This is a genomic window from Kitasatospora sp. NPDC101235 (genome assembly GCF_044767505.1).
In the GTDB taxonomy this organism is placed as follows: domain Bacteria; phylum Actinomycetota; class Actinomycetes; order Streptomycetales; family Streptomycetaceae; genus Kitasatospora.
In genome coordinates, this window is the sequence record NZ_JBIWNZ010000002.1 from 557241 (window position 1) to 614911 (window position 57671).

Consider the following 57671-nt stretch of genomic DNA (forward strand, 5'->3'; position numbering starts at 1 on the left):
TTTTTTTTATTTGTTTGCTTCTCTTTTTTTGGCCCCCCCACCCCCCGGTGGCGGGGGGGGGGGGGGGGGGGGGCGTTTTGGGGGGGGGCCCCTCCTCCCCCCGCTTCATGGCCTACCGATGCCGCCCTGGGTCAGGACAACGAGAAGCCCATCTGGTTCACCACCGGCGTCATCGGCACGTACATCACCTGCGAGTAGCAGGTCGTCGGGAGCGCCGTCGATCCGGCCGGGCAGCCGACTTCCGACCTGGCGGCCACGATCACGCCGCGGGCCTCCATGTCGCCGTTCGGGCCGGACGGGTTCGCCAGTGCCGGGCCGCCGCTGTCCCCCTTCGCGGCGATCGCCCGGTGGTCGCCGCCCTTCGACTCCGCGACGTCCACCGGCTTGACCTTCGTGCCCTCGTCGTTCGTCGTCTCCACGTCGACCCGCTTGATCTGCACGTCGCACTTCCACCCCGACTGGGCGCCGCTGAGGCAGACCAGGTCCCCGACGTTGTTCCGCCCGGCCCCGTACGTGTGCCGGGACGAGCCGCCCTTGTCCGACCAGGCGCCGTCGTAGAACCGGCCGCCGCCGCTCCCGTTGACGGCGATCATGCCGATGTCCAGGCCGTCGCCGACGGAGGACAGGTCGCCGATGTAGCTCCCGGTGCCGTTGTAGTACCGGCCGCCGCCGCAGTGCGCGGCGGTCAGCACCACCTTCGTCCCGCCCTTCCAGCCGCTGAACGCCGTCGAGCAGAACGACGCCCTTCCGGTGCTCACCTCGGCGCCCGCGTAGTACGGCGCGCTGTCGGAGTGCCGGCTGCCGGATAGCGCCACCGGCGTCTTTTCGATGCCGGCCGTCACCGGCATCCCGGCGATCTCGGCGGCCTGCCGCGAGTACGCCTGCACGGTCGTGTCGCCGCCGGTCAGCCGCTTCGCCTTCGCCGGCGTGTAGGTGATCGCGATGGCGGCGCCGTCCTCCTGAGGGCCGATCGACGTCCACTCGTCGCGCGGCACGGCGGCGGTGAAGCGGTCGATCGCGGCGCGCATCTCCGCGCGGGAGTACGGGCTCCGGTGGACGTCGACGGTGTAGCCGGAGCCGGCGATCGCGGCGTTCGCGTCGAGCAGGGAGCGGACCCTGGCCGGGGCCTCGCCCTTCCAGTAGATGTCCGCGTGCTGGTTCGACGCGTCGATCACCGTACCGGCGTAGCCGGCCGCCGCCGGATCCCCGGACTCCACCCAGTCCTGCACCGGGTCCGTCATGCGGTGGAGCAGCTGCTGGGCCTCCGGATCGCGGAGCACCGGCAGGGTCACGGACAGGTACGGCTCGTCCTGCACGACGTCGGCGGCGACCAGGCCGGAGGCGACCACGGCGGTCAGGGCCAGGGACAGCACGAGGCGGGAGCGGCGCATGAGCGGGTCCTTTCGGTGAGCCGATGGGCCGACACTCAGCGTAGGGGCCGATCGACGGTCCGCTACGTCCGGAAGTCGTGGACCGGGCCGCCCGTGGGTGCACGCGCGAGGCAATGCGCCCCCGGGAGGGGTGGGAGAGCGCCGCGGAGGCGGGTGGGGCGCCTGCGCAGGAAGTCGGCCCTGTCGACTTCCTGCGCGAACGGATAGCATCGGGCGCGTGAAGCTCTACTGGCACGTCGTTCTGCCACCGCTCAGCGCCTGATCGGGCGCGCGCTTCGGTGGCTTGATCCCCTGCGACCCCGGCCCGGCCCGATGGCGGCCGCCGTGGGCTGACAGCGTGCGCCCGTTCTCGAAACCCCTCTGACGGTCTTCGACGACGGAAGTTCACGACTGTGCCTCATCGCTTGTCCTCGCCTGCCCGTTCCCTGCCCACGGCTTGTCGCCGCGCCCGTTCGCGCGGTGGTGCGGTGCCGATCCTGATCGCCGCCGTGCTCTGGGGCACCACCGGGACGGCCAGTTCGCTGGCACCCTCCGGCGCCCCGGCGGCCGGGATCGGGGCCGCCGGGCTGGTGCTCGGCGGGCTGCTGCTGTTCCTGTCCGACCGCTCGGCCAGGGAACTGCCCCGGCGATGCTCGTCGCGCGAGCGGTGGCTGCTCGCGGCCGGCGCGGTCGCGGTGGCCGGGTACCCGCTCACCTTCTACCCGGCGGTGAGCCGTACGGGCGTGGCGGTGGCCACCGTGATCGCGCTCGGCAGCGCGCCGGTCTTCACCGGGCTGCTCGGGTGGCTCGCCCGGCAGGGGCGGCCCGGTGGGCGGTGGGCCGGGGCCACGGCGCTGGCCGTGCTGGGCTGCGCGCTCCTGGTGCTGGGCCCCGAACTCGCCGGTGGCGGTGGGGCGGTGGACCCGCTGGGCGTGCTGCTGGCGGCACTCTCCGGGCTCTCGTACGCCGTCTACTCGCTGATCGGCGGGCGGCTGATCGCGGCCGGGCACCCCTCGGGCGGGGTGATGGGGGCGATGTTCGGCGGGGCCGCGCTGATCGTCCTGCCGGTACTGCTCGCCGGTGACCTGCACTGGCTCGCCTCGGTGCGCGGGGCGGGCGTGGTGCTGCACCTCGCGGTGGTCACGACCTTCCTCGCCTACTGGCTGTTCGGCCACGGCCTGCGGCACACCACCGCCCAGACGGCCACCACCCTGACCCTCGCCGAGCCTGCTGTTGCCGCGGTTCTCGGCGTCGCCGCCCTGGGCGAGCGGCTGCCCGCCGTCTCCTGGTGCGGCCTCGCGGTGCTCGCCGGTGGCCTGGCGCTCCTCGCCCTCCCCGGCCGCCGGTAGGTGTGCTGCCGCCGCTGCGCAGGAAGTCGGATCGGCCGACTTCCTGCGCAGCGGTGGCTGGTTGGTCCGCGGCTGTTACTTGATGAACACGCTGGAGCCGAACTCCTGGGTCGCGTTGTCGCCGGGAGCAACGACCGCGATCACGTTTCCGGTGCAGTTCGCGCGGTCGTACACGAGGGCGAACCCGTTGGTCTCGTTGTGCACGACGAGCGGCCTGATGGGGGCGTTGTAGCAACCGCTCGGGTTCTGGATGACCGTGTTGGGGGGCGATGAAGAGCTCTCCGTCGGCGGCGAAGGCCGCGTTGGGCAGGGCGATGGCCATGGTCCCGGCGGCGGCGAGGGTGCCGAGTACGGTCGCGAGACGGCGCATGGTGACTCCTTGGGAGTTGGGTGGTTGTGTTCGGGGCAGAGATGCCCCGAACACAACCACCCTGTCCGCCGGAGCGGCCGCAATTCCCGTGCGTTGAGCGGGCGACACGTATGCGCACCAATGGGCGAGGTCCGGCGCAGGCGGGCCGGTCAGAGGCCGAAGTGGGCGGCGATGCCGTCGAGGACGCAGTCGAGGCCGGTTTCGAACTGCCAGTCGGGGTCGTCCTTGCGGGTGGCCTCGTGGAGGTAGCGCTGGTAGCTGGGGTAGCGGCCGGTGCCCATCAGCCAGCTCATCCGGGGGGCGAGGCCGGCCCGGGTCTGGTCGCCGTCGGACCAGCCGCGCTCGCGGCGGAGGGTCTCCAGGGTGACCTCGGTGGCGACCGAGCCGTGGACGTAGCCGGTGACGGTGCGGAACACCGCCATGGTGGTGTCGGCGTCCAGGCCGTGCTCGGCCAGGGCGGCGAACGCGCGCTCGGGGACGGCCAGTTGGTTGGGGCTGAGGGAGAACGGGGTGGCCGCCCGGACGGTCCACGGGTGGGCCAGATGCATGGCCCGCAGGTGGACGGCCAGGGCGCGCATGGTGTCCCGCCAGCCCTCGGAGGGTGCGTTCAGCGGGAGTTGGCCGTACACGAAGTCGACCATCAGCTCGATGAGTTCGTCCTTGCCGGAGACGTACCGGTAGGCGGCCATCGGGGCAACGCCGAGCTCGCCGGCCAGCCGGCGCATGGTGACGGCGTCCAGGCCCTCGGCGTCGGCGATGGCGACCGCGGTCTCGGCGATCCGGTCGGCGGTCAGGGTGGTGCGCGGTGCGGGGGCCGGGCGGGCCAGACGCTCCCAGAGTGAGACCTGGGATTTGTCGCTGTCGCCACTGGGGGCCTGCTGGGCGGGCATGGGGCGGGCTCCTTCCGGCCGGGGTCGCTCTCACCGTAGCACCCTCCTGTGTACGGCGTATCGGTAGTGGACGGCGTACGCGTCGGTGTGTACGTTGTATCCGCAGCGGATACAACGTACACACCAACTGTCCCGGAGGGGGATTCCCATGTCCACGGAGCAGAAGTCCACCGAGCAGAACCTGAAGGTCGCCGTCCTCGTCGGCAGCACCCGCGAAGGCCGCTTCGGTCCGGTGGTCACCGACTGGCTGCTCGGCCACCTGGAGGCCCGCGGCGACCTGACCGCCGACCGGATCGACCTGGTGGAGACCCCGCTGCCCACCACCTTCCCGTCCTTCGGCGGCGAACTGCCCCCGGGTGACGCCGAGTTGCTGGCCGCGGTGTCGCCCCGGCTGGAGGCGGCCGACGCCTTCGTGTTCGTCACGCCCGAGTACAACCACAGCTTCCCGGCCCCGCTGAAGAACGCCATCGACTGGCACAACCGGCAGTGGCACGGCAAGCCGGTCGGCTTCGTCTCGTACGGCGGCCTGTCCGGCGGCCTGCGGGCCGTCGAGCAGCTCCGGGTGGTGATGGCGGAGCTGAACGCCGCGACGATCCGCAACACGGTCAGCTTCCACGGCGCCGCGCAGTGCTTCGACACCGACGGCAAGGCGATCGACCCGGCCGCCGACGCCGCCGCCAAGACCATGCTCGACCAGCTCACCTGGTGGGCGCAGGCCTTGCGGGACGCCCGGCAGGCCCGCCCGTTCGCGGCCTGAGCCCGGGGGAGGGGGAAGGACCATGGTCGTGGAACCGGCTGAGGCCAGGCCCAGGCCGCCGCTGATCGGCGTGGTCGGGCTGATGCTCGGCATCTTCCTCGCGGCCCTCGACGGGGAGATCATCGGCACCGCGCTGCCCACCGTCGTCGGCGACCTCGGCGGGCTGGAGCACCTCTCCTGGGCCCTCACCGCCTACCTGCTGACCTCCGCCGCCACCACCCCGCTCTGGGGCCGGCTCGGCGACCTGTACGGGCGCAAGGGTGCCTACCAGTGGGCGGTGGTGCTGTTCCTGGTCGGCTCGGTGCTCTCCGGGCTCGCCCAGGACATGGGGCAGCTGGTCGCCTTCCGGGGCCTCCAGGGGATCGGCGCGGGCGGGCTGATGGTCGGCGCGCTCTCGGTGATCGGGGTGCTCGTCCCGGCCGACGACCGGGCCCGGGTGCAGTCGGTGATCGGCGTGCTGATGCCGATCGCCTTCGTCGGCGGACCGCTGCTCGGCGGCCTCCTCACCGAACGTCTGAGCTGGCGCTGGGCCTTCTACGTCAACCTGCCGATCGGGATGTTCGCCCTGCTCGCGGTCGGCGTCGGGGTGCGGCTGCGCACCGAGCGGGTGCGCGCCCCGTTCGACTGGGCCGGGGTCGCCCTGCTGACCACCGGCATCACCGCGCTCACCCTGGTCGGCACCTGGGGCGGCGTCGCCTACTCCTGGACCTCCCCGCAGCTCCTCGGCGCGGCGGCCGTCGCGGTGGTCGCGCTGGCCTGGTTCGTCCGGACCGAGCTGCGCGCCCCCGGTCCGCTGATCCCGCCCGCGCTGTTCCGCGACCGCAACTTCACGGTCGCCCAGGTGCTCGGCTTCCTGATCGGCGCGGTCATGGTCGCCCTGGTCGGCTACCTGCCGCAGTACCTCCAGTTCGTCCAGGGTGCCTCGCCCACCGCCGGCGGGATGCTCCTGCTGCCGCTGATGCTCGGCATGATGGCCACCCAGCTGGTGACGGCGCGGCTGATGGGCCGGCCCGGCGGGGAGCGGCGGTACCCGCTGCTCGGCGGCGCGCTGGCCTTCGCCGGGGCCGCCCTGCTCCTCCTCCTCGACACCGGCACTCCGGTGGCCCTCGTCTCGGGGCTCACCGCAGTCGCCGGAGTCGGGATCGGCCTGCTGATGCAGAGCACCCTGCTGACCTCGATGGGCGCCGTGCCACCACGGGACATGGGCGCGGCGATGGGCGTGGTCACCCTGCTGCGCAGCATCGGCGGCTCGCTCGGCATGGCCGTCCTCGGCGCGGTCTACACGGCGCGGCTCACCGGCTCGCTCGCGGAGCGCCTGGGCGCCGACGACGCCGGCCGCCTCACCGGTGGCGGCGGTCTGACCCCCTCCGCCCTCGCCGGGCTCCCGGCCGAGCTCCGCGACGCCGTCGGGGCCGCGGTCGCGGGCGGCCTGCACGGCACGGTCGCGGGCGCCGTGCTGCTGGCGGCGGTGGCCACGGCGGTCGCCTGCCTGGCCCGTCCGAGCCGGGCCCCGGGCCCGGTCGGGACGGGAGCTCCGGCCGGGCCCCGGGTGGAGGCGGGGGCCTGAGGCGTACGGGGCGTGCGAAGGCCCCCGGGCGGAGCGTGACTCCGGCCGGGGGCCTTCAGCGCGTCGTGATCAGCACTCGATGACGTTCACGGCGAGGCCGCCGCGCGAGGTCTCCTTGTACTTGATCTTCATGTCGGCCCCGGTCTCCTTCATCGTCTTGATCGCCTTGTCCAGCGAGACGTGGTGCCGTCCGTCGCCGCGCAGCGCCATCCGGGCCGCAGTGACGGCCTTGACCGAGGCCATGCCGTTGCGCTCGATGCAGGGGATCTGGACCAGGCCGCCGACCGGGTCACAGGTGAGGCCGAGGTTGTGCTCGATGCCGATCTCGGCGGCGTTCTCGACCTGCTCGGGGGTGCCGCCGAGGACCTCGGCGAGGCCGCCCGCGGCCATCGAGCAGGCGGAGCCGACCTCTCCCTGGCAGCCGACCTCGGCGCCGGAGATGGAGGCGTTCTCCTTGAAGAGCATGCCGATGGCGCCGGCCGCGAGCAGGAAGCGGACGATGCCGTCCTCGTCGGCGCCCGGGATGAAGTTCAGGTAGTAGTGGAGGACGGCCGGGATGATCCCGGCGGCGCCGTTGGTCGGCGCGGTGACCACGCGGCGGCCGGAGGCGTTCTCCTCGTTGACCGCCATCGCGTAGAGGGTCACCCACTCCATCGCGTTGGCCGGGCCGATCCCCTCGGCGCGCAGCGTCCGGGCCGCCGCGGCGGCCCGGCGGCGGACCTTCAGACCGCCCGGCAGGATGCCCTCGCGGGTCATGCCGGCCCGCACGCACTCCTGCATCACGGACCAGATCTCCAGCAGCCCGGTCCGGATCTCCTCCTCGCTGCGCCAGGCCTTCTCGTTCTCCAGCATCAGGCCGGAGATGGACAGCCCGGTCTCCCGGGTGAGCCGCAGCAGCTCCTCGCCGGTGCGGAAGGGGTAGCGCAGCGCGGTGTCGTCGGGCTTGACCCGGTCCGCGCCGATCGCGTCCTCGTCCACGACGAAGCCGCCGCCGACCGAGTAGTAGGTCTTCTCCAGCAGGGTCGAGCCGTCCGCCGCGTACGCCCACAGGGTCATGCCGTTGGCGTGGTAGGGCAGCGAGCGGCGGCGGTGCAGGACCAGCTGGCTGTCCGGGTCGAAGTCGATGGTGTGCTCGCCGAGCAGGCTGATCCGCTTCTCGGCGATGATCCGCTCGACGTCCTTGTCGGCCTGGTCGACGTCGACGGTGCGGGGCGAGTGGTTCTCCAGGCCCAGCAGGACGGCCTTCGGGGTGCCGTGGCCGTGGCCGGTGGCGCCGAGCGAGCCGTACAGCTCGGCGCGCACGCCCGTCACCTGCTCCAGCAGGCCTTCGGAGCGCAGTCGGCGGGCGAACATCCGGGCGGCGCGCATCGGGCCCACGGTGTGGGAGCTCGACGGGCCGATGCCGATGGAGAAGAGGTCGAAGACGCTGATGGCCACGGGGGACGTCCTTGTCTGGTCTCGTGGAAGGACTTGCTGGCAGGGAGGGCTGACACGGGACGGGGCACCGCACGCACTGTCCAGTGTGCGCGGTGCCCCGGGAACCCAGGTGCGTCGGCGGGGTGAGGCCGGTCACCTGATCCGATGAGCCCGACCGAGCCGGACTACTCCTGGTTGGCCAGGTTCGGGTACAGCGGGTACTTCTCGGCCAGGGCGGTGACCCGGGCCTTCAGCGCGGCGGCGACGGTCTCGTCGAAGGCGGGCTTGAGCGCCTCGGCGATGACGTCGGCGACCTCGCGGAAGTCCTCGGCCTGGAAGCCGCGGGTGGCCAGGGCCGGGGTGCCGATGCGCAGGCCGGAGGTGACCATCGGCGGGCGCGGGTCGTTCGGGACGGCGTTGCGGTTGACGGTGATGCCGACCTCGTGCAGCCGGTCCTCGGCCTGCTGGCCGTCGAGCTGGCTGTTGCGCAGGTCGACCAGGACCAGGTGGACGTCGGTGCCGCCGGAGAGCACGGTGGCGCCGGCCTCGGCCACGTCGGCCTGGAGCAGGCGCTCGGCGAGGATGCGGGCGCCCTCCAGGGTGCGCTGCTGGCGCTCCTTGAACTCCTCCGAGGCCGCGATCTTGAAGGCGACCGCCTTGCCGGCGATCACGTGCTCCAGCGGGCCGCCCTGCTGGCCGGGGAAGACCGCGGAGTTGATCTTCTTGGCGTACTCGGCCTTGGACAGGATGACGCCGCCGCGCGGGCCGCCCAGGGTCTTGTGGGTGGTGGTGGTGACCACGTCCGCGTAGGGCACCGGGTTCGGGTGCAGCCCGGCGGCCACCAGACCGGCGAAGTGCGCCATGTCCACCATGAGCAGGGCGCCGACCTCGTCGGCGATCCGGCGGAACTCGGCGAAGTCCAGCTGGCGCGGGTAGGCGGACCAGCCGGCGATGATCAGCTTCGGCTGGTGCTCCTTGGCGAGGCGCTCGACCTCGGCCATGTCGACCTGGCCGGTCTTGTCGTCCACGTGGTACGCGGCCACGTTGTAGAGCTTGCCGGAGAAGTTGATCTTCATGCCGTGGGTCAGGTGACCGCCGTGGGCCAGGCTCAGGCCCAGGATGGTGTCGCCCGGCTGGATCAGCGCGAACATCGCGGCGGCGTTGGCCTGCGCGCCGGAGTGCGGCTGGACGTTGGCGTGCTCGGCGCCGAACAGGGCCTTGATGCGGTCGATCGCGATCTGCTCGACCACGTCGACGTGCTCGCAGCCGCCGTAGTAGCGGCGGCCGGGGTAGCCCTCCGCGTACTTGTTGGTGAGCACCGAGCCCTGGGCCTCCATGACCGCCACCGGGGCGAAGTTCTCGGAGGCGATCATCTCCAGGGTGGTCTGCTGGCGGTGCAGCTCGGCGTCGACCGCGGCGGCGATCTCCGGGTCGAGGGCGTGCAGGGACTGGTTCAGAACCGTCATGGTGTGGTCTTCCCGGGGAGGAGAGGCGGGGGTGCCGCGCGAAGCGCGCCCTTGGAAGGGTGGTGGTGGTGACGGGTGGGCCGTGGAGGGGCGGGGCGGCCGTGGTGCTGCGGCCGCCCCCGCGGGGCTCAGGCCGAGTGGGTGAGCTTGTCGTACTCGTCGGCGCTGAGCAGCTCGTCGGTGGCCTCGACGCGCACCTTGAACAGCCAGCCGCCCTCGAACGGGGCGCTGTTGACCAGGGCGTTGTCGTCCAGGACGTCCTGGTTGACCTCGGTGACCTCGCCGGTCACCGGGGAGTACAGGTCGCTGACCGACTTGGTGGACTCCAGCTCGCCGCAGGTCTCGCCGGCGGTCACGGTGTCGCCGACCTCGGGCAGCTGCACGTAGACGATGTCACCGAGGGCGTCGGCGGCGTGCTTGGTGATGCCGACCGTGGAGACACCGTCCTCGGCGGCGGTCAGCCACTCGTGCTCCTTGGTGTACTGCAGGTGCTGGGGGTTGCTCATGGCGTCATTCTCCAGGATGGGAAGCGGGCACGGCGAAGCGGGCCGTCACTCGGACGGCTGCGACGTGCGGGTACGGGGGGAAGGCAGGCCCGGGGGGCCTCAGCGGGCGCGCTTGTAGAACGGCAGCGCGACGACCTGGACGGGCTCGTGCTTGCCGCGCACGTCCACTGCCACGGTGGTGCCGGGGGCGGCGTGGGAGGCGTCGACGTAGGCGATCGCGATCGGCTTGCCCAGGGTCGGGGACGGCGCGCCGGAGGTGATCCGGCCGATCGGCTCGCCCTCGGTGGAGACCACGGTGTACTCGGCGCGCGGCACCCGCTTGCCCTCGGAGACCAGGCCGACCAGCACCTTCGGCGGGTTGGTCTCGGCCGCGGCGGCGGCCTGCTCCAGCGCCTTGCGGCCGATGAAGGTGCCCTCGTTGGTGGTCTTGTCGAAGCGGACGACCCGGCCCAGGCCGGCGTCGAACGGGGTGAGGTCGGTGGACAGCTCGTGCCCGTACAGCGGCATGCCGGCCTCCAGGCGCAGCGTGTCGCGGCAGGACAGGCCGCACGGGACCAGGCCGTGGCCCTCGCCGGCGGCGGTCAGCGCCTGCCAGACCGGCTCGGCGTCGGCCGGGTGGCAGAAGATCTCGAAGCCGTCCTCGCCGGTGTAGCCGGTGCGGGCGAGCAGCACGTCGCGGCCGGCCACCTGGGCCGGGAGGATCGCGTAGTACTTCAGGCCGGGCAGGTCGGCGTCGGTGGTCTTCGCCAGGATGCCGGTGGCCTCCGGGCCCTGGACGGCGATCAGCGCGTAGGTGTCGCGGTCGTCGGTGACGACGGCGTCGAAGCCCTTGGCGCGGGCGATCAGCTCGTCGAGGACCAGCTGGGCGTTGGAGGCGTTGGCGACGACCAGGAAGGCGTCCTCGCGCAGGCGGTAGACGATCAGGTCGTCCAGGATGCCGCCGTCCTCGGCGCAGATCATGGTGTAGCGGGCGCGCAGCACGCCCAGCGCGGAGACGAAGCCGACCAGCGCGTGGTCCAGCATCTCGCCGGCCTGCGGGCCGGTGACGGTGATCTCGCCCATGTGCGAGAGGTCGAACAGACCGGCCTTGGTGCGGACGGCGAGGTGCTCCTCGCGCTCACTGCCGTAGCGCAGCGGCATGTCCCAGCCGGCGAAGTCGGTCATGGTCGCGCCGAGGGCGCGGTGCAGCGCGTCGAGCGCGGTCAGGCGGAGGGACGACATGGCCAGGAACTCCTCGGTCGGGGCACTCAGGGGTGCACGCGCCGGGACCGGACCCGCTCGGGGGCCGACCCTGCGCGCGGGCATGCGGCGGCGTGGGTCTCCCCATCTGTCGTCGAACCTGAGAGCTTCACCGCCGACCTGCCCACAGCTGTTTCCAGCTTGGGGGACAGCATGGCGGCTTGCACCGTGGGTGGGCGCACGACAGGGCCGGGCGCCGCTTTCCAGATGTGCCTAACCCGTGCGGTAGGGGTGCCTGAGAGATTCCGGGGAGGACTTGCTCCTTCGGCGCCGGCTGTGCCTGAGCGGCACTCCGGGCTCTCCCGCGCGGGTTCGAGCGGCCGGTATGGAGTTGTGGGGGCCCGCGGCGCATGCCGTCGGACGGGCACATCATGGCACGTCCGGGACGGCGAGGGGAGGGGGGACCCGGTCACACCGCCCGGTACCCGAACACGAGCCCTAACCTCACCCCCCGCACGCCTCTAGACTGCTGCGCGTCGGCACAGCAGAGGGCGGCCGAACGGCAGAGGGCGGAATCGGCGGCGCATGGGGTACCCGGTGGAACAGCAGCAGGGGTGGGGCGGACCGGAGGAGGCGCCGGCGGGCGGCTCCTGGCCGGCCAACGAGCTGGAGCAGGTGCTGACCGCGGCCCTGGGCGACCCGGGCGCGACGCCGCGGGTGATCGAGGTGCTGGCCCGCAGCCAGGTGTGGGTGCCGCTGCCGGCCGGGGCCGACCCGCAGGGGCAGTCGCTGGACCTGCCGACCATCGAGCTGGGCGGCGACCCGTACGTGCCGGTGTTCTCCTCGCAGGAGGTGTTCCTCCAGCAGGCACCGGGGATGGCCTTCGCGATCGCGCCGGTCTGGGAGTTCGCCCGCGGGCTGCCCCTGGGCGTGGGCATCGCGGTGAACCCGGAGGCGGCGGTGGGCATCCCGGTGCCGCCGCAGGGGGTCGCCGAGCTGCGCCGCGGCCCGCGGGAGGACCGCTGGGAGGCCGCGGACGGCGCTTCGGAGCCGACCGGCGGGCGGGTGGCGCTGCGCGAGCCGGTGCCGGGCGAGGACCCGGAGCACTTCCTGGCCGCCTGCCGGAGCGAACTGTCGGCGCTGCCCGGGGTGTTGACCGCCCGCAGGGCGCTGGCCAGCGTCGAGGGCGAGCCGACCGTGATGTTCGTGGGCGTCCAGTTGGACCCCGCGGCACCGGCCGATCCGGCTGCGGTGAACGAGGCACTCGGGCGAGCGCTGGGAACCGCGCCGTTGCCCGGAGGCGTCCACCTCGTACTGCTCGACCTCGCCGACGACCCGGTGGTCGAGTGGCTGCTCACCCGGGTAATGCCTTTCTACACGCGGGTGTGAGCGGGGTTCGTATCAAAGGCACGTCGCCGTGGCGGTGGCCGGTGGCCGCGCCATAGGGTGCGTGCAGACGGCCGACGGGCCGGCGGGTTGAGGGAAAGAGGCGCGGCGAGGTGGGCGCATGAGTGCGGGAACGGGAGCGGGCGGTGTGCCGGGGCCCTGGGGCCAGGCACCGGCCGGGCGCCCGGGAGCTGATCCCGGCGCGTTGGAGCGCGCCCTGCGCGACGTCGCGCCGGAGCGCTACGACGCGTACGAGCGGCTGCTGCACGCGCTGGCGGACGGCCAGGTCTGGATGCTGCTGTGGCACGGCACGCCGGGCAGCCCGGACGCACAGTACGGGAACATGGAGATCAGCGGCCACGGCTACGCGCCGGCCGTCACCTCGCCCGAGCAGCTGACCGCCTCCGGCTGGGCGCGGGCCCACGAGGTCATCTCCGGCCGGGAGATCGCGGCTTCGCTGTACCGCACCCGCTGGGGCCTGTGGCTCAACCCGCACGCGCCCGGCGGCGGCGTCGGGGTGCCCTGGGCGGACCTGCGGCGGATCGCCGCGGGCCTGGACCGGCTGCCGGCCGGGCCGTTGAAGCTGAGCGAGCCGCAGCTGAACGCCCAGCCGTTCTTCGCGCTGCTGGAGCGGCAGGCCGGCGAGCTGCGGGCGGTGCGGGCGTTGCGCCGGGCCTGGGTGCAGCCCGCCGTGGGGGAGCCGTACCTGGCCATCGGCCTTGACCTGTACGAGAGTTCTCCGCCGGTGGTGGAGGCGGTGCGGGCCCTGATGCAGCGCGCGATCGCGGTGGCCCCGGAGGGGCTCGCGGTGTCCACGGTGGCGATGTCGGACGAGTACGACCCGGTGGCGCTGTGGATGCGCGCCAACGCGCGGCCGTTCTTCGACCGGGAGGCGGGGCGCCCGCCGACCGGCCCGTACCCGCCGGTGCCCCCGCCGCCGTACCCCGGGCAGTCGATGCCGGGCTACGCGTACGGCACCCAGCCGCCGGCGCAGGGCTGGCAGCAGCAGCCGCAGCGGCCATGGCCCGGCTACCCCGGGCGCTGATTCCCAAAACACATTCTCCGAAGCCGACTTGAGTGTCCGTCAAGTCGGCTTCGATGCTTTCCGGACGAATTTCCGGATGTGTGACCCGGTCATCTTGACATGGCGGCTACAGCCATGTGAAGAGGTATATGCCGAAGATCCGGGAGGTGCATGCACACAGATCACAGTTGGGCATCTGTCGGTTGTCAGGGCTGGCGTAAGCCAGTTCGGATGGCAGAGAGTTCTGCGCAACGCACTGCGCGTACCGGAACCCCACAAAGGTGAGCGCGCACGCCGACAGCCCGCCCATGCGACGCCCATCCCGCGTGGTGGCAGTGCCTGTGCACGACGCACTGCCTCAACACCCGCTCCTCCTAAGCACCTCCGCACGTCCGCAGCCGCAGCGCCGAAGCCGGCGACCGGCACCCGTGGGCCGGCCACCGTCGGCGAGGGGACCAACTGACCATGACCGCATCCGTGACCACCGCCGGGAACGATCCGGGGGCACCCGCCGCCGCGAGCCCGGCCAAGAAGATCGAGGGCCGCTCCCTCGGCCAGATCGCCTGGACCCGCTTCAAGCGGGACAAGGCCGCCGTCGCCGGCGGCGTCGTGGTGATCCTGCTGATCGTGCTCGCCGTGCTGGCCAAGCCGATCGAGTCGATGTTCGGGCTCGACCCGGACGCCCTCCACCAGGACCTGCTGGACGCCGACCTCGGTGGTCTGCCGTTCGGCGACTGGGGTGGCATGAGCTGGGACCACCCGCTCGGCGTCGACCCGCTCCAGGGCCGTGACCTGCTCACCCGCGTCATCGAGGGTTCCTGGGTCTCCCTGCTGGTCGCCTTCGGCGCGACCCTGCTGTCCAACACCATCGGCACCGTGCTCGGCATCATGGCCGGCTACTACGGCGGCTGGGTGGACACCGTGATCAGCCGGGTGATGGACGTCTTCCTCGCGTTCCCGCTGCTGCTCTTCGCCATCGCGATCTCCACCTCGCTCCAGGGCGGGGCGTTCGGCCTGCACGGCCTGCCGCTGCACATGCTGGTGCTGATCTTCGTGATCGGCTTCTTCAACTGGCCCTACATGGGCCGGATCGTGCGCGGCCAGACGCTCTCGCTGCGCGAGCGGGAGTTCGTCCACGCGGCCCGCAGCCTGGGGGCGCGCGGCCCGTTCATCCTGTTCAAGGAACTGCTGCCCAACCTGGTCGGTCCGATCCTGGTCTACTCGACCCTGCTGATCCCGACCAACATCCTCTTCGAGGCCGGCCTGAGCTTCCTCGGCGTCGGCATCCAGCCCCCGCAGGCCTCCTGGGGCGGGATGCTCCAGGACGCGATCCGGTACTACCAGGTGGACCCCCAGTACATGGTGGTCCCCGGTCTGGCGATCTTCATCACCGTGCTCGCCTTCAACCTGCTCGGCGACGGGCTGCGCGACGCCCTCGATCCCAAGAACAACTGACTCGCATCATGTGGCTCCGTGTCACGACCCTCCACCGCCTCCACATCCCCAAAGGGGTTGATCTCACCCATGCGTAGGTCCCGTACCGTCGCCCTGACCGCGGCGGCCGCCGCCGTGGTCCTGGTCGTGACCGGTTGCACCAGCTCGTCGAAGAGCGGCGACACCTCCTCCTCGGCCTCCGGCTCCACCGGGGGCGGCGCCAACGCGGCCACGAAGAGCATCGTCAACGCCTCGGACAAGAAGGGCGGGACGGTCACCTTCGAGATGAAGGGCACCCCGGACTCGCTCGACCCGGGCAACACGTACTACGCGTACATCTACAACTTCTCGCGCCTGTACGCCCGCCCGCTCACCACCTTCAACCCGGCCGCCGGCGAGGAGGGCAACAAGCTCGTCCCGGACCTCGCCGAGTCGATGGGCCAGCCCAGCGCGGACGGCCTGACCTGGACGTACAAGCTGCGCAAGGGTCTGAAGTACGACGACGGCACCCCGATCAGCTCGAAGGACGTCAAGTACGCCATCGAGCGTTCCAACTTCGCGCCGGACGTGAACTCCAACGGCCCGACCTACTTCCACGACCTGCTGAAGGACAACGCCACGCCGTACGCGGGGCCGTACAAGGACAAGGAAGGCGGCCTCGACTCGATCGAGACGCCGGACGACACCACGATCGTCTTCCACCTGCAGCACCCGTTCGCGGACTTCGACTACCTGGTCAGCGCCCCCCAGACCGCGCCGGTCCCGCAGGCCAAGGACACCGGTGCCGACTACGTGAAGCACATCGTGTCCTCGGGCTCCTTCAAGTTCGAGTCCTACGAGGACGGCAAGCAGGCCGTCCTGGTGCCGAACACCAACTGGGACGCGAGCACCGACCCGATCCGGAAGCAGCTGCCGGAGAAGATCGTGCTCAAGATGAACATCGACCAGGCCACCATCGACAAGGACCTGCTGGCCGGCAACGCCCAGGTCGACCTGGTGGGCGGCGGCGTCGACCCGCAGACCCAGGCGCAGATCCTGCAGAACCCGAAGCTCAAGGCCAACACCGACAACGCCTACGGCGGCCGCCTGGTCTACCTGGCGATCAACTCCAAGGTCGCGCCGTTCGACAACATCGAGTGCCGCAAGGCCGTCCAGTTCGCGATCGACAAGGTCTCGGTGCAGACCGCCGAGGGCGGCCCGGTCCGCGGCCAGATCGCCAACACGGTGCTCCCGCCGGACGTCCCGGGCCACCAGGACTTCAACCTGTTCGAGACCAAGGACAACAAGGGTGACGAGGCCAAGGCCAAGGACGCCCTGAAGGCCTGTGGCAAGGACAGCATCAACACCGTCATCTCGGCCCGCACCGAGCGCGCCACCGAGGTCGCCGCGGCCACCTCGATCCAGGCCGCGCTGAAGAAGGTCGGCATCAACGCCGAGATCCAGCAGTACCCGCAGGGCAAGTACCTGACCGACAGCGCCGGTGCCCCGCAGTTCACCCAGGACCACAACATCGGTCTGATGATGATGCAGTGGGGCGCCGACTGGCCGACCGGCTACGGCTTCCTGCAGCAGATCGTCGACGGCCGCGCGATCAAGGCCTCCGGCAACAGCAACCTGTCCCAGCTGAACGACCCGGCGGTCAACAAGCTGATCGACGACGCCGCCGTGAACCCGGACAAGTCGGCCCGCGAGAAGATCTACGCCGACATCGACAAGAAGGTCATGGAGCAGGCGGTCATCGTCCCGCTGACCTACTTCAAGGTCTTCCTGTACCGCCCGGACAACGCCACCAACATGGGTTCCACGCCGGCGTTCTCGGGTGAGTACGACTACCTGAACATCGGCACCACCAAGTAAGAGCCTGGCTCCGCATCCCTGAAGGCAGGTGAAGGCAGCGGCGCCCGCCGCCGTCCGGAAGACCCCGGACGGCGGCGGGCCGCCGGAGCCGCCCAACTGTGTTTGCCTACATCATCCGCAGGATCTTCGCGGCGGTGCTTCTGCTGCTGGTCGTCAGTGCGGTCACCTTCGCGATCTTCTTCCTGCTGCCGCGCCTCGCCGGCGAGACGGCCGACCAACTGGCCGCCCAGTACATCGGGAAGAACCCCTCACCCGAGGCGATCGCGGCGGTCAAGCAGAACCTCGGCCTCGACCAACCGCTGTACTCCCAGTACTGGAACTTCCTCAAGGGGCTGGTCAGCGGCGCCGAGTACAAGTTCGGGCCGGAACCGGCCACCTGCCACGTGCCCTGCTTCGGCTACTCCTTCAAGAACCACCTGGAGGTCTGGCCCGAGCTGTCCAAGCGGATCCCGGTCACCATCTCGCTCGCCGCGGGCGCGGCCGTGCTCTGGCTGGTCTCCGGCGTCGCCACCGGCGTCGTCTCCGCCCTCAAGCCGCGCTCGATCTTCGACCGGCTCTCCATGGGCGTCGCGCTCGCCGGCGTCTCGCTGCCGGTCTTCTTCACCGGCGCGCTGCTGCTCACGCTGTTCAGCTACGAGTGGCCGATCCTGGACAACCTGCAGTACGTCAACTTCACGGACAACCCGCTGATGTGGGCCCGCAACCTGATCCTGCCCTGGATCTCGCTGGCCTTCCTCTACTCCGCGCTCTACGCCCGGCTCACCCGCGCCGGGATGCTGGAGACCATGAGCGAGGACTACATCCGCACCGCCCGGGCCAAGGGCCTGGCCGAGAGCAAGGTCGTCACCCGGCACGGGCTGCGCGCCGCGCTCACCCCGATCGTCACGATCTTCGGCATGGACCTCGGGCTGCTGCTCGGCGGCGCGCTGATCACCGAGCAGGTCTTCTCGCTCCAGGGCGTCGGCCAGTTCGCCGTCCAGGCGATCTCCGACAACGACCTGCCCAAGATCCTCGGCGTCACCCTGCTCGCCGCCTTCTTCATCGTCGTCTGCAACCTCGTGGTCGACCTCCTGTACGCCCTCGTCGACCCCCGGGTGAGGCTCTCGTGACCGACCTCCAGAAGACCCCGGCGGACGCCGCGCAGACCCCGTCCGGCGACCCCTTCCTCTCGGTCCGCGACCTGCGGATCCACTTCGACACCGACGACGGCCTGGTCCGCTCGGTGGACGGGGTCAGCTTCGACCTGCACAAGGGGCGCACCCTCGGCATCGTCGGCGAGTCCGGCTCCGGCAAGTCCGTCACCTCGCTGGGTATCATGGGCCTGCACCGCTCCAAGCGGGCCCGGATCAGCGGCGAGATCCGGCTGAACGGCGAGGACCTGATCGCGGCCGGCCCGGACCGGGTGCGCCAACTGCGCGGCCGGGACATGGCGATGATCTTCCAGGACCCGCTGACCGCGATGCACCCCTACTACACGGTGGGGCAGCAGATCGTCGAGGCCTACCGGGTGCACCACCCCGAGGCGAACAAGAAGCAGGCCCGGGCCCGCGCCGTCGAGATGCTCGACCGCGTCGGCATCCCCCAGCCCGACCGCCGGGTGGACGACTACCCGCACCAGTTCTCCGGCGGCATGCGCCAGCGCGCCATGATCGCCATGGCGCTGGTCAACGACCCCTCGCTGCTGATCGCCGACGAGCCCACCACCGCCCTGGACGTCACCGTCCAGGCGCAGATCCTGGACCTCATCCGCGACCTCCAGGAGGAGTTCGGCTCCGCCGTCATCATCATCACCCACGACCTCGGGGTGGTCGCCGAGCTGGCCGACGACATCCTGGTCATGTACGGCGGCAAGTGCGTCGAGCGCGGTCCGGCCGAGACCCTCTTCGACGCCCCCGAACACCCCTACACCTGGGGTCTGCTGGGCTCGATGCCGCGACTGGACCGGGAGCTCCAGGACCGGCTCGTCCCGGTCAAGGGCACCCCGCCCAGCCTGATCAACGTGCCGACGGGCTGCGCCTTCCACCCGCGCTGCCCGTACGCCGCCCTGACCGACGGGCGCTCCACGAGCGAGCTCCCGGTGCTGGCCGAGGCCGCGCCCGGGCACTTCGCGGCCTGCCACCTGCCGGCCGACGAGCGGCACCGCATCTTCGCCGAAGAGATCGCGCCCCGGCTGTGAGCCCGGCCTCGTACCACCTTTCTGGAGAGAACCGATGACGGACACTCAGGCGGCCTCGATCCCGTCGCCGGCACCCGCCTCCGACCGCGAACCGCTGCTGAAGGTGACCGGCCTGACCCGGCACTTCCCGATCCGCAGCGGGCTGCTGCGGCGCCAGACCGGCGCGGTGCGGGCCGTGGACGGCATCGACTTCACGGTCAACGCCGGCGAGACGCTGGGCGTCGTGGGCGAGTCCGGCTGCGGCAAGTCGACCATGGGCCGACTGGTCACCCGGCTCGACGAACCGACCGGTGGGACCATCGAGTTCGAGGGCACCGACATCACCCACCTGGGTGTCGGGGCGATGCGGCCGCTGCGCCGCGACATCCAGATGATCTTCCAGGACCCGTACTCCTCGCTGAACCCCCGGCACACCGTCGGCACCATCGTCGGCGCGCCGTTCAGGCTCCAGGACGCGGTGCCGGAGGGCGGGCTCAAGAAGACCGTCCAGGAACTGCTGGAACTGTGCGGGCTCAGCCCCGAGCACTACAACCGCTACCCGCACGAGTTCTCCGGCGGGCAGCGCCAGCGCATCGGCATCGCCCGGGCGCTCGCGCTGAAGCCGAAGATGATCGTCGCGGACGAGCCGGTCTCCGCGCTGGACGTCTCGATCCAGGCACAGGTGGTCAACCTGCTGGACGACCTCCAGCAGGAGCTCGGACTGACCTACCTGATCATCGCGCACGACCTCTCGGTGGTCCGGCACGTCTCGGACCGGGTCGCGGTGATGTACCTCGGCAAGATCGTGGAGATCGCCGACCGGGACTCGCTCTACAGCAGCCCGATGCACCCGTACACCAACGCGCTGATGTCCGCGGTGCCCGTCCCCGACCCGCGCCGCCGCCAGCGCGCGGGCCGCGAGCGCATCCTGCTCAAGGGCGACGTCCCCTCGCCGATCAACCCGCCCAGCGGCTGCCGCTTCCGCACCCGGTGCTGGAAGGCGCAGGACGTGTGCGCGAGCCAGGAGCCGCCGCTGGTGGCGCTCAAGACCGGGCACCAGGTGGCTTGTCACTTCCCGGAGAACGCCACGGCCTGAGGTCTGTGTTCGGAAGAGGCCGTCCACCCGGGTTCCCGGGGCGGGCGGCCTTTTCGTCCCTCGCGCCTCGGGCGCCGCCGCAGGAAGGGTTCGCCCGGGCTCCGGCGGGGCGTTCGCATCCGGACCATGATCGTTCACCGGGGCACTCCGGGACATCAGGTACACATGGACGGTGACATCCCAGCTCTTCCCGTCCGACGTGCAGCAGTCGCTGGACCTCGTCGGCATATTCGTCTTCGCCCTCTCCGGGGGTCTGCTCGCCGTCCGCAAGAACATGGACATCTTCGGAATCTGTGTGCTGGCGGAGGTCACCGCCCTGGGCGGCGGGGTGATGCGCGACCTGGTGATCGGCGCGACCCCGGTCGCCGCGTTCACCAACCTCGGCTACTTTATGACCCCGCTGGCCGCCGCGCTGGTGGTGTTCTTCCTGCACCCGGAGGTCGAGCGGATCAACCGGGCGGTGCAGACCCTGGACGCGCTCGGGCTCGGGCTGTTCTGCGTCACCGGCACCGCCAAGGCGCACGACTTCGGGCTCGGCTCGGTCGCGGCGATCGCGCTCGGCATGGTGACCGCGGCCGGCGGCGGCGTGATCCGCGACGTGCTGGCCGGGGAGATCCCCTCGCTGCTGCGCTGGGACCGGGAGATCTACGCCGTCCCGGCCCTGGTCGGCGCCACCGTGGTCGCGCTGCTGATCGCCGCCGACCGGCTCACCGGCGTGACCGGCACCGCCGCCGCACTCACCGCCTTCGGGCTGCGGATGCTCGCGCTGAAGTACGGCTGGCGTGCCCCACGGGCCTGGCACCGCAACGGTTCTCGCACCAGCGAGGAGTAGGCGAGCCGCCGTACGCGAGCGAGATCGCCTCGGCGGTGCAGAGCAGTTCCGGCACCATCCGGGCCAGTTCGGCCGGCGGCACCTCGCTCGCCGGGGCGCTCAGCGCGCAGGCCGCGACCGTCCGCCCGCCGCTGCCCGCGACCGGCGCGGCCACGCAGGTCACCGCCTCCCGGTGCTCGCAGGACTCGGCCGCCCAGCCCCGGCGGCGCACCGCAGCCAGCTCGGGCTCCTCGCGGGTGCCGTCCGCGGACAGTCCGGCGAGCAGCACCCGGCCGACCGCCGTCCCGTCGACCGGGGCCCGGCGCCCGATCCGGGACGGCTCGGCACCCGGCAGCCCGGCCACCTCGTCCAGGTAGAGCACCTCGCCGCCGTCCAGCACGGCGAGCCGGACGGTGTAGCCGCAGCGGGCGTTGAGCGCGGCCAGGTACGGCGCGGCGACCTGCCGGACGTCGAAGTCCTCCAGCGCGCGGTGGGCCAGCGAGAGCACCCGGCCGCCGATCCGGTAGCGCAGGTCCGGCTGGCGGCGGGCGAAGCCGTGCTCCTCCAGCGTGCGCAGCAGCCGCAGGGCGGTGGACTTGTGCACCCCGAGGCTGCTGGCGGCCTGCTCCAGCGAGAGCGGCGCGTCGCCGAGTGCGTCGAGCAGGGTCAGCGCGCGGTCGACCGACTGCGACATGGCGTTTCCCGTTGATCCGGCTGACTGGTGGCGTCAGGCTAACCGCTGGGTGGCTCAGTGGTACAAACCAGTGCCGGACGTAGCCGTCCGGCTGTGGTGCGTCCGCCGTGCGTCCGGGCCGGTGCGGGCGGTGCGTGGCTGGATCGATGCCCCGGCCCGGAACCCGGTACGGTGCCGCGCTCTACAATCGGATGGTTATGCCATACCTGGACCATGCGGCGACCACGCCGATGCTGCCCGAGGCGATCGCCGCGATGACGGCGCACCTGGGGGTGGTCGGCAACGCCTCGGCCCTGCACGCGGCCGGCCGCCGGGCCCGCCGGGTGGTCGAGGAGTCCCGGGAGTCGCTGGCCGAGTCCCTGGGCGCCCGCCCCAGCGAGATCGTGTTCACCGGCGGCGGCACCGAGTCCGACAACCTGGCGGTCAAGGGCCTGTACTGGGCCCGCCGGAACGCCGACCCGGTCCGGACCCGGGTGCTGTGCAGCCCGGTCGAGCACCACGCGGTGCTGGACGCGGTGCACTGGCTCTCCGAGCACGAGGGCGCCGACGTCGAGTACCTGCCGGTGGACCCGCTGGGCCGGGTGCACCCGGAGGCGCTGCGCGAGGCGATCGAACGCGATCCGGCCACCGTGGCGCTGGTCACCGTGATGTGGGCCAACAACGAGGTCGGCACCGTCCAGCCGGTGCGCGAACTGACCACCGTGGCGGCCGAGTACGGCATCCCGGTGCACGCCGACGCGGTGCAGGCGCTCGGTCAGGTCCCGGTCTCCTTCGCCGAGTCGGGGCTCACCGCGCTCACCGTCACCGGGCACAAGATCGGCGGCCCGTTCGGCATCGGCGCGCTGCTGCTCTCCCGGGGCGCCTCGCCGGTACCGCTGCTGCACGGCGGCGGCCAGGAGCGCGACGTGCGCTCCGGCACCCTGGACGCCCCCGGTGCGGCCGGCTTCGCCGCCGCCGCGGCCTGGGCGGTGGAACACCGGGCCGAGCACGCCGTCACGCTGGGCGCGCTGCGGGACGAGCTGGTGGCCGCCGTCCTGGCCGCCGTGCCGGACGCGGTGTACAACGGCGACCCCTCGCCGGAGGGCCGGCTTCCCGCCAACGCGCACTTCTCCTTCCCCGGCTGCGAGGGCGACGCGCTGCTGATGCTGCTGGACGCCCAGGGCATCGAGTGCTCGACGGGCTCCGCCTGCTCGGCCGGGGTGCCGCAGCCCAGCCACGTGCTGCTCGCGATGGGCGTCGACCCGCTGCTGGCCCGCGCCTCGCTGCGGTTCTCGCTCGGGCACACCTCGGTGCGCGAGGACGTCACGGCGCTGGCGGAGGCCATCGGGCCGGCGGTGCAGCGGGCGCGCAACGCCGGGCTGGCGTCGGTACGGCGCTGATCTCGGCTTCCGGGAACAGGCGGGCCACCCCGTACCCTTGTTGCCATCATGACTGACTTCCCGGGTGCCCCGACCACTCCGTCCACCGGCCGTCTGCGCGTGCTCGCGGCGATGTCCGGCGGAGTCGACTCCGCCGTCGCCGCCGCCCGTGCCGTCGAAGCGGGGCACGAGGTGACCGGCGTCCACCTGGCGCTCTCCGCCAACCCGCAGTCCTTCCGGACCGGCGCGCGCGGCTGCTGCACCATCGAGGACTCCCGGGACGCCTGGCGGGCGGCCGACGTGATCGGCATCCCCTTCTACGTCTGGGACCTCGCCGAGCGCTTCCGCGAGGACGTGATCGACGACTTCGTCGCCGAGTACGCGGCTGGGCGCACGCCCAACCCGTGCCTGCGCTGCAACGAGAAGATCAAGTTCGCGGCGCTGCTGGACAAGGCGATCGCGCTGGGCTTCGACGCCGTCTGCACCGGCCACTACGCCCGCATCGTCGACCTGCCCGACGGCTCGCGCGAGCTGCACCGCGCCGTCGACGCCGCCAAGGACCAGTCGTACGTGCTGGGCGTCCTCGACGCCGACCAGCTCGCCCACTCGCTCTTCCCGCTCGGTGACACCACCAAGGAGGAGATCCGGGCGGAGGCCGAGCGCCGGGGCCTGGCCGTCGCCAAGAAGCCCGACAGCCACGACATCTGCTTCATCGCCGACGGCGACACCCAGGGCTTCCTGGCCAAGCACCTCGGCACCGCGACCGGCGACATCCTCGACGTCGACGGCACCAAGCTCGGCGAGCACGACGGCGCGTACGGCTTCACCATCGGCCAGCGCAAGGGCCTGCGGATCGGCCGCCCGGCGACCGACGGCAAGCCGCGCTACGTGCTGGACATCTCCCCGGTGAACAACACCGTGACGGTCGGCCCGGTCGAGGGCCTCGACGTCACCGGGCTCACCGCCATCCGCCCCCGCTGGTGCGGCACCGAGCCGCTGGCCGACGGCCGCTACACCGCCCAGCTGCGGGCCCACGGCGAGGAGGTGCCGGTGAGCGCCTCGGTGGCCGACGGCGAGCTGCGGGTGCAACTGGACACCCCGGTGCGGGGGATCGCCCCCGGCCAGGCCGTGGTCCTCTACGACGGCACCCGCGTCGTCGGTTCGGCCACCATCGCGACGACGGAGCGCCCGGCCGTCACCGCCTGAGCGGCAGCACCCGGGAGGGCCGGCGGCGGGGCGTGATAGACCAGTCGGACTATGAATATCTGTGTCTTCTGCTCCGCGTACTCGCTCGACGACCGCTACTCCGTCCCCGCCGCGGAGTTCGCCCGGCTCCTGGGGGAGGGCGGGCACACCCTGGTGTGGGGTGGCTCGAACGCCGGACTGATGGGGCTGCTCGCCGATGAGGTGAAGGCGGCGGGTGGCCGACTGGTCGGCGTGATGGTCGAGATGCTGAGGCACAAGGCGTACGCCGGCGCCGACGAGCTGGTGTGGACCGCCGACCTCCCGGAGCGCAAGGCGGAGCTGGCCTCGCGGGCCGACGCGATCGTCGTCCTGGTCGGCGGGCTGGGCACCCTGGACGAGGTCACCGAGGTGCTGGAGCTCAAGAAGCACGGGATGTTCGACAAGCCGGTGGTCGTCCTGGACACCGAGGGCTTCTACTCGGGCCTGCGCACCCAGATGGAGCGGATGGACGCCGAGGGCTTCCTGCCCCGCCCCCTCGCCGAGCTGATCACCTTCGCGGACACGCCTGCCGAGGTGTTTGCGCAGCTCAAGGCCTGAGAGGATCGGGACCATGGCTGCACATCTGATCACCGGCGCCGGCTCCGGCATCGGCGCCGTCCTCACCGAGAAGCTCGCCGAGCGCGGGGACGAGCTCTGGCTGCTGGCCCGCGACGCCCGGCGGGCCGCCGAACTGCGCGAGCGCTTCCCCGGGGCGAAGACCCTCGTCGGGGACCTCGGCGACCCGGGCAAGCTCTCCTGGGCCTTCGGGCACCAGCAGCTGCCCGTCGAGCTGGACTCGCTGCTGCACGTCGCGGGCATGGTCGAGCTCGGCCCGGTCGGCGACCTGCCCGTCAAGGCCTGGCAGGAGACGCTCAACGTCAACCTCGTCGCCCCCGCCGAGCTGACCCGACTCCTGCTGCCGTCGATCCGGCTCGTCAAGGGCCACGTGGTCTTCGTCAACTCCGGTGCCGGCCTCAACGCCCACGCCGACTGGTCCGCGTACGCGGCCAGCAAGCACGGCCTCAAGGCGCTCGCCGACTCGCTGCGCCAGGAGGAGCACGCCAACGGCGTGCGGGTCACCTCCGTCTACCCCGGCCGCACCGCCACCGCGATGCAGGTCAAGGTGCACCAGCAGGAGGGCAAGGAGTACGACGCGGGCCGCTGGATCGAGCCCGAGTCCGTCGCCAGGGCGATCCTCGGCGCCCTCGACGCCTCCCGCGACGCGGAGATCACCGACATCACCGTCCGCCCGGGGCGGTAGGCCGCCGCGTGGGGAGTCGGCCCGGCCGACTCCCCACGCGCACACCGGAGTTCGGACAGGCCTTCCGGTACCGACCCCGCTTCCCGCGCGGACGGCCCCGGTGCCGAGCCACCGCGCTCGGCACCGGGGCCGTCCGGCTGAGTAGGCTCGGACGGGTGAGCACCCCACACCCCTTCCCCGACCTGCGCGGCGCCGCCACCGGCGTCGGCTCGCTGCCCGGCACCGACGCCCGGGAGGCGGCCAAGACCTCCACCGGCGCACTGGAGCACCTGCCGTTCCTGCCCGAGCTGCCCGCGCGCGGGCCGGGCGCCGACATGATCGGGCGCGGCGCCGGCCTGCTGGTCGAGCTGTTCGCGCAGACCGAGCCGAGCGGCTGGCGGTTCACCGACCGCCCCGGCCGGGACACCCGGCGGGCCCACTCCTGGCTCGGCGAGGACCTGGACGCGCTGGAGGAGTTCACCCAGGGCTACCAGGGCGCGCTCAAGGTCCAGGCCGTCGGCCCCTGGACGCTGGCGGCGAGCATCGAGCTCAAGCACGGCGAGAAGGCGCTCTCCGACCCCGGCGCCTGCCGGGACATCGCCGGCTCGCTCACCGAGGGCCTGCGCCGCCACCTCGCGGACGTCCGCAAGCGGGTGCCCGGCGCCGAGGTCGTGCTGCAGCTGGACGAGCCCTCGCTGCCCGCCGTCCTGGCCGGGTCGGTGAAGACCGCCAGCGGCTTCCAGCGGCTGCGCGCCGTCGACCGGCAGGTCGCCGAGGAGGTGCTGCGCGAGGTGGTCGGGAGCCTCGACGCACCCGTGGTGGTGCACTCCTGCGCGCCGGACGTCCCGGTTCCGCTGCTGCGCCGGGCCGGGGTCGCCGGGATCTCCCTGGACTTCTCCCTCCTCACCGAGCGCCAGGACGACGACCTCGGCGAGGCCGTGGAGGGCGGCACGATGATCCTCGCTGGTGTCGTCCCCGCCACTGACCAGGCGGTGTCCGACCCTGCCGGTAGTGTCCAGGGTGTCAGGACCCTGTGGCGCAGGCTCGGGTTCGCCCCGGAGCTGCTGGGCCGCCGCGTGCTGGTGACGCCGACCTGCGGGCTGGCCGGGGCGTCCCCGGCGTACGCGCGCAGGGCGCTGTCGTCTGCGGCGCGGGCGGCACAGAGCCTGGTGGACAACCCGGAATGAGAACGTAGGAGGGCTTGCGGTGACGGCTGTCGAGGGCTGGGAGGACGTCCCGGCGGAGGTGCGCAGGCGGCACGCCGAGCTGGCGCAGGAGATCAGCGACCACCGGGCCCGGTACTACGAGCAGGACGCGCCGGTCGTCAGCGACGCCGAGTTCGACGCGCTGATGCGGGAGCTGGAGGCGCTGGAGGCCGAGCACCCGGCCCTGGTGACGCCGGACTCGCCGACGCAGCGGGTCGGCGGCGCCCCCACCGAGCTGTTCGCCGAGGTCGAGCACCGCGAGCGGCTGCTCAGCCTGGACAACGCGATGGACGACGACGAGCTGGCGGCCTGGGCCGAGCGGGTCGCCACCGAGCTGCACGGCATCGACTACCACTACCTGTGCGAGCTCAAGGTGGACGGCCTGGCCGTCAACCTCACCTACGAGAACGGCCAGTTGGTGCAGGCGGCGACGCGCGGCGACGGCCGGGTCGGCGAGGACATCACCGCCAACGTCCGCACCATCAAGGAGATCCCGCACCAGCTCAAGGGCGACGACATCCCGGAGCTGGTCGAGATCCGCGGCGAGGTCTACTTCCCGACCGAGGCCTTCGACGCGCTCAACGCCTCCTTCGCGGAGGAGAACGAGCGCCGCCGGCAGGAGAACGAGGAGCGCGCCAAGGAGGGCAAGCGGCCCCGGGCGATGATCCGGCTGTTCATGAACCCCCGCAACGCCGCCGCCGGTTCGCTGCGCCAGAAGGATCCGCACGTCACCGCCTCCCGCCCGCTGCACATGGTGGTGCACGGCATCGGTGCCCGGGTCGGCTTCGACATCGACAACCAGTCGCACGCCTACCAGCTGCTGCACGACTGGGGCCTGCCGACCGCCCGGCACAACAAGGTGGTGGGGACGCTCGCCGAGGTGCGGGCCTTCATCAAGCACTTCGGCGAGCAGCGGCACTCGGTCGAGCACGAGATCGACGGTGTCGTGGTGAAGGTGGACGAGATCGCCCTCCAGGGCCGGCTCGGCGCCACCTCGAAGTCCCCGCGCTGGGCGATCGCCTGGAAGTACCCGCCGGAGGAGGTCACCGGCAAGCTGGCCGAGATCAAGGTCGGCATCGGCCGCACCGGCCGGGCCACCCCGTACGCGGTGCTGGCCGAGCCGGTGAAGGTGGCCGGCTCGATGGTGCAGTACGCGACGCTGCACAACCAGGAGGTCGTCAAGGCCAAGGACGTGCTGCTCGGCGACACCGTGGTGCTGCGAAAGGCGGGCGACGTCATCCCGGAGATCCTCGGCCCGGTCTACGACCTGCGGGACGGCACCGAGCAGGCCTTCGTGATGCCCTCGCACTGTCCGGAGTGCGGCAGCGAGCTGCGCCCGATGGCCGAGGGGGACATCGATCTGCGCTGCCCGAACGCGGAGCGCTGCCCGGCGCAGATCCGGGAGCGGATCGCCTTCCTCGGCGGGCGGCAGTGCCTGGACGTGGAGGGTCTCGGCTACGTCGCGGCCACCGCGCTGACCCAGCCGCTGGAGCCGGCCGAGGCGCCGGTGAGGAACGAGGCCGACATCTTCCGGCTGACGCAGGAGAAGCTGCTGCCGATCAAGGTGCTGGTCCGGGATCCGAAGACCGGCATGCCGAAGCTGGACGACCGGACGGGCAAGGAGAAGGAGGTCTTCTTCTTCGCCACCACCAAGGGTGAGCCGAAGAAGTCGCTCCAGGCCCTGATCGACAACCTCGCGGCGGCGAAGGACCGGCCGCTCTGGCGGTTCGTCAACGGTCTGTCGATCCGGCACGTCGGTCCGGTCGCCGCGCAGGCGCTGGCCCGGGAGTTCCGCGATCTGAGGAAGATCTTCGAGGCGAGCGAGGAGCAGCTGGCGGCCGTCGAGGGCGTCGGTCCGACCATCGCCCGCTCGATCCAGGAGTGGTACGCGGAGGGGTGGCACCAGGAGATCCTCGGGAACTGGGAGGCGGACGGTGTCCGCTTCACCGAGGAGTTCGCGGACGAGGAGGAGGCGGAGCGCCCGCTGGAGGGTCTGACCGTCGTGGTGACGGGCACCCTGGCCGGCCACACCCGGGACGGCGCCAAGGAGGCGCTGACCTCGCGCGGAGCGAAGGTGACCGGTTCGGTTTCGAAGAAGACCGATTTCGTGGTCGCTGGTGACAATCCCGGGTCCAAGTACGACAAGGCCGTTCAGCTCGGCCTGCCGGTCCTGGACGACGCGGGGTTCGCCGTCCTGCTCGCGGACGGACCGTCCGCCGCCCGCGCCCACCTGGGACTTCCGGAGCCGGAGGAGGCCGCGGCGGTGAAGGAGGAGCCCGCCGAGGGCTGATCCGGGGCCGACCCGAGCGGCCGGTGGCCGGACCGGTGTTGTTATCGTCCTGATGCAGCGTCACCGGGTGCCGTGCAGTGAAAGCGGGCATTGTGTCACTGTGCGACACCCGTGCGCGGCGGCGCGTTTCCGGTTGTCCGAAAGTCTGCCCACCGGGTGGACCCCGGCTTACCCTGGAGCGCAACAGAGTGTCAGCAGGGGTGGGGGCACCGGCTGGGCCGGTGCTCCTCGGGGTCGCTCCATGCCCGGCAGCTGTCGGTACCGGCACGGTGCCTCACCGTAAGGCGGCCTGACGGGGCGGGCCCGACGGAGGACAGGGCTTATGGATCGTACGACCGGCGGTGCGCCCACACGCCCGCCGCAGGGGGTGGCGGGTGCGGTCCTGCTGCTCGGCGTGCTGCTGGCCGGAGCCGCGCCGCTCATCCCGCTGGCCGTCCTGGTCTACCGGTACGAACCCGAGTTGCTGCCGCTGTTCGCCGTGCCCCTGGCGGTGCTGATGGCGGCCTGGCGGATCGCCCGGGACCGCGCCCGCGATCAGCTGACCGACCCGCTGACGGATCTGCCCAACCGTCAGGCCCTGCTGCTGGCCGCCCAGGAGGCGATCGCGGGGTGCGAGCAGGGCTACAGCGTCGGTCTCATCCTGCTCGATCTCGATCGCTTCCGATCACTCAACGACACACTTGGTCATACGGCGGGTGACCGGCTGCTGGTTCACATCGCCCGCCGGCTGCACCGGGCGCTGCGCTCCGGCGGCCCGGCCGGCAGCGCCACCCGGGAGTCCATCGACGACGTCTTCGCCGGCCTGCCCCGGCACTACCGCCGCGGCCGCCCGATGGTGGCCCGGATGGGCGGCGACGAGTTCGCCGTCCTGCTGCCCGGCATCAACTGCCCGGACAGTCTGGAACGGGTCGCCAAGGCGCTGATCGCCGAACTCGCCGCCCCGATCCGGCTGGACGGGCTGCTGCTCGTCCTGGAGGCCAGCGGCGGCGTCTGCGTCTACCCGCAGCACGCCCAGGACGCCGAGTCGCTGCTGCGCCGGGCCGACGTCGCGATGGGCCACGCCCAGCGCGGATGCTGCGGCGTCGCCCAGTACGACGAGACCCAGGACGCCGACACCCCGTACCGGATCGGGCTGCTGGGGGACCTGCGCCGGGCGCTGGAGACCGGCGAGGTGCAGCTGCACTACCAGCCGAAGGTGGCCTTCGACGGCCGGGTGGTCGGACTGGAGGCACTGCTGCGCTGGGAGCGGCCCGGCCAGGGGAAGGTCTCGCCGGACGAGTTCGTCGGGCTCGCCGAATCCAGCGGCCTGATGCCCCGGCTCACCGACTACGTGCTGGAGGCGGCCGTCGGCCAGCTCGCGTACTGGCGCGACCAGGGCCTCCAGGTGCAGGTCGCGGTCAACGTCTCGCCGCGCGACGTGCTCAACCCCGGCTTCGCCCAGCGGGTGGCCGGCCACCTCGTGCGCCACCAGGTGCCCGCCCACGCGCTCCAGCTGGAGATCACCGAGCGGCTGCTGCTGGACGACTCCCGGAGGGCCGCCGACACCCTGGCCGAGCTGCGCGGCTACGGCGTCGGGATGTCCCTGGACGACTTCGGCACCGGTCACTCCTCGCTGGTGCGGCTGCGGAGCCTGCCGGTCGGCGAGCTGAAGATCGACCGCTCCTTCGTCTCCCGGATGGTCGCCGACGACCACGACGCGGCGGTGGTCCGCTGCTCGGTGGAGCTCGCCCACTCGCTGGGCCTGACCGTGGTCGCCGAGGGCGTCGAGGACGACGAGACCTGGGAGCGGCTGCACTGCATGGGCGTGGACGCCGTCCAGGGCTGGCTGGTGTCGGCCGCGCTGCCGGCCGAGCAGGCCACCGCCTGGCTGCGGGTGCACCGCACCGGCGCCCCGCCGGTGGAGCGGCTCGGCGTGCCGCCCCAGCTGCACGCCGGCTTCCAGCCGGTCCAGAACGCCAAGCCGATCGCCCAGCCGGCCAGGCCGCCGGTGCTGCCGCCGACCCTCCCGCCCACGCTGCCGCCGGTGGCCCAGGTGGCGCAGGCCGCGCACAGGGAGATCAAGCCGCAGGGCTGGGCCCGCAGCAGGCCGCAGTAGCGCCCGCCGGACGTCGCGGCCGAGCCGGTGACGGGCGCCGCGGCTCACTCGTTGGCCGGGGTGGGGGACGGGCCCCATAGGATGGGGTCCAAAGACCATGAGGACGGAGCGCCGAACCCGGCTGCTCCTGCCCGGGCCCGGCACCGCCCGCAAGGCACCGCCGGGTCTCACCAGAACTCACCCTGAGGATCGCTGCATGCCTGGCATCACGCGCGAGGAGGTCGCCCACCTCGCCCGGCTGTCGCGTCTTGAGCTGAAGCCCGAAGAGCTGGACCACTTCGCCGAGCAGCTCGACGTGATCATCGGCGCGGTCGCCCGCGTTTCCGAGGTCGCCGGACAGGACGTCCCGCCGACCTCCCACCCGCTGCCGCTGACCAACGTCATGCGTGCGGACGAGGTGCGGCCGTCGCTCACCCCGGAGCAGGCGCTGTCCGGCGCCCCCGCCGCCGAGGAGCAGCGTTTCCGTGTGCCGCAGATCCTCGGGGAGGACTGACCGATATGACCGAGCTGATCCCCACCTCGATCGTCAGGTGGACCGCCGCCGAGACCGCGAGCGCCATCGCCAAGGGCGAGGTGTCCGCCGTCGAGGTCGCGCAGGCCCACCTGGACCGCATCGACGCGGTCGACAAGAAGGTCAACGCCTTCCTGCACGTCGACACCGAGGGCGCGCTGGCCGCGGCCAAGGCCGTCGACGCGAAGCGCGCCAAGGGCGAGGAGCTGGGCCCGCTGGCCGGCGTCCCGCTCGCGCTCAAGGACGTCTTCACCACCAAGGGCATCCCGACCACCTGCGGCTCGAAGATGCTCGAAGGCTGGATCCCGCCGTACGACGCCACGCTGACCAGCCGTCTCAAGGACGCTGACGTGGTCATCCTCGGCAAGACCAACATGGACGAGTTCGCGATGGGCTCCTCCACCGAGAACTCCGCGTACGGCGTGACCGGCAACCCGTGGGACCTCTCCCGCATCCCCGGCGGCTCCGGCGGCGGTTCGGCCGCCGCGCTGGCCGCCTTCGAGGCCCCGCTGGCGATCGGCACCGACACCGGCGGCTCGATCCGCCAGCCCGGCGCCGTCACCGGCACCGTCGGCGTCAAGCCGACCTACGGCTCGGTGTCCCGCTACGGCCTGGTGGCGTTCTCCAGCAGCCTGGACCAGGGCGGCCCGTGCGCCCGCACCGTGCTGGACGCGGCGCTGCTGCACGAGGCCATCGCCGGGCACGACCCGCTGGACTCCACCTCGATCGACGCGCCGGTCCCGGCCGTGGTCGAGGCCGCCAGGATGCGCGACATCCGCGGCATGCGGATCGGCGTCGTCAAGGAGTTCGCCGGCGAGGGTTACCAGGCCGGCGTGATGCAGCGCTTCAACGAGTCGGTGGAGCTGCTGCGCGAGCTGGGCGCCGAGGTCGTCGAGGTCTCCTGCCCGTCCTTCACCCTGGCGCTGCCGGCGTACTACCTGATCGCGCCCAGCGAGTGCTCCTCCAACCTGGCCCGCTTCGACGCGATGCGCTACGGCCTGCGGGTCGGCGACGACGGCAGCCGCTCGGCCGAGGACGTCACCGCCCTGACCCGCGAGGCCGGCTTCGGCCCCGAGGTCAAGCGCCGCATCATCCTGGGCACCTACGCGCTGTCCTCGGGCTACTACGACGCCTACTACGGCTCGGCCCAGAAGGTCCGCACGCTCATCTCGCGCGACTTCGACGCCGCCTTCGCGGGCGTGGACGTCCTGGTCTCGCCGACCACGCCGACCACCGCCTTCCCGATCGGCGAGCGCGCAGACGACCCGATGGCGATGTACCTGGCGGACCTGTGCACGATTCCGTCGAACCTGGCGGGCAACGCGGCCATGTCGCTGCCGGTCGGCCTGGCGCCGGAGGACAATCTCCCGGTCGGCCTGCAGATCATCGCACCCGCGATGGCGGACGACCGCCTGTACCGCGTGGGCGGAGCCGTCGAGGCCGCACTCAACGACAAGTGGGGGCACACCCTGCTGGAGGAGGCACCGGCACTGTGAGCAAGATCGAGAAGGCCAAGGCCCAGTCCGCTTCGCTCAAGGGGTGGAAGCACAGCAAGCCCGGCCTCTGGCTGTCCATCGGCACCAGCGCGTTCGGCGCGATCTCCATTGCCAAGGACGTCCGCAAGGCCCGCGAGGAGAGCGACACCCTCAAGCTGGTCAACGCCCTGATCGGCGCGGCCGCGCTGGTCACCGGCACCGCCCTGCTGGTGCGCGAGCTGCGTCAGCTGGGCTCCGACGACGTGCTGCTGGGCTGAGCGCCCCGGCCCGGCCCCGCGCCACGCGGCGGCCGGGCCCGTACCTCCCAAGCTTCAAGTGAGAAGGGACGCTGTGAGCGTCATGAACCTGGTCTCCTACGAGGACGCTCTCGCGTCGTACGACCCGGTGATGGGCCTTGAGGTCCACGTCGAGCTCGGTACCAAGACCAAGATGTTCTGCGGTTGCTCGACCGAGCTGGGCGCCGAGCCGAACAGCCAGACCTGCCCCACCTGCCTGGGCCTGCCGGGTTCGCTGCCGGTGGTCAACGCGATCGGCGTCGAGTCGGCCGTCAAGATCGGCCTGGCGCTGAACTGCGAGATCGCCGAGTGGTGCCGGTTCGCGCGGAAGAACTACTTCTACCCGGACATGCCCAAGAACTTCCAGACCTCGCAGTACGACGAGCCGATCGCCTTCAACGGCTACCTCGACGTGCAGCTGGAGGACGGCTCGACCTTCCGCGTGGAGATCGAGCGCGCCCACATGGAGGAGGACACCGGCAAGTCCAGCCACGTCGGCGGGGCCACCGGCCGCATCCACGGCGCCACCCACTCGCTGCTCGACTACAACCGGGCCGGCATCCCGCTGATCGAGATCGTCACCAAGCCGATCGTCGGCGCCGGCGAGCGCGCCCCCGAGGTCGCCAAGGCGTACGTCGCCGAGCTGCGCGAGGTGATCCGCTCGCTCGACGTCTCCGAGGCCCGGATGGACAAGGGCCAGATGCGCTGCGACGTCAACCTGTCGCTGCGCCCGAACGGCACCGAGACCTTCGGCACCCGCTCGGAGACCAAGAACGTCAACTCGCTGCGCAGCGTGGAGCGGGCCGCCCGGTTCGAGATCCAGCGGCACGCCACCGTGCTGACCGACGGCGGCACCATCATCCAGGAGACCCGCCACTTCCACGAGGACAACGGCACCACCACCTCGGGCCGGATCAAGGACAACGCCGAGGACTACCGCTACTTCCCCGAGCCGGACCTGGTGCCGGTGGCCCCCTCCCGCGAGTGGGTCGAGGAGCTGCGCGCCGCCCTGCCCGAGCTGCCGCGGGTGCGCCGCGCCCGGCTCCAGGCCGAGTGGGGCCTGTCCGACAAGGACATGCAGTCCGTCCTCAACGCCGGTGCGGTGGAGCTGATCCAGGAGACCATCGCGGCCGGTGCCCCGGCCGACCAGGCCCGCAAGTGGTGGCTGGGCGAGCTGGCCCGCCGCGCCAACGAGACCGGCACCGAGCTGAGCGAGCAGCCGATCACCCCGGCGCAGGTCGCCCGGGTCGCCGCGCTGGTCGCCGAGGGCAAGCTGAACGACAAGCTGGCCCGCCAGGTCATCGAGGGCGTGCTGGCCGGTGAGGGCGAGCCGGACGAGATCGTCGAGAAGCGCGGCCTGGCCGTGGTCTCGGACGACTCCGCGCTGGGCGCCGCCGTCGACCAGGCCATCGCCGAGAACGAGGCGATCGCCGCCAAGATCCGCGACGGCAAGGTCCAGGCCGTGGGCGCGCTGGTCGGTGCGGTCATGAAGGCCACCCGCGGCCAGGCCGACGCGGCCCGCGTCAAGGACCTGATCCTGGAGCGGCTCGCCGCGGAAGGACAGTGAGCGCAGCCCGGAGAAGCTGGGGGTGTCCGCCTGAGGCACCGCTGAGGCGCTGCCTAGGCTGTCAACCCTGTCTTCCTAAGGCATCTAAGGCATCTAAGGCCCTCTAAGTAAGGCCTAAGGCCCGGTCTCACCTCTGTAATGAGGTGCGGCCGGGCCTTAAACCTTTTCCGGCGCCCGATCTGCGCCCGATCTAAGGCATCCGGGCCCCGGAAGATGCGGCAGGCTCCCGATGCGGCACCCCCCACTGGCAGAGGAAGCTCTTACTCGTCAGCGAAACGCAGCGAGACCCGCAGGGGGAACCGAAATGATCGAGTACCAGACCTTCCAGCAAGAGGCCCACGAGCTCGTGGCCCGCGCCGAGCACGAGCGCCTGGTGCGCGAGGCCAAGCAGGCGCGCCGCCTGCGGCAGCGCCCGGTGGCCGCCCGCTTCCAGCGGCGCCCCGTGCGTCGGCCCGAATGCTGACGGTGCGGCACCAGGACGGTGCCGAAGGAGCTCCGGAGGGGGAGACGCTGCGAGTGAGCGTCTCCCCCTCCGGGCGTTCGGGCACGGAACCCCGTTCGCGCTGGGAGATAACCCCTCGGCCGGTCCCCACCGGCTATGGCATGCTCGCCTCCATGCAGCAGACATCGGTCAGCCCCGTCTTCGTCGGCCGCGGCAGCGAGATCACCGAGCTGACCGACGCGCTGCGCCGCGCGGGCACCGGCAGCCCGCAGGCCGTCCTGATCGGCGGCGAGGCGGGGGTCGGCAAGACCCGGCTGCTGGAGGAGTTCCTGGAGCGCGCCGCCGCCCAGGGGGCGGTCACCTCGCTCGGCAGCTGTCTGGAGGTCGGCGCCGAGGGCCTGCCGTACGCGCCGCTGGCCGCCGCGCTGCGACGACTGCACCGCTCGCTGGGCGCCGAACTGGAGGCCGCCGCGGCCGGCAGCGAAGGCCATCTCGCCCGGTTGCTCTCCGAGTTCGGCGAGGTGGACGGCGAACCCAACGACGAGTACAGCCGGGCCCGGCTGTTCGAGCACACCGCGAGGCTGTTCGAACGGCTCGGCGCGGAGCGTACCCTCGTCCTCGCCATCGAGGACCTGCACTGGTCCGACCGCTCCACCCGCGAGCTGCTCGCCTTCCTGGTGCGCACCCTGCACCGCTCCCGGGTGCTGCTGGTCGCCACCTACCGCACCGACGACCTGCACCGCCGGCACCCGCTGCGCCCCTTCCTGGCCGAACTCGAACGGCTGCGCACCGTGCAGCGCCTGGAGCTGGCGCGGTTCGACCGCCGCGAGGTGGCCGCCCAGCTGGCCGGCATCCTCGGCACCACCGCCCCCGACCGCCAGCTGGTGGACCGCATCCACCGCCGCTCGGAGGGGAACCCGTTCTTCGTCGAGGAGCTGGCCACCGCCTTCGAGGACGGCTTCGGCGCCGGGCTGACCGACTCGCTGCGGGACATCCTGCTGGTGCGGGTCGAGGGCCTGGACGAGGAGGCCCAGCGGGTGGTGCGGATCGCCGCCGAGGGCGGCTCGCACGTCGAACACGCCCTGCTGGCCGCCGTCCTGGACGACGACGAGGAGGCGCTGATCGAGGCGCTGCGGGCGGCCGTCGGCGCCAACATCCTGCGCCCGGACAGCGAGGGCGAGGGCTACCGGTTCCGCCACGCGCTGGTCCGCGAGGCGGTCTCGGACGACCTGCTGCCGGGCGAACGGCACCGGATCAACCGCAGGTTCGCGCTCGCCGTGGAGGCCCAGCCGCAGCTGGTCCCCGGCGACGCACTGCCCGCCCGGCTGGCCAACTACTGGTACCACGCGCACGATCCGGCCCGCGCCCTGCCGACCGCCCTGGACGCCGCCCGCGCGGCCCGCCGCCGCAACGCCTTCGCCGAGCAACTCGGCATGCTGGAACGGGCCCTGGAGCTGTGGGACCTGGTCTCCGAGGAGGTGCTGGCCCACACCCTGCGCCCGTACGACTGGGCCGAGACCTACCCGCCCGGCTCCTGTGACCACAGTGCCGCGGACGAGGACTGCGACCGGATCCAGCTGATCGACGTGCTGGCCGAGGCGGTGGTCGCGGCCCGGCGCTGCGGCGACCGCGAGCGTGGCCTGAGCCTGGCCAAGCGCGGGCTGCGGCTGGTCGACGAGACGGAGCACCCGGTGCGCGCGGCCTGGTTCCGGATCAACCGGGCCCGGATGCTGGGCAGCCTGCGCCGCTCCGGCGACGAGGAGGAGATCGCGCACGCGCTGCGGCTGGTGGAGCACCTGCCGCCGTCCGCCGTCCAGGCCGAGGTGCTGGCGCTCGGCGCCGGGACGGCGATGCTCAAGAAGCCCACCGCCGAGGCGATCGACCTGGCCGAGCGGGCGATCCGGATCGCCCAGGAGGTGGGCGCGCACTCGGTCGAGGTGCACGCCCGGATGACCCTCGGCGGCCTGCGCTACGACGTACAGGGCGACGCCGAGGGCGGGCTGGCCGAGCTCGCCGGGGCGGTCGAGCGGGCCCGCCGGCTGGGCGTGCCCGACCTGCTGCTGCGCGGCATCAACAACCTGGCCAGCATGCAGCGCGGGCTGGGGCGGCCCGAGGACGCGGTCCGGCTGGCCCGGGAGGGCCTGGAGTTCGCGGACGGCAACGGCCTGCTGCGCAACATCGGCACCATCCTGACCGGCAACCTGGTCGAGGCGCTGACCGACCTCGGGCGGGTCCGGGAGGCCGCCGAGGTGCTCGCCGCCTGCGAGCTGACCAGTCTGAGCGGCACCCACGCCGAGTTCCTGGACCGGATGCGCGGCGAACTCGCCCTGCTCAAGGGGGACCTGCCCGCCGCGGCGACCATGCTGGCGCAGGCCCGCTCGGCCAACCGGGTCGGCCAGGTCCAGCACAGCGTGCCGATCAGCCGCCTGGCGGTGCGGCTCGCGGCACTCGGCGGCCGGCCGCTGGAGGCCCGGGCCGAACTGCTCGCGGCGCTGGCGGACGACGGCCGGCTCGGCCACGAGTCCGACGTCTACCCGCTGCTGGCCGAGGGCGCCGCGGTGGAGGCGGACAGCCGGGGCCTGCCGCAGGCCGAGGCGGGCCGGCCCGGGGCGCTGGCCGCGATCGCCGCGGCCGCCGCCGAGCTGCGGCCCCGGGCGCCGCTGCACCACGGCTGGGCCCGGCTGCTGGAGGCCGAACTGGCCCGCGCCGAGGGCGCCGACACCCCGGACCGGTGGGCTGCCGCGGTCGAGGCGCTGCGGCCCACCGGGCTGCCGTACCCGCTGGCGCTCGCCCTGTTGCGGGCCGGCGAGGCCGAGGTGCAGGCCGGGCGGCGCGAGGCCGGCGCCGAACTGCTGCGCGAGGCGGCCGAACTGGCGGCCGTCCGGGACGACAGGGTGCTCGGCGGGCAGATCGCCGCGCTGGCCGAGCGGGCCGGGCTGAGCCTCGCCCGGGCCGAGCGGACGGCCGCCGCGACGGTGCCGGCCCCGGCCGCCGGGGACTCCTTCAACCTCACCCCCCGTGAGCGGGACGTGCTCCGACTGCTCGCGCGCGGCTGGACCAACCGGCAGATCGCCGAGGAGCTGTACATCTCCCCGAAGACCGCGAGCGTGCACGTCTCCAACATCCTCGGCAAGCTCGCGGTCGGCGGCCGGGGCGAGGCGGCCGCGCTGGCGCACCGGCTGCGGCTGTTCCCGGACGACCTGGCCGCCTCGGGCCACTGAACAGGGCTCCACCACGGCCCCGGACCGGCTTCGGCCGGCCCGGGGCCGCTGTTCGTCCGTCCTGGCACCGGTGTTCGGGCGCCGCCGCGTGCTCCCGTGCGCGCCGCGTGAGCCCCCGCCCGCGCGCCGCCACCAACCGGGCCGATCCATAGGAATCAGGGGCATTTCCCCACCCTTCCGCCATTACTCTAAGTTGAGTGTGCGTGTCATTGAGTGACGGAATTGGTGTAGGGTCCATTTTGGGAGCATCGGTACGGTGCGGCGGCCGGCAGGCCGCCCACCCCCTGGGCCGCCGCCCTGACGGGGCGCCAGGCCACCGCGTACGTCCGAGAGGTGCGCGGCCGGTGGTCCGTGGCCGGGGCGCGAGGCCCCGGGCCGGAGGGGGAGAGGCCGAGTGAGCTCCACCGAAACGGTGCTGCCCGGAACCGGACGGCCGGGCACGCCGCACACCGACACGTCCGCCGCCGACGTGCCCGCACCCGCCCGTCGCAGCCCGCTGCGCCGGCTCCGGGACAGCCGCGCGCTGCCCGGGTTCGTCCTGGGCGGGCTCTGCCTGGCCTACGCCATGGGCGCTGCCGCCGGCTGGGGATCGCGCCAACTGTCAGCCTTCATGGGCGACTTCGGGCTGGCCGCGGCGGCCCTGGCGGCCGCGCTGTCCTGCCTGGTGTACGGCTGTACGGTCGGCGGGCACGCCCGTCCGGCCTGGCTGCTGTTCGGCCTCTCCTCGCTCATGGTCGCCTTCGGCAACGGCACCTGGGGCTGGTACGAGCTGGTCGTGCGCACCCCGCTGCCCCGGGACTCGCTCGCCGAGTACGCCTTCCTGCTGTTCGCCCCGCTCGCCATCACCGGCGTCCTGGTGCTGGCCCAGCACCCGCGCACGGCGGCCGGCTGGCTCTGCCTGATGCTCGACGGCTGGCTGATCGCCGGCTCGCTGTTCACCCTCAGCTGGAGCCTGGCACTCGGCCGGATCGCGGCCGGCGAGGACGGCTCACCCCTGCGCCTGGCCCTCAACCTGGCCTACCCGGTGCTGGACATCCTGCTGGTCAGCCTGGTGGTCGGGCTGCGCTTCGGCGGTCGCGACGGCAACCGGGCGGCGGTGCACACCGCGATGCTGGCGCTCGCCGTCACCGTCACCTGCGACGCCCTGTTCACCTCCCCGGAGCTGCACAACACCTACCACTCGGGCGAACTGCTGGACGCCGGCTGGTTCTCCGGCAGTCTGCTGCTGGCCTGGGCGCCGTGGTCGCCGCGCTGGCGCCGTCCGCTGCGCGAGCACCCCTCGGCCGGCGGCCTGCCGCACCGCCGGGTGGCCACCACCTTCAGCGCGCTGACCCCGTACGCGGCCGCCGCGGTCTGCACCGCCGGAATCCTCTACAACGCCCTCGGCGGGCGGGAGTTGGACCGCGTGGTGGCCGCGGCGGCCTGCACCGTCGGGCTGGCGCTGATCCTCAGGCAGGGCGTGATGCTCCTCGACAACCTGTCGCTGGCCCAGGAACTCGCCCACAAGGAGGCGCACTTCCGCTCCCTGGTGCAGGGCTCCAGCGACGTCATCATGATCGCCGGCGCCAACGGTGTGCTCTCCTACGTCTCCCCGGCCGCGCTCGGCGTCTACGGGCGGGACCCGGAGGAACTGGTCGGCGGCAACCTGCTGGACCTGGTCCACCCCGAGGACGTCGGCCGGGTGCTCTCCGAGGTCCGCCGCTACCTCGCCCGGGCCCGGCTCGCCACCCACCGCAGCCCCGGCACCGCCGAGCCCTCCGCCCGGGTCGAGTGCCGGATCAGCTCCGGCGCCGGCGAGTGGCTGCACGTCGAGTCCACCGTCAGCAGACACCGCGACGGCCTGCTGCTCAACAGCCGGGACGTCACCGAACGCGTCATGCTCCAGGCCCAGTTGCAGCACAACGCCTTCCACGACCCGCTCACCGACCTGCCCAACCGGGCGTTGTTCACCCAGCGACTGCGGGCCGCCCTCGGCTCCCGTGGCCAACAGGGCGAGACGGGCGCCGGGATCGCGGTGCTCTTCCTCGACCTGGACGGCTTCAAAGCGGTCAACGACACCGCCGGGCACCAGGTCGGCGACGAACTGCTGGTGCAGGCCGCCCGCCGGCTCCAGAGCGCCGTCCGCTGCGGGGACACCGTCGCCCGGTTCGGCGGCGACGAGTTCGCCGCGCTGGTCTGCGGCCCGCTCGGCCGCCTCCAGGTCCAGGAGCTGGCCGAGCGGCTGCGCCTCGCGCTCTCCGAGCCGTACTGGATCGGCGGCGCCGAACTCGGCGTCGCCGCCAGCATCGGCATCGCCTTCGGCAGCCCCGAACGAGGCCCGGCGGCCGACCCCAGGTTCGCCGCCGACGAGCTGATGCGCAACGCCGACCTCGCGATGTACCGGGCCAAGTCCGAGGGCAAGGGCCGGGTGGTGCTCTACACCCCCGCGATGCGGGCCGACCTGGAGCGCCGCACCGAGCTGGAGGAACGGCTGCGGCTGGCCGTCCGGGAAGGCGGCTTCACGCTGCTCCACCAGCCCGTGGTGGACCTCGGCAGCGGTGCGGTGACCAGTGTCGAGGCGCAGGCCCGCTGGCGCTCGGTGGGCGGCCTGCTGCTCACCCCGGCCGAGTTCCTGCGCTCGACCGAGCACGGCGACGCGGCCACCCGGTTCTCCCGCTGGCTGGTCCTGGAGGCGGTCAGCGCGGCCGTCGAGCGGCGCGGCCTGCCGGGCGGCCGCGGCGCGCCGGAGCCCGTCCCGGTGGCCGTCCGGCTCTCCGTGGAGCGGCTCTGCTCGCCCGGCCTGTACGAGACGGTGGCCGCGGCGCTGCGTGACAGCGGACTGCCGGCCGACGAGCTGGTGATCGAGGTGGCCCGGATGGGCCCGGACTCGCTCGCCGACGAACTCGGCCGCAGGCTCTCCGCGCTGCGCGGGCTCGGCGTCTCCACCTGGCTGGCCGGGTACGGCGCCGGCGGCGGCTCGCTCGGCGCCCTCGCCCGGCTGCCGCTGGACGGGCTCAAGCTGGACCGCACGCTCGTCCAGGAGCTCGGCGAGTCCCCGCTCAGCCGCACCCTCGCCGGGCACGCGCTGCGGCTCGGCCGCGACCTCGGGATGGCCACCGCCGCCGAGGGGGTGGACCTGCCCCGGCAGGTCTCCGCGCTGCAGGAGCTGGGCTGCGGGCAGGCCCAGGGCTCGGCCTTCGCCCCGCCGCTGGACGAGCCCCGGCTGCGCCGGGCGCTGGCCCACCGGGGCTACCCGCTGCCCATGCAGGCGGGCCCGCTCCCGGCCCGCCGCCCGTACCCTCCCGCCACTGGCGACACCCGGACGAGTGGCCGGACGAGTGGCCGGACGGACGCCACGCCGGGACGTGGCGCACATCACGAAGGCGGCTCTGACCTGCCCGAACGCCGTGCCGTTACTGGTCCGTCGGGTGGTCCGCATGGCGAGACGGTCGTCCCACCTGCTTGACATGCCGCCCCGCACGGGAGGAAGGTCGTTGCCATGCGCACCCGAATTCTCGTACTTGGCGGGCGCGTCGGCTGAGTGGGCTCGTACGCCCTGCTCATGACAGACCGACGCGCCACCCCTCGCATGCCCTTGGGCACGAGGGGTTTTTTGTTGCACTGACGCTGTTCCACCTCTGCAAGACCCCTGGCCCCGACCGCCCGAGCAAGTCCGACTTGTCGGATCAAGCAGGACGATTGAGGCAGAGCCGGCGCTCGGCCCGGACCGGGACCCCACCCTCGCAGCACCGGGGCCCGCATCACCGGGTCGGCAAAACCCGAGAAGAGACAGGCAGATGACTGAGCACGCCGCATCCCCCCGCCGCGGGGACAACCCGGCCGCCAACGCTCCCGCTCCCCAGCACGTCGTCGAGACCATGACCGGCGCCCAGTCGCTCATCCGCTCGCTGGAGGCCGTGGGCGCGGACACCGTCTTCGGCATTCCGGGCGGGGCCATCCTTCCCGCGTACGACCCGCTGATGGACTCCGTCAAGGTGCGCCACATCCTGGTCCGGCACGAGCAGGGCGCCGGTCACGCCGCCACCGGCTACGCCCAGGCCACCGGCCGGGTCGGGGTCTGCATGGCGACCTCCGGTCCGGGCGCGACCAACCTGGTCACCCCGATCGCCGACGCCTACATGGACTCGGTGCCGGTCGTCGCGATCACCGGTCAGGTCTCCTCGAAGGCGATCGGCACCGACGCCTTCCAGGAGGCGGACATCTGCGGCATCACGATGCCGATCACCAAGCACAACTACCTGGTCACCGACCCGGCCGAGATCCCGCGGGTGATCGCCGAGGCCTTCCACATCGCCGCCACCGGCCGCCCCGGCCCGGTCCTGGTCGACATCGCCAAGGACGCGCTCCAGGCGACCACCACCTTCCGCTGGCCGGTCGAGACCGCGCTGCCCGGCTACCGGCCGGTGACCAAGCCGCACGCCAAGCAGATCCGCGAGGCCGCGAAGATGCTGGTCGGCGCCAAGCGCCCGGTGCTGTACGTCGGCGGCGGCGTGCTCAAGGCGCAGGCCACCGCCGAGCTGCGGATCCTCGCCGAGCTGACCGGCGCGCCGGTGGTCACCACCCTGATGGCGCTCGGCGCCTTCCCGGACAGCCACCCGCAGCACCTGGGCATGCCCGGCATGCACGGTTCCGTCCCGGCCGTCACCGCGCTCCAGAAGTCCGACCTGCTGTTCACCATCGGCGCTCGCTTCGACGACCGCGTCACCGGCAAGCTGGACGGCTTCGCCCCCAACGCCAAGGTCGTCCACGCCGACATCGACCCGGCCGAGATCGGCAAGAACCGCCCGGCGGACGTGCCGATCGTCGGCGACGCCCGCGAGGTGCTCGCCGACCTGATCGTCGCCGTCCAGGCCGAGTTCGACGCCGGCCACAAGGGCGACTACACCGAGTGGTGGGAGCGGCTCGACGAGTGGAAGAAGACCTACCCGCTCGGCTACGAGCCGGCCCCGAACGGGCAGCTCTCGCCGCAGCAGGTCATCGAGCGGATCGGCCGGCTGGTCGGCCCCGAGGCGATCTACGCCGCGGGCGTGGGCCAGCACCAGATGTGGAGCTCGCAGTTCATCCGGTTCGAGAAGCCGGGCACCTGGCTCAACTCGGGCGGCGCCGGGACGATGGGCTACGCCGTCCCCGCGGCGATGGGCGCCAAGGCCGGCCGCCCGGAGAGCGCGGTCTGGGCCATCGACGGCGACGGCTGCTTCCAGATGACCAACCAGGAGCTGGTCACCTGCGCCCTGAACGACATCCCGATCAAGGTCGCGGTCATCAACAACGGCTCGCTGGGCATGGTCCGGCAGTGGCAGACGCTGTTCTACAACCAGCGCTACTCCAACACGGTGCTGCACTCCGGCCCCGGCCACGACGGCGTCGAGCCGCCGGCCCAGGGCACCCGGATCCCCGACTTCGTCCTGCTGGCCGAGGCGATGGGCTGCGTGGGCCTGCGCTGCGAGCGCCCCGAGGACCTCGACGCGGTCATCAAGCAGGCGATGGAGATCAACGACCGCCCGGTGGTCATCGACTTCATCGTCCACCAGGACGCCATGGTCTGGCCGATGGTCGCGGCCGGCACCAGCAACGACGAGATCCAGTTCGCCAGGGGCGTGCGCCCCGACTTCGGCGACGATCTCGACTGACCGCCCCCGCCCACCCGTCGCCCACCACCACCCTTCTTGGGACCGGCTACGCCGGGCCCCTCTTGTGCGACTGAGGAACTCCATGTCCAAGCACACCCTCTCCGTCCTGGTCGAGAACAAGCCCGGCGTGCTCGCCCGCATCGCCGCGCTGTTCTCCCGTCGGGGCTTCAACATCGACTCCCTCGCCGTCGGCTCGACCGAGCATCCGGACGTGTCCCGGATGACGATCGTGGTCAACGTCGAGGACCTCCCGCTGGAACAGGTCACCAAGCAGCTCAACAAGCTCGTGAACGTGATAAAGATCGTCGAACTCGACCAGTCCGCTGCGATCCAGCGGGAACTGGTCCTGGTGAAGGTCCGCGCCGACAACGAGACCCGGTCGCAGATCGTCGAGATCGTCCAGCTGTTCCGTGCCAAGACCGTCGACGTGTCGCCCGAAGCGGTGACCATCGAGGCCACTGGCAGTTCGGACAAGCTGGAGGCCATGCTCCGGATGCTGGAGCCTTACGGCATCAAGGAGTTGGTCCAGTCCGGCCTGGTCGCCATCGGCCGCGGCGCGCGCTCCATCACGGACCGCTCGCTGCGCGCCCTGGACCGCAGCGCGTAAACAGCGCGAGACCGCGACCGTCTCAAACCTCGAAGCAACGACCCACACCCAAGCCGGTACGAATTACGGTAAGTGCCGCGTACCCGGCAACCATCACGCAAGGAGATGTGCCCCCGTGGCCGAGCTGTTCTACGAAGACGACGCCGACCTGTCCATCATCCAGGGCCGCAAGGTCGCGGTCATCGGCTACGGCAGCCAGGGCCACGCCCACGCGCTGTCGCTGCGCGACTCCGGCGCCGACGTCCGGGTCGGCCTGAAGCCGGAGTCCGCGTCCCGCGCCAAGGCGGAGGAGGCCGGCCTGCGCGTCGTCACCCCGGCCGAGGCCGCGGCCGAGGCCGACGTCATCATGATCCTGGTCCCGGACCCGATCCAGGCCGACGTCTACGCGGCCGACATCGCCCCGCACCTGAAGGCCGGCGACGCCCTGTTCTTCGGCCACGGCCTGAACATCCGCTACGGCTTCATCAAGCCCCCGGCGGACGTCGACGTCTGCATGGTCGCCCCGAAGGGCCCGGGCCACCTGGTCCGCCGCCAGTACGAGGAGGGCCGCGGCGTCCCCGCGATCGTCGCGGTCGAGCAGGACGCCTCGGGCAACGCCTTCGCGCTGGCGCTGTCGTACGCCAAGGGCCTGGGCGCCACCAAGGCCGGCGTCATCAAGACCACCTTCACCGAGGAGACCGAGACCGACCTGTTCGGCGAGCAGGCCGTCCTGTGCGGTGGCACCGCCGCCCTGGTGAAGGCCGGTTTCGAGACCCTGGTCGAGGCCGGCTACCAGCCGGAGATCGCCTACTTCGAGTGCCTGCACGAGCTGAAGCTCATCGTCGACCTGATGTACGAGGGCGGCCTGGAGAAGATGCGCTGGTCGGTCTCCGAGACCGCCGAGTGGGGCGACTACGTCACCGGCCCGCGGATCATCACCGACGCCACCAAGGCCGAGATGAAGAAGGTCCTCGCCGAGATCCAGGACGGCACCTTCGCCAACACCTGGATCGCCGAGTACAAGGCCGGTCTGCCCAAGTACAACGAGTACAAGAAGGCCGACGAGAACCACCTGCTGGAGACCACCGGCAAGAAGCTGCGCTCGCTGATGAGCTGGGTCAACGAGAAGGCCTGACCTCCCCCCGGGCCGTTTCCGGCTCCGAAACCGCCAGCGTCCGATTTTGTACGGCGCTTGTACAAGTAGGCTGCTCCCGTCCGAGTGATTTCGCCGGACGGGAGCAGCCCGCAACCCGGCCCGTCGATACACTCCGAGTGCGCGTCAGGCCCACAGCGTCGTGCGTCTACCTACGCGGCATGCCACCTTCCCCGCCCTCCACGCCACTCACGTGCCCGGGGAACCGGACAGTTAAGGACCCACTGTCGTGAGCAAATCCGTAGTTCTGATCGCCGAAGAGCTTTCGCCCGCCACCGTCGACGCCCTCGGCCCCGACTTCGAGATCCGCCACTGCAACGGCGCCGACCGCACCGAGCTGCTCACCGCGATCGCCGACGTCGACGCGATCCTGATCCGCTCCGCCACCAAGGTCGACGCCGAGGCGCTGGCCGCCGCCCGTCGGCTCAAGGTGGTCGCCCGGGCCGGCGTCGGCCTGGACAACGTGGACGTCTCCGCCGCCACCAAGGCCGGCGTGATGGTCGTCAACGCGCCGACCTCCAACATCGTCACCGCCGCCGAGCTCGCCTGCGGTCTGCTGATCTCCGTCGCCCGCAACATCGCCCCGGCCAACGCCGCGCTCAAGCAGGGCGAGTGGAAGCGCAACAAGTACACCGGCGTCGAGCTGAGCGAGAAGATCCTCGGCGTGGTCGGCCTCGGCCGGATCGGCGTCCTGGTCGCCCAGCGGATGTCCGCGTTCGGGATGAAGATCGTCGCGTACGACCCCTACATCCAGGCCGCCCGCGCCGCGCAGATGGGCGTCAAGCTGGTCACCCTGGAGGAGCTGCTGGAGGTCTCGGACTTCATCACCGTCCACCTCCCCAAGACCCCGGAGACCATCGGCCTGATCGGCGACGAGGCGCTGCACAAGGTCAAGCCGACCGTGCGCATCGTGAACGCCGCCCGCGGCGGCATCGTGGACGAGGAGGCGCTCGCCGGCGCCCTGCGCGAGGGCCGGGTGGCCGGCGCCGGCCTCGACGTCTACGCCAAGGAGCCGTGCACCGACTCCCCGCTGTTCGCCTTCGACAACGTGGTCGCCACCCCGCACCTGGGCGCCTCCACCGACGAGGCGCAGGAGAAGGCCGGCATCGCGGTCGCCAGGTCGGTGCGCCTCGCGCTGGCCGGCGAGCTGGTGCCGGACGCGGTGAACGTCCAGGGCGGCGTGATCGCCGAGGACGTCCGCCCGGGCCTGCCGCTGGCCGAGAAGCTCGGCCGGATCTTCACTGCGCTGGCCGGCGAGGTGGCCGTTCGCCTCGACGTCGAGGTCCGCGGCGAGATCACCCAGCACGACGTGAAGGTGCTCGAACTGTCCGCGCTGAAGGGCGTGTTCGAGGACGTGGTGGCGGAGACGGTGTCCTACGTCAACGCCCCGCTGTTCGCCCAGGAGCGCGGCGTCGAGGTCCGCCTGACCACCTCCAGCGAGAGCCCCGAGCACCGCAACGTGATCACCGTCCGCGGCACGCTCGGGAACGGCGAGGAGATCGCCATCTCCGGCACGCTGGCCGGCCCCAAGCAGACCCAGAAGATCGTCGGCGTGGACGCCTTCGACGTGGACGTGGCGCTCACCGACCACATGGCCTTCTTCAAGTACGAGGACCGCCCCGGCGTGGTCGGCGTGCTCGGCCGCCACCTCGGCGACGCGGGCATCAACATCGCCGGCATGCAGGTCGCCCGCGACGGCGGCAGCGCGCTGGCCTCCATCACGGTGGACACCGAGATCCCGCAGGAGGTGCTGTCGGCCATCGCCGCCGAGATCGGCGCCCGCTTCGCGCGCTCGGTCGACCTGGGCTGATCCTCCCGGCTCGTACAGGGCCCGGACCGCCGTTCGAACGGTGGTCCGGGCCCTGCTGCGTTCTGCCGGGTGACACCCGTCTCAGATACTAGGAAATCCAAGTATTCGTGCAGACACGGCCGGGGCGTGGCCGTACGGTGGAAGCGCCGTACGGTGTGCCGCCCCTGTAGCCAGGGCGCGCGGCCCGTGTACGCGTGCGCCTTCACGAGCAGGCGATCCCTGCTCCGCGCATACCCTCCCGCCCGTCGTGCCGCCGCCCTTCCCGGGGCGTGCTGCGCGCGGCACCTCCTCCCTCCCGCGCTGTTCGCGCAGCGCCGCTTCCAAGGAGCCCGGTATGTCGCCGACCGCCGACCGCCACGCCACTTCCGCCCCCGCCGCCACCCCCGTGCGCGCCCCGCGCCGCCGCCGGGCCGCCGAGCGGAACCCCTTCGCCTCCGCCGCCCTGCAGCGCTCGCTGGACCGCCGGGACAACGGCGGCGTGACCGGCCATCACTGAGAGGCCGGCGCTGAGCGGGCATCGCCGGACAGCGGGCCTCCGGGCCGGGCTGCCGGTGGCGTTCATCCGCCGAATGGGCCGTACGGGTTGGCGGGACGTCACCCAGTAGAGTGCAACCTCGTTCCGTCCGAGGGAAGTTGCTCGTCCCCGTCGGCGCGATCATCCTAATTTGGGGCCCTCGGAGGGGTGATCGACGTTCGCGTGGGCGGACGTCAGCGACACGGAGTGCGGATCAGTCCCCCTGCCGGGGGAGAGGGCCCAGTGCGTCTGCCACCCGTCCGCCGACCCGCCGCCCGGATCGGCCTCACCCTGGTCCTGCTGGCCGCAAGCGCCGTCCTCGCCGCCACCCCGGCGGCGGGCGGCCCGCCGACCGCGGGACCTCCACCGGCGGGGCCACCCGCCGCCGGACCGCCGGGGCCGGGCCGAACGGCCTCCGTCCTGCTCGAACTCACCACCGAGGCGGCCGGCTCCGCCTGGTGGCGCGCCGCCGACGGGGCCCGGCGGGCCCGGCGCTCCCCGGAGGCCGTCCGCCGGGAGGCCGCGCAGGCCGGGGCGGCCCAGCGGGCCCGGGCCGGGGACGCGCTCGACCGGCTCGCGGGTGCCGTCCACCGGACGGCACCCGCCGCCCGCGAGCTCTACCGCACCCGCACCGTGCTCGCCGGCCTCGCGGTCAGCGCGCCCGCCGACCGGCTGCCCGCGCTGCGGGCGCTGCCGGGCGTCCGGGCCGTCCACCCGATCGTCGCCAAGCGGCGCGACAACACCCACTCCGTCCCGCTGACCGGCGCCCCGCAGGTCTGGGCCGGCGACCCGGCGGCCGGCACCGGCCGGGGCATGCGGATCGGGATCATCGACAGCGGCATCGACTACACCCACGCCGACTTCGGCGGCCCCGGCACCGAGGAGGCGTTCCGCTCGGTCGAGCGCGGCAAGCCGGCGCCGCCCGCGCTGTTCCCGAACGCCAAGGTGGTCGGCGGCAAGGACCTGGTCGGCGACGACTACGACCCCGACCCTGCCTCCCCGCACCACCAGCCGGTGCCGCACCCCGGCGACAACCCGATCGACTGCGTGCGCAACGGGCACGGCACCCACGTGGCCGGCACCGCGGCCGGGTACGGCGTCACCGCCGACGGCCGCCCGTACACCGGTCCGTACGGGCCCGGGCTCGACCCGGCCGGCTTCCGGATCGGCCCCGGAACCGCCCTGGACGCGCAGCTGTACGCGATCCGGGTGTTCGGCTGCGACGGTTCCACCGACCGGGTCACCGAGGCGCTCGACCTGGCCGCCGACCCGAACGGGGACGGCGACCTGAGCGACCGGCTGGACGTCGTCAACCTCTCGCTCGGCAGCCACTTCGGCAGCACCGACGACACCGACGCCCTGGCCGTCGACCGGCTCGCCGCGCTGGGCACCGTCGTCGTCGCGGCGGCGGGCAACGACGGCGACGTGTACGGCATCGGCGGCAGCCCCGGCACCGCCGCCCGGGCGATCACCGTCGCCGCCTCAGTGCACGGGCACGCCGACGTGGACGGCATCACCGTGCTCGCCCCCGCCGCGCAGGCCGGGGTCGTCCCGGCGCACTGGAGCGAGCGCTACCAGGGCTGGTCGACGGCCGACGTCAGCGGCGAACTCGCCCTGCCCGCCGACCAGTCGGACGGCTGCACCGACTTCAGCGAGGCCGACAGGCAGCGGCTGAAGGGGCGGATCGTGCTGCTCGCCTGGCGCACCCGGGACGCCGACCGGGCCTGCAACTCCGGGCCGCGCGCCGACCACGCCGCCGACGCGGGCGCGATCGGGGCGCTGTACGCCGCCGACTCCGACCACCTCGCCGAGATCTCCGGCGACGACCGCATCCCGGCCGCGCTGCTGGCGCACGCCGACGGCGAGCGGCTGCGTCAGGCCGCGGCGGCCGGGCCGGTGCAGGTCCGGCTCGCCGCGCCCGGCAACACGCTGCACGGCTCCGTTGCGCAGGACCAGCCGGCCCGGGTCGACACCCTGACCGACTTCACCTCGCGCGGCATCGGCGTGCCGGGCGTGGTCAAGCCCGACCTGGCGGCCCCCGGCGAGAGCATCTGGTCCTCGCTGGTCGGCAGCGGCACCGGCGGTCAACGCGAGAGCGGCACCTCGATGGCCACCCCGCACGTGGCCGGGCTCGCCGCGCTGGTCCGCGCCGCACACCCGGACTGGCCGGTCGAGCAGGTCAAGGCCGCGCTGATGAACACCACCGTGGACACCTTCCTCGGCGACGACCGCAGCGGGCCGGTCTACGGGCCCGAGCGCACCGGGGCCGGGCGGGTCCGGGTGGACCGGGCGGTCCGCACCCCCGCCGTCGCCTACGCGGCGGGGGAGGGCGCCGTGGAGGGCGGCGTCGGGGTCTCCTTCGGGCCGGTCGAGGTCGCCGGGCCGACGGAGGCGACCCGCGAGATCGAGGTGCGCAACACCTCGGACGCACCGCTGGCCTACCGCACCTCGTACGCGGCGGCCACCGAAGTCCCGGGCGCCTCGTACCAGGTGACGCCGGCCCGGGTGGACGTCCCGGCGGGCGGTACCGCGCGGGTGCGGGTGACGCTGTCCGTGCCCGGGGAGCTGGGGCGTGCGCCCGACCCGACCATCGCCACCGTGCAGGGCGACCGGGCCCGCAGCTACCGGGGCGAGCTCTCCGGCCGGGTGCTGCTCACACCGGTCGGGGACGCTCGGCTGCCGCAGCTGCGGGTCCCGGTGCTGGCCGCCCCGCAGCCGACCGGCGACCTCACGGCGACGGCCGCGATCCGCACCGCCCGGGACGGCACCCTGGTCACCCTCGGCGGCCGGGCCGCGCCCGGCGAACAACCCGGGCTGGTCAGTGCCTTCGCACTCGGCGGCGTGGGGGTCCGCTGGCCCGACTGCCCGCCCGGCGGCAGCGGTGCGACGGTCGCGCCGGGTGCGGGCATCCGGCCCGAGGGCGCACGGGAGGAGGCCGACCCGGCGCAGGAGGTCTGCGTCGAGCATCCCGGCGAGCGGTCCGCCGGCCTGCGCGCGGCCGGTGCCGCCGTCGACTCCGAACTGCTGTACGTGGGGGCGCAGTTGTGGGCGCCCGCGGCCACCCCGGTGGGGCTGTACGGGGTGCGGGTGGCGCTGGACACCGACGGCGACGGCAGCACCGACGTCATCCTCAAGGCCGACCGGCTGCGCGGCGGCGACGTCCTGGTCTCCCGCGCCCTGGACGCCCGCACCGGCGCCGAACTGGACGTCCAGCCGCTCAACGCCCACTGGGGCGACACCGACACCGGGCTGCTGGACAGCGACGTCCTGGTGCTGCCCGTGCGGCTGAGCGCCCTGCCCGGCGTCGCGCCCGGGCACAGCACCGTCCGCTACGGCGTCTGGACCGGCTACGCCGGGGGCGGTACGCCGGACGCGGCCGAGGCCCTCTCCGCCATCGGGCTGAGCGGCACCAGCCCGTCCGTCCCGCTGGACGTCCTGCACCCGGCGCTCACCGTACGGGCCGGCCTCACCGGGCCCGCCGCGGTGTCGGCCCCGGCGGGCCCGGGCACCGTCCTGGACGTGCACCGGGCGCAGGGCGACACCTCGCGGCTCCTGCTGCTGTACCACCGCAACCGGGCCGACCGGCGGGCCCAGGTGCTCGACCTGCCGTGACCACCGGGCAGCGGGGCGGCCCACCGGGAGACCGGTGGGCCGCCCCCGTCACGTTCCGGCGGTCTGCGCCACGCGGCGGCGGTCGAGGCGCGGGACGGGGGCGGGGCGGCGGGAGAGCCGGGCGAAGACGGCCACCAGGACGAGGACGGCGGCGGTGGCGGAGGTGACGGCGAGGCCCTCGGTGAGGCCGGGCGGGCGGAAGGCACAGTCGATGCGGGACGCGCCGTCGCCCAGGGGGACGCCGATCATGCCGAGCACGGAGGTGGGGGCGGTGCGGCGGCCGCCGTCCACCGCGCAGGTCCAGCCCTCGGTGGCGGGGACGGAGAGCAGCGCGGTGCCGGTGGAACCCGCCGGGAGGGCCGCGGTGAGGGTGTGCCCGCCGGCCTCCACCCGGGTGGCGCCGGTCGCGGTGAGACGGGCGACGGCGGCCTCCAGGGCGCCGGCCCGCAGACAGCCGATCGGGCGGGCGGGGACCTGGCTCACCACGTCCGACCGCAGTGTCACCCGCACCACCCCGTCCGCCGGGACGGTCCCCAGCCGGTGGATCGGCACGGCGGTGGTGGGCTGCTCGCCGTCGCTGCGGTACCGGGTGCCGAGGCCGCTGACCGTGCCCCGGTACCAGACCCCGTGGAAGTAGGCCGTCCCGCCCGGGGTGCAGGCGGCGGTGAACACGGTGCCCTCCTCTCCGCTCGGCACCGACCAGCCGCTGGTGCCGTGCAGGGTGGGCGTCGGCCCGCCCGCCGGGACGGGCAGCGGGGCGTCGTACACCTGGCTGCCGAGCAGCGACTCCTGCCGGGACCAGACCGAGGAGGTCTCCGGCCGGGCGCCCGGGGGCAGCACGGTGACCAGCGGCGGTGCGGCCGCCCGGACGGGGGTGAGGGCGCGCGGCGACGCGCCGGGCTCGGCGCCGTCGGGGTGAGCGCCATCGGGGTGGGTGTCGTCGAGGTGGGTGCGGATGCCGAACAGCGCCTGTCCGACCGGGTCGGTGACGCTCGCGGTCTGCCGTCCACCGGCCGTCCAGCCCGCACCGAGGTCGTGCAGCAGCAGGGCGGTGACGGTCGGCAGGTAGCTGCTGTAGTAGCCGCCGCCCTGGCCGTTCAGCAGCAGCGGGTCGTTGGGGGTGAAGGCGTGCGGGCCGGGGTCGCTGCGGCCCTGCGGCCAGTCCGCGGCCGCGCGCAGCGCCGCGTGCCCGGCCCGGACGGCCGCCGGGGAGACGCGGTCGGAGGGGGCCGCGCCGAGCGCCGCGTACCCGGACCAGACCGCGTTGCCCAGCACCGCGCCGCCGATCACCCAGGTGGCGAGGGTGTTCGCCCGGCGGTCGGGGTGCCGGCGGTCCAGCAGCCACAGCGCGGCCGACAGGACGGCCACGCCGGCGCCCAGCAGCACCCAGGTGGCGGGGCGCACCGCGTGCCGGCCCGCCGCCAGGCCGGCGATCACCGCCACCACGGCGGCGCCGCCCAGCATGGTGAGCCGGTCCGGGCGGTGCGCCAGCGAGACCCAGCCGGCCAGCACCAGCAGCCCGCTGAGCACGAAGGCCACCCGGTACGGCCCGCCGACCGGGATCGCCAGGCCGTGCCAGACCAGCACGGTCGGGGTCCACACGAAGCCGACCGCCACCACCGCCAGCGCCGCGCACCAGAAGGCGCGCTCCCGCAGCCGCACCCGCCGGTTGAACGGCAGCCCGCACACCACCAGCAGCCCGAAGACGCCGATCGCCACGTCCGGCAGCTGCTGCCCGCCGGGAGTGGCGGGCAGCAGCCGGGCGAGGTGGGCGCCGACCCCGGACGGGCCGAGCGGCTCGACCGGGGACTCCGGCTGGGCCCGGCGGGCGGCCAGGACCGCGACGAACAGCACGGGGGAGGCGAGCAGCACCCCGGCGGTGGCCGTGGTGACGGCCCGGCCGATGGCCCGGACCCGGCGGCGGAACGGGCGCGGGGCGGCGAACAGCCGGACGGCGAACAGGAGTCCGGCCGCCAGGGTGGCCGGCGCGGCGGTGTACAGGTTGCCCGCCCAGGCGAGCGCGACGCACAGCGCGCCGGCCACCCAGTGCCGCTCGCGCAGGCACCAGTCGGCGGCCAGGCCGAGCAGGGGCAGCGAGACCAGGCCCCAGAGCCACATCGGGGCGGCCCCGCCGACGTCCAGCACCCAGGCGCACAGCCCGTACCCGACGGCGGCGAGCGCCCGCAGCCGGCGCGGGCCGGGGTGCAGACGGCCGAGCAGCCGGGTCATCAGGGCGGTGCCGAGGCCGATGGTGGCCAGGGTGACCAGCAGGACGGCGAGCCGGCCCTGGTCGCGGGGGAGGAGCGCGGTGGGCCAGGAGAACGGATTCATCAGGTAGGCGAAGAAGTCCGCCAGGAACGGGGCGCCGTAGCCGCTGTTCCAGTTGACCAGCAGGTCTCCGGCGGCCTGCCCGTGCAGCAGGTCCCACAGGTGCGCGTGGTACGGGACGGCGACCGCCTCCGCACCGGCCGGCCACTGCCCGCGCGCCGCCGTCGCCAGCCCGTACCCGCCCATCGCCAGCCCCGCCGCACCCCCGCAGACCAGCACCTCCCGCCGCCGCTCGCCCATCCGCACCCCGTTCCACCAGACCACTGCCGAACCCCGCCACCCTAAGCACGCCCCCGGCGCACCTCGCGCCACCCGCGCTCCCTCGAAGGAGTGGCGCCCCAGGAAGCTTTGCCGAGTAGCCTGAGAGGGCCGTCAGGATGCCCGTATGGGAGGAACCATGAGCATCGCGCCGTACCCCGACTGGATTCGGCCTCCTGCTGGTGGCTACACCGCAGAGGATCTTGACCGGCTGCCTGATCTCCCGCCGCACACCGAGCTGCTCGACGGGAGCCTGATCTTCGTGAGTCCGCAGACCGCGTTTCACATGCGCACCCTCCGTAGGCTGGAACGCGCCCTGGAAGGTGCCGTGCCGGAGGGGTGGGACGTCTGGCGGGAGATGACGGTGCGGTTGGATCGGCGGAACCGTCCGGAGCCGGATCTCCTCGTGGTCGACGAGCGAGGAGTCACCGGCCCGAAGCAGACCTTCTGCGATGCGGAGTATGTGCTGCTGGCGGTCGAGGTCGTCTCCGAGGAGTCCGAGGAGCGTGACCGGGACACCAAGCCTCGAAAGTACGCGGCTGCGGGGATCAGGCATTTCTGGCGGGTGGAGAGCGACGACGACGAAAAACCGGTCGTCTATGTCTATGAACTCGATCCCTCCACGCGCGGCTATGTGGTTGCGGGGATCTATCACAAGCAGCTGAAGGTCGATCAGCCGTTCGAGATCGAGATCGACCTGACCTGACCGTCCGCATGGTGGACGCCAGATGTCAGAACCTGGGACGGCGGAGTAGGGTCCGAGCATGTCTCGCACCATTCGTCTCGCAGTTGTCCCCGGTGACGGCATCGGCCAGGAAGTGGTGGCCGAAGGCCTCAAGGTCCTGGGTGCCGCGCTTCCCGCCGACGTGAAGCTGGAGACCACCGAGTACGACCTCGGGGCCCGGCGCTACCACCGGACCGGCGAGACGCTGCCGGACGACGTGCTGGCGGAGCTGAAGTCGCACGACGCGATCCTGCTGGGCGCCATCGGTGACCCGAGCGTTCCCTCGGGCGTGCTGGAGCGGGGGCTGCTGCTCAAGCTGCGGTTCGCCTTCGACCACCACATCAACCTGCGGCCGGGCCGGCTCTTCCCCGGGGTGCAGTCCCCGCTGGGCGGTCAGCCGGAGATCGACTTCGTGGTCGTCCGCGAGGGAACCGAGGGCCCGTACGTCGGCAACGGCGGCACGCTGCGCACCGGGACGCCGCAGGAGGTGGCCACCGAGGTCAGCCTGAACACCGCGTACGGCATCGAGCGCGTGGTGCGCGACGCCTACCGCCGGGCGCAGGCGCGGCCGCGCAAGAAGCTCACCCTGGTGCACAAGAACAACGTGCTGGTGCACGCCGGGCACCTGTGGACGCGGATCTTCGCCGAGGTCGGCAGGGAGTTCCCCGAGGTCACCACCGACTACCTGCACGTCGACGCGGCGACCATCTTCTTCGTCACCCAGCCCGAGCGGTTCGACGTCATCGTCACCGACAACCTGTTCGGCGACATCCTGACCGACCTGGCCGCCGCCGTCACCGGCGGGATCGGCCTGGCCGCGAGCGGCAACATCAACCCGAGCGGCGAGTTCCCGTCCATGTTCGAGCCGGTGCACGGCTCGGCGCCGGACATCGCCGGCCAGGGCAAGGCCGACCCGACCGCCACCGTGCTGTCGGTCGCGATGCTGCTGGAGCACCTCGGCTTCGCCGCCGAGGCCGCCAAGGTCGAGGCCGCCGTCGCGGCGGACCTCTCCGAGCGCTCCGACGCCCGCAGCACCTCCCAGGTCGGCGACGCGCTCGCCGCCCGAGTATCCGGCTGACGGGCCGGATCCGAGAGCGGAGTTCCGGCTGACGGGCCGGATCCGACAAGGTTTCCGGCCCGGCGGGCCGGACCGCACAACCGCAGCTTGCCGCCCTCGAAAACGGGCGGACAGCTGTTCGGCACGGCCCCCTGGATGCGAGTATCGACAGTGGGTCGTGCCGTTGTGCGTCCGTTTCGGCGACTTTCGCCGAAACGTATCTGCAGCGGTGGCGGCCCGGACCAACCCCACGGTGAAGGAAACAGCCATGAGCACGGCCACCCAGGCGCCCATCACGTTCGACCTCAAGCCCTCCGCCCAGCCCCTGCCCGCGGCGGAGCGCGAGGCCCGGCTGGCCAACCCCGGCTTCGGCCGGGTCTTCACCGACCACATGGTCACCATCCGCTGGACCGAGGGCGTGGGCTGGCACGACGCCCAGCTGGCGCCGTACGCGCCGCTGGAGATCGACCCGGCGAACATGACCCTGCACTACGGCCAGGCGATCTTCGAGGGCCTGAAGGCCTACCGCCAGGCCGACGGCTCCATCGCCACCTTCCGCCCGGAGGCCAACGCCGCCCGCTTCCAGGCCTCGGCCCGCCGCCTGGCCATGCCCGAGCTGCCGGTGGAGACCTTCGTCGAGGCCGTCGAGCTGCTGGTCCGCCAGGAGCAGGACTGGGTGCCGAACGAGCCGGAGCAGAGCCTCTACCTGCGGCCGTTCATGTTCGCCACCGAGGTCGGCCTGGGCGTCCGCCCGGCCAACTCCTACCTCTTCATGATCATCGCCTCGCCGGCCGGCGCCTACTTCCAGGGCGGCATCAAGCCGGTCTCGGTCTGGCTGTCCAAGGAGTACGTCCGGGCCGCCCCCGGCGGCACCGGCGCCGCGAAGTGCGCGGGCAACTACGCGGCCTCGCTGGTCGCCCAGGCCCAGGCCGCCGAGAAGGGCTGCGACCAGGTGGTCTGGCTCGACGCCGCCGAGCACCGGTGGGTCGAAGAGATGGGCGGCATGAACCTGTACTTCGTCTTCGGCGAGGGCAGGGACGCCAAGATCGTCACCCCGGAGCTGTCCGGCGCGCTGCTGCCCGGCATCACCCGTGACTCGCTGCTCCAGCTGGCCACCGACCTCGGCTACGCGGTCGAGGAGCGCCGGATCTCCACCGACGAGTGGCAGCAGGGCAACGCCGACGGCACCCTCACCGAGGTCTTCGCCTGCGGCACCGCCGCCGTCATCACCCCGGTCGGCTCGGTGAAGTCCGCCGCCGCCGACTGGACGGTCGGCGCCGGCGAGCCCGGCCCGGTCACCATGGAGCTGCGCAAGGCGCTGCTGTCGATCCAGGGCGGCCAGACCCCGGACACCCACCACTGGCTGCACAAGATCGCCTGATCGTCGCACCCGGTCCGGCCCCGTCCGGCCCCGTTCGGCCCGGCTCGGCCCGTCCGTCCCGCATCGCGAGACGGACGGGCCGGATGCCGGGCGGCTGTGCCAGACTGCGGGCGTGTCCTCGCTTTCGCTGATTATTGGCAGCAGGCGCGCCGGTCCGCAGTGACCGCTTCCCGCACGACCGATGCGGAGCGACCACGAGCGTCCAGACCCGCGCGCAGACCTCTCGCACCCGCGAGGGGTCTTTTTGTTTCCCCCGGACCGGCCGAGGGCCCTCACAAGGGGCCCGGGGACACCGGGACCGCGCGCGGGATCATGGACAGTGGAGCCGGGACAAGTCCGGCAGAGCAGTACCTACCTCCCCGAAACG

General features: G+C 72.7%; 43 protein-coding genes and 1 riboswitch. Of the genes, 34 read left to right on the top strand and 9 right to left on the bottom strand.

Annotated features, from left to right (window positions below; translation table 11 throughout):
* Window positions 1-131 precede the first annotated feature (131 nt).
* Window positions 132-1391: a hypothetical protein gene (locus tag ACIRRH_RS05855; protein ID WP_403062280.1), complete on the bottom strand. Its 1260-nt coding sequence runs from the start codon at window positions 1389-1391 to the stop codon at window positions 132-134.
* Between the two features lie 467 nt (window positions 1392-1858).
* Here ACIRRH_RS05855 and ACIRRH_RS05860 point away from each other — a divergent pair, with 467 nt between their 5' ends.
* The gene (locus ACIRRH_RS05860; protein ID WP_403062283.1) at window positions 1859-2719 is read left to right on the top strand and encodes a DMT family transporter; all 861 of its coding nucleotides are present in this window, start codon (window positions 1859-1861) and stop codon (window positions 2717-2719) included.
* Between the two features lie 75 nt (window positions 2720-2794).
* Here ACIRRH_RS05860 and ACIRRH_RS05865 read toward each other — a convergent pair whose 3' ends face one another.
* Both ACIRRH_RS05865 and ACIRRH_RS05870 read right to left on the bottom strand, forming a co-directional pair.
* Window positions 2795-2923 carry a hypothetical protein gene (locus tag ACIRRH_RS05865; RefSeq protein ID WP_403062286.1) on the bottom strand — a complete coding sequence of 43 codons (129 nt, stop codon included), beginning with the start codon at window positions 2921-2923 and terminating at the stop codon, window positions 2795-2797.
* 315 nt (window positions 2924-3238) lie between these two features.
* Window positions 3239-3979 (bottom strand): TetR/AcrR family transcriptional regulator, encoded by a 741-nt coding sequence (locus ACIRRH_RS05870; RefSeq protein ID WP_403062289.1) that lies wholly within the window; start codon window positions 3977-3979, stop codon window positions 3239-3241.
* 148 nt (window positions 3980-4127) lie between these two features.
* Here ACIRRH_RS05870 and ACIRRH_RS05875 point away from each other — a divergent pair, with 148 nt between their 5' ends.
* Window positions 4128-4736 (top strand): NADPH-dependent FMN reductase, encoded by a 609-nt coding sequence (locus ACIRRH_RS05875; RefSeq protein ID WP_403062292.1) that lies wholly within the window; start codon window positions 4128-4130, stop codon window positions 4734-4736.
* A gap of 22 nt (window positions 4737-4758) precedes the next feature.
* Window positions 4759-6303 carry an MFS transporter gene (locus tag ACIRRH_RS05880; protein ID WP_403062294.1) on the top strand — a complete coding sequence of 515 codons (1545 nt, stop codon included), beginning with the start codon at window positions 4759-4761 and terminating at the stop codon, window positions 6301-6303.
* 69 nt (window positions 6304-6372) lie between these two features.
* Here ACIRRH_RS05880 and ACIRRH_RS05885 read toward each other — a convergent pair whose 3' ends face one another.
* From ACIRRH_RS05885 to gcvT, 4 genes are all read right to left on the bottom strand, one after another.
* Entirely contained in the window at window positions 6373-7740 is a 1368-nt protein-coding gene (locus ACIRRH_RS05885; RefSeq protein WP_403062296.1) for an L-serine ammonia-lyase, read from the bottom strand.
* 164 nt (window positions 7741-7904) lie between these two features.
* Window positions 7905-9185: a serine hydroxymethyltransferase gene (gene glyA, locus ACIRRH_RS05890; protein ID WP_403062300.1), complete on the bottom strand. Its 1281-nt coding sequence runs from the start codon at window positions 9183-9185 to the stop codon at window positions 7905-7907.
* A gap of 128 nt (window positions 9186-9313) precedes the next feature.
* The gene (gcvH, locus tag ACIRRH_RS05895; RefSeq protein ID WP_224280957.1) at window positions 9314-9691 is read right to left on the bottom strand and encodes a glycine cleavage system protein GcvH; all 378 of its coding nucleotides are present in this window, start codon (window positions 9689-9691) and stop codon (window positions 9314-9316) included.
* Between the two features lie 99 nt (window positions 9692-9790).
* Window positions 9791-10912 (bottom strand): glycine cleavage system aminomethyltransferase GcvT, encoded by a 1122-nt coding sequence (gcvT, locus tag ACIRRH_RS05900; protein ID WP_403062304.1) that lies wholly within the window; start codon window positions 10910-10912, stop codon window positions 9791-9793.
* 231 nt (window positions 10913-11143) lie between these two features.
* Window positions 11144-11245: riboswitch (glycine riboswitch) on the bottom strand.
* Window positions 11246-11455: 210 nt separating this feature from the next.
* On the opposite strand from gcvT, the gene ACIRRH_RS05905 reads away from it, so the two are divergent.
* The 8 genes from ACIRRH_RS05905 to ACIRRH_RS05940 all read left to right on the top strand — a co-directional run bounded on the left by ACIRRH_RS05905 (window position 11456) and on the right by ACIRRH_RS05940 (window position 20654).
* The gene (locus tag ACIRRH_RS05905; protein ID WP_403062307.1) at window positions 11456-12259 is read left to right on the top strand and encodes an enhanced serine sensitivity protein SseB C-terminal domain-containing protein; all 804 of its coding nucleotides are present in this window, start codon (window positions 11456-11458) and stop codon (window positions 12257-12259) included.
* Window positions 12260-12377: 118 nt separating this feature from the next.
* On the top strand, window positions 12378-13301 hold the full coding sequence (locus ACIRRH_RS05910; protein WP_403062310.1) for an enhanced serine sensitivity protein SseB C-terminal domain-containing protein: 924 nt from the start codon (window positions 12378-12380) through the stop codon (window positions 13299-13301).
* A 444-nt stretch (window positions 13302-13745) separates the two neighbouring features.
* A complete protein-coding gene (locus ACIRRH_RS05915; RefSeq protein WP_403062313.1) occupies window positions 13746-14735 on the top strand; it encodes an ABC transporter permease in 990 nt (329 codons plus the stop codon).
* A gap of 69 nt (window positions 14736-14804) precedes the next feature.
* Window positions 14805-16571: an ABC transporter substrate-binding protein gene (locus ACIRRH_RS05920; RefSeq protein ID WP_403062316.1), complete on the top strand. Its 1767-nt coding sequence runs from the start codon at window positions 14805-14807 to the stop codon at window positions 16569-16571.
* 98 nt (window positions 16572-16669) lie between these two features.
* Window positions 16670-17680 (top strand): ABC transporter permease, encoded by a 1011-nt coding sequence (locus ACIRRH_RS05925; RefSeq protein WP_403062319.1) that lies wholly within the window; start codon window positions 16670-16672, stop codon window positions 17678-17680.
* A complete protein-coding gene (locus ACIRRH_RS05930) occupies window positions 17677-18747 on the top strand; it encodes an ABC transporter ATP-binding protein (protein WP_403062322.1) in 1071 nt (356 codons plus the stop codon). Before ACIRRH_RS05925 ends, ACIRRH_RS05930 begins: the two co-directional genes overlap by 4 nt.
* 34 nt (window positions 18748-18781) lie before the next feature.
* Entirely contained in the window at window positions 18782-19822 is a 1041-nt protein-coding gene (locus ACIRRH_RS05935; protein WP_403062325.1) for an ABC transporter ATP-binding protein, read from the top strand.
* A gap of 172 nt (window positions 19823-19994) precedes the next feature.
* Window positions 19995-20654, top strand: a complete 660-nt coding sequence (locus tag ACIRRH_RS05940) for a trimeric intracellular cation channel family protein (RefSeq protein ID WP_224280966.1) — start codon at window positions 19995-19997, stop codon at window positions 20652-20654.
* On the opposite strand, the gene ACIRRH_RS05945 is transcribed toward ACIRRH_RS05940, so the two are convergent.
* The gene (locus tag ACIRRH_RS05945) at window positions 20560-21327 is read right to left on the bottom strand and encodes an IclR family transcriptional regulator (protein WP_403062330.1); all 768 of its coding nucleotides are present in this window, start codon (window positions 21325-21327) and stop codon (window positions 20560-20562) included. The genes ACIRRH_RS05940 and ACIRRH_RS05945 overlap by 95 nt on opposite strands.
* 197 nt (window positions 21328-21524) lie before the next feature.
* Between ACIRRH_RS05945 and ACIRRH_RS05950 the strand changes: the two genes are divergently transcribed.
* The 20 genes from ACIRRH_RS05950 to ACIRRH_RS06045 all read left to right on the top strand — a co-directional run bounded on the left by ACIRRH_RS05950 (window position 21525) and on the right by ACIRRH_RS06045 (window position 51556).
* Complete coding sequence (locus tag ACIRRH_RS05950) at window positions 21525-22706, top strand: cysteine desulfurase family protein (RefSeq protein ID WP_403062333.1); 1182 nt, start codon at window positions 21525-21527, stop codon at window positions 22704-22706.
* Between the two features lie 48 nt (window positions 22707-22754).
* A complete protein-coding gene (mnmA, locus tag ACIRRH_RS05955; RefSeq protein ID WP_403062336.1) occupies window positions 22755-23891 on the top strand; it encodes a tRNA 2-thiouridine(34) synthase MnmA in 1137 nt (378 codons plus the stop codon).
* Between the two features lie 51 nt (window positions 23892-23942).
* Window positions 23943-24467: a TIGR00730 family Rossman fold protein gene (locus ACIRRH_RS05960; RefSeq protein WP_403062339.1), complete on the top strand. Its 525-nt coding sequence runs from the start codon at window positions 23943-23945 to the stop codon at window positions 24465-24467.
* Window positions 24468-24480: 13 nt separating this feature from the next.
* Window positions 24481-25170, top strand: coding sequence for an SDR family oxidoreductase (locus ACIRRH_RS05965; protein ID WP_403062342.1), 690 nt, complete (start codon window positions 24481-24483; stop codon window positions 25168-25170).
* A gap of 155 nt (window positions 25171-25325) precedes the next feature.
* A complete protein-coding gene (locus tag ACIRRH_RS05970) occupies window positions 25326-26336 on the top strand; it encodes a methionine synthase (RefSeq protein ID WP_403062345.1) in 1011 nt (336 codons plus the stop codon).
* Window positions 26337-26355: 19 nt separating this feature from the next.
* A complete protein-coding gene (gene ligA / locus ACIRRH_RS05975; protein WP_403062348.1) occupies window positions 26356-28644 on the top strand; it encodes an NAD-dependent DNA ligase LigA in 2289 nt (762 codons plus the stop codon).
* Window positions 28645-28966: 322 nt separating this feature from the next.
* Window positions 28967-30739, top strand: a complete 1773-nt coding sequence (locus ACIRRH_RS05980; protein ID WP_403062351.1) for a putative bifunctional diguanylate cyclase/phosphodiesterase — start codon at window positions 28967-28969, stop codon at window positions 30737-30739.
* A 196-nt stretch (window positions 30740-30935) separates the two neighbouring features.
* The gene (gatC, locus tag ACIRRH_RS05985) at window positions 30936-31232 is read left to right on the top strand and encodes an Asp-tRNA(Asn)/Glu-tRNA(Gln) amidotransferase subunit GatC (protein ID WP_030057414.1); all 297 of its coding nucleotides are present in this window, start codon (window positions 30936-30938) and stop codon (window positions 31230-31232) included.
* 5 nt (window positions 31233-31237) lie between these two features.
* Complete coding sequence (gene gatA, locus ACIRRH_RS05990) at window positions 31238-32746, top strand: Asp-tRNA(Asn)/Glu-tRNA(Gln) amidotransferase subunit GatA (RefSeq protein ID WP_403062354.1); 1509 nt, start codon at window positions 31238-31240, stop codon at window positions 32744-32746.
* Window positions 32743-33003 (top strand): hypothetical protein, encoded by a 261-nt coding sequence (locus ACIRRH_RS05995; protein WP_224280443.1) that lies wholly within the window; start codon window positions 32743-32745, stop codon window positions 33001-33003. The genes gatA and ACIRRH_RS05995 overlap by 4 nt, the downstream gene beginning before the upstream one ends.
* 73 nt (window positions 33004-33076) lie before the next feature.
* A complete protein-coding gene (gatB, locus tag ACIRRH_RS06000) occupies window positions 33077-34588 on the top strand; it encodes an Asp-tRNA(Asn)/Glu-tRNA(Gln) amidotransferase subunit GatB (RefSeq protein ID WP_403062358.1) in 1512 nt (503 codons plus the stop codon).
* Window positions 34589-34892: 304 nt separating this feature from the next.
* Window positions 34893-35051: a hypothetical protein gene (locus ACIRRH_RS06005; protein WP_224280447.1), complete on the top strand. Its 159-nt coding sequence runs from the start codon at window positions 34893-34895 to the stop codon at window positions 35049-35051.
* A gap of 152 nt (window positions 35052-35203) precedes the next feature.
* On the top strand, window positions 35204-38251 hold the full coding sequence (locus tag ACIRRH_RS06010; protein WP_403062361.1) for an AAA family ATPase: 3048 nt from the start codon (window positions 35204-35206) through the stop codon (window positions 38249-38251).
* Between the two features lie 496 nt (window positions 38252-38747).
* Entirely contained in the window at window positions 38748-41696 is a 2949-nt protein-coding gene (locus ACIRRH_RS06015; protein WP_403062448.1) for a putative bifunctional diguanylate cyclase/phosphodiesterase, read from the top strand.
* A 331-nt stretch (window positions 41697-42027) separates the two neighbouring features.
* Window positions 42028-43881 carry an acetolactate synthase large subunit gene (locus tag ACIRRH_RS06020; protein WP_403062364.1) on the top strand — a complete coding sequence of 618 codons (1854 nt, stop codon included), beginning with the start codon at window positions 42028-42030 and terminating at the stop codon, window positions 43879-43881.
* 82 nt (window positions 43882-43963) lie between these two features.
* Window positions 43964-44488, top strand: a complete 525-nt coding sequence (ilvN, locus tag ACIRRH_RS06025) for an acetolactate synthase small subunit (RefSeq protein ID WP_049657946.1) — start codon at window positions 43964-43966, stop codon at window positions 44486-44488.
* A 115-nt stretch (window positions 44489-44603) separates the two neighbouring features.
* Entirely contained in the window at window positions 44604-45602 is a 999-nt protein-coding gene (ilvC, locus tag ACIRRH_RS06030; RefSeq protein ID WP_403062367.1) for a ketol-acid reductoisomerase, read from the top strand.
* A 247-nt stretch (window positions 45603-45849) separates the two neighbouring features.
* Window positions 45850-47430 (top strand): phosphoglycerate dehydrogenase, encoded by a 1581-nt coding sequence (serA, locus tag ACIRRH_RS06035; RefSeq protein WP_403062370.1) that lies wholly within the window; start codon window positions 45850-45852, stop codon window positions 47428-47430.
* Between the two features lie 334 nt (window positions 47431-47764).
* A complete protein-coding gene (locus ACIRRH_RS06040; RefSeq protein WP_224282454.1) occupies window positions 47765-47926 on the top strand; it encodes a hypothetical protein in 162 nt (53 codons plus the stop codon).
* Between the two features lie 261 nt (window positions 47927-48187).
* On the top strand, window positions 48188-51556 hold the full coding sequence (locus ACIRRH_RS06045; RefSeq protein ID WP_403062373.1) for a S8 family serine peptidase: 3369 nt from the start codon (window positions 48188-48190) through the stop codon (window positions 51554-51556).
* A gap of 48 nt (window positions 51557-51604) precedes the next feature.
* On the opposite strand, the gene ACIRRH_RS06050 is transcribed toward ACIRRH_RS06045, so the two are convergent.
* A complete protein-coding gene (locus ACIRRH_RS06050) occupies window positions 51605-54148 on the bottom strand; it encodes a YfhO family protein (protein ID WP_403062376.1) in 2544 nt (847 codons plus the stop codon).
* Between the two features lie 133 nt (window positions 54149-54281).
* Here ACIRRH_RS06050 and ACIRRH_RS06055 point away from each other — a divergent pair, with 133 nt between their 5' ends.
* The 3 genes from ACIRRH_RS06055 (at window position 54282) to ACIRRH_RS06065 (ending at window position 57304) form a co-directional block, all read left to right on the top strand.
* Window positions 54282-54848 (top strand): Uma2 family endonuclease, encoded by a 567-nt coding sequence (locus ACIRRH_RS06055; protein ID WP_403062378.1) that lies wholly within the window; start codon window positions 54282-54284, stop codon window positions 54846-54848.
* 58 nt (window positions 54849-54906) lie between these two features.
* Window positions 54907-55944 (top strand): 3-isopropylmalate dehydrogenase, encoded by a 1038-nt coding sequence (locus tag ACIRRH_RS06060; protein ID WP_403062381.1) that lies wholly within the window; start codon window positions 54907-54909, stop codon window positions 55942-55944.
* Window positions 55945-56191: 247 nt separating this feature from the next.
* Window positions 56192-57304: a branched-chain amino acid aminotransferase gene (locus tag ACIRRH_RS06065; RefSeq protein WP_403062384.1), complete on the top strand. Its 1113-nt coding sequence runs from the start codon at window positions 56192-56194 to the stop codon at window positions 57302-57304.
* The last annotated feature ends 367 nt before the right edge of the window (window positions 57305-57671 follow it).

Excerpts from the sequence above, each read along its gene's own strand:
- ACIRRH_RS05855 (WP_403062280.1), bottom strand. The coding sequence starts at position 1,391 with ATGCGCCGCTCCCGCCTCGTGCTGTCCCTGGCCCTGACCGCCGTGGTC.
- ACIRRH_RS05870 (WP_403062289.1), bottom strand. The coding sequence starts at position 3,979 with ATGCCCGCCCAGCAGGCCCCCAGTGGCGACAGCGACAAATCCCAGGTC.
- ACIRRH_RS05875 (WP_403062292.1), top strand. The coding sequence starts at position 4,128 with ATGTCCACGGAGCAGAAGTCCACCGAGCAGAACCTGAAGGTCGCCGTC.
- ACIRRH_RS05880 (WP_403062294.1), top strand. The coding sequence starts at position 4,759 with ATGGTCGTGGAACCGGCTGAGGCCAGGCCCAGGCCGCCGCTGATCGGC.
- glyA (WP_403062300.1), bottom strand. The coding sequence starts at position 9,185 with ATGACGGTTCTGAACCAGTCCCTGCACGCCCTCGACCCGGAGATCGCC.
- gcvH (WP_224280957.1), bottom strand. The coding sequence starts at position 9,691 with ATGAGCAACCCCCAGCACCTGCAGTACACCAAGGAGCACGAGTGGCTG.
- gcvT (WP_403062304.1), bottom strand. The coding sequence starts at position 10,912 with ATGTCGTCCCTCCGCCTGACCGCGCTCGACGCGCTGCACCGCGCCCTC.
- ACIRRH_RS05905 (WP_403062307.1), top strand. The coding sequence starts at position 11,456 with ATGGGGTACCCGGTGGAACAGCAGCAGGGGTGGGGCGGACCGGAGGAG.
- ACIRRH_RS05910 (WP_403062310.1), top strand. The coding sequence starts at position 12,378 with ATGAGTGCGGGAACGGGAGCGGGCGGTGTGCCGGGGCCCTGGGGCCAG.
- ACIRRH_RS05915 (WP_403062313.1), top strand. The coding sequence starts at position 13,746 with ATGACCGCATCCGTGACCACCGCCGGGAACGATCCGGGGGCACCCGCC.
- ACIRRH_RS05920 (WP_403062316.1), top strand. The coding sequence starts at position 14,805 with ATGCGTAGGTCCCGTACCGTCGCCCTGACCGCGGCGGCCGCCGCCGTG.
- ACIRRH_RS05935 (WP_403062325.1), top strand. The coding sequence starts at position 18,782 with ATGACGGACACTCAGGCGGCCTCGATCCCGTCGCCGGCACCCGCCTCC.
- ACIRRH_RS05945 (WP_403062330.1), bottom strand. The coding sequence starts at position 21,327 with ATGTCGCAGTCGGTCGACCGCGCGCTGACCCTGCTCGACGCACTCGGC.
- ACIRRH_RS05950 (WP_403062333.1), top strand. The coding sequence starts at position 21,525 with ATGCCATACCTGGACCATGCGGCGACCACGCCGATGCTGCCCGAGGCG.
- mnmA (WP_403062336.1), top strand. The coding sequence starts at position 22,755 with ATGACTGACTTCCCGGGTGCCCCGACCACTCCGTCCACCGGCCGTCTG.
- ACIRRH_RS05960 (WP_403062339.1), top strand. The coding sequence starts at position 23,943 with ATGAATATCTGTGTCTTCTGCTCCGCGTACTCGCTCGACGACCGCTAC.
- ACIRRH_RS05965 (WP_403062342.1), top strand. The coding sequence starts at position 24,481 with ATGGCTGCACATCTGATCACCGGCGCCGGCTCCGGCATCGGCGCCGTC.
- ACIRRH_RS05980 (WP_403062351.1), top strand. The coding sequence starts at position 28,967 with ATGGATCGTACGACCGGCGGTGCGCCCACACGCCCGCCGCAGGGGGTG.
- gatC (WP_030057414.1), top strand. The coding sequence starts at position 30,936 with ATGCCTGGCATCACGCGCGAGGAGGTCGCCCACCTCGCCCGGCTGTCG.
- gatA (WP_403062354.1), top strand. The coding sequence starts at position 31,238 with ATGACCGAGCTGATCCCCACCTCGATCGTCAGGTGGACCGCCGCCGAG.
- ACIRRH_RS06005 (WP_224280447.1), top strand. The coding sequence starts at position 34,893 with ATGATCGAGTACCAGACCTTCCAGCAAGAGGCCCACGAGCTCGTGGCC.
- ACIRRH_RS06010 (WP_403062361.1), top strand. The coding sequence starts at position 35,204 with ATGCAGCAGACATCGGTCAGCCCCGTCTTCGTCGGCCGCGGCAGCGAG.
- ACIRRH_RS06020 (WP_403062364.1), top strand. The coding sequence starts at position 42,028 with ATGACTGAGCACGCCGCATCCCCCCGCCGCGGGGACAACCCGGCCGCC.
- ilvN (WP_049657946.1), top strand. The coding sequence starts at position 43,964 with ATGTCCAAGCACACCCTCTCCGTCCTGGTCGAGAACAAGCCCGGCGTG.
- ACIRRH_RS06040 (WP_224282454.1), top strand. The coding sequence starts at position 47,765 with ATGTCGCCGACCGCCGACCGCCACGCCACTTCCGCCCCCGCCGCCACC.
- ACIRRH_RS06055 (WP_403062378.1), top strand. The coding sequence starts at position 54,282 with ATGAGCATCGCGCCGTACCCCGACTGGATTCGGCCTCCTGCTGGTGGC.
- ACIRRH_RS06060 (WP_403062381.1), top strand. The coding sequence starts at position 54,907 with ATGTCTCGCACCATTCGTCTCGCAGTTGTCCCCGGTGACGGCATCGGC.
- ACIRRH_RS06065 (WP_403062384.1), top strand. The coding sequence starts at position 56,192 with ATGAGCACGGCCACCCAGGCGCCCATCACGTTCGACCTCAAGCCCTCC.